Source organism: Aurantimonas sp., assembly GCF_964217435.1.
Taxonomy (GTDB): domain Bacteria; phylum Pseudomonadota; class Alphaproteobacteria; order Rhizobiales; family Rhizobiaceae; genus Aurantimonas; species Aurantimonas coralicida.
The window spans coordinates 1-55294 of record NZ_CAXPJM010000027.1 but is presented as its reverse complement, the minus strand read 5'-3'; the positions used below and the strand labels follow the sequence as shown (position 1 = coordinate 55294).

The 55294-nt window shown below is 66.6% G+C and carries 60 protein-coding genes (1 of these 60 cut by a window edge); 21 read left to right on the top strand and 39 right to left on the bottom strand.

The genetic code is table 11. From position 1 onward, the window contains the following. Positions 1-46 carry the end of a choline ABC transporter ATP-binding protein gene (gene choV / locus ACEQX1_RS11310; protein ID WP_230784639.1) on the top strand. The gene continues 1004 nt to the left of window position 1, outside the view, so the window shows 46 of its 1050 coding nt (coding positions 1005-1050); the start codon falls outside the window, past its left edge; it ends in the stop codon at positions 44-46. 60 nt (positions 47-106) lie between these two features. On the opposite strand, the gene ACEQX1_RS11305 is transcribed toward choV, so the two are convergent. From ACEQX1_RS11305 to ACEQX1_RS11280, 6 genes are all read right to left on the bottom strand, one after another. Further along, entirely contained in the window at positions 107-1087 is a 981-nt protein-coding gene (locus ACEQX1_RS11305; protein ID WP_024350378.1) for a dipeptide ABC transporter ATP-binding protein, read from the bottom strand. After that, positions 1084-2154 (bottom strand): ABC transporter ATP-binding protein, encoded by a 1071-nt coding sequence (locus ACEQX1_RS11300; RefSeq protein ID WP_370196835.1) that lies wholly within the window; start codon positions 2152-2154, stop codon positions 1084-1086. Before ACEQX1_RS11300 ends, ACEQX1_RS11305 begins: the two co-directional genes overlap by 4 nt. 5 nt (positions 2155-2159) lie before the next feature. Beyond that, positions 2160-3101, bottom strand: coding sequence for an ABC transporter permease subunit (locus tag ACEQX1_RS11295; protein WP_024350376.1), 942 nt, complete (start codon positions 3099-3101; stop codon positions 2160-2162). Positions 3102-3111: 10 nt separating this feature from the next. Further along, positions 3112-4119 carry an ABC transporter permease subunit gene (locus ACEQX1_RS11290; protein WP_009210295.1) on the bottom strand — a complete coding sequence of 336 codons (1008 nt, stop codon included), beginning with the start codon at positions 4117-4119 and terminating at the stop codon, positions 3112-3114. Between the two features lie 216 nt (positions 4120-4335). Next, positions 4336-5931, bottom strand: a complete 1596-nt coding sequence (locus ACEQX1_RS11285) for an ABC transporter substrate-binding protein (RefSeq protein ID WP_187390473.1) — start codon at positions 5929-5931, stop codon at positions 4336-4338. A gap of 97 nt (positions 5932-6028) precedes the next feature. Next, positions 6029-7192, bottom strand: coding sequence for a P-loop NTPase (locus ACEQX1_RS11280; RefSeq protein WP_370196834.1), 1164 nt, complete (start codon positions 7190-7192; stop codon positions 6029-6031). Between the two features lie 339 nt (positions 7193-7531). Between ACEQX1_RS11280 and ACEQX1_RS11275 the strand changes: the two genes are divergently transcribed. Beyond that, entirely contained in the window at positions 7532-8242 is a 711-nt protein-coding gene (locus ACEQX1_RS11275) for a HugZ family protein (RefSeq protein ID WP_370196833.1), read from the top strand. Positions 8243-8267: 25 nt separating this feature from the next. On the opposite strand, the gene ACEQX1_RS11270 is transcribed toward ACEQX1_RS11275, so the two are convergent. From ACEQX1_RS11270 to ACEQX1_RS11250, 5 genes are all read right to left on the bottom strand, one after another. Beyond that, the gene (locus ACEQX1_RS11270) at positions 8268-8513 is read right to left on the bottom strand and encodes a hypothetical protein (RefSeq protein WP_370193671.1); all 246 of its coding nucleotides are present in this window, start codon (positions 8511-8513) and stop codon (positions 8268-8270) included. A 186-nt stretch (positions 8514-8699) separates the two neighbouring features. Then, entirely contained in the window at positions 8700-8984 is a 285-nt protein-coding gene (locus tag ACEQX1_RS11265; RefSeq protein ID WP_024350371.1) for a hypothetical protein, read from the bottom strand. 110 nt (positions 8985-9094) lie between these two features. Further along, entirely contained in the window at positions 9095-9385 is a 291-nt protein-coding gene (locus tag ACEQX1_RS11260) for a hypothetical protein (protein WP_040325820.1), read from the bottom strand. A gap of 142 nt (positions 9386-9527) precedes the next feature. Continuing rightward, positions 9528-10511, bottom strand: coding sequence for a PAS domain-containing sensor histidine kinase (locus tag ACEQX1_RS11255; protein ID WP_024350369.1), 984 nt, complete (start codon positions 10509-10511; stop codon positions 9528-9530). Between the two features lie 237 nt (positions 10512-10748). Continuing rightward, positions 10749-11543 (bottom strand): response regulator, encoded by a 795-nt coding sequence (locus tag ACEQX1_RS11250; protein WP_009210301.1) that lies wholly within the window; start codon positions 11541-11543, stop codon positions 10749-10751. Between the two features lie 353 nt (positions 11544-11896). On the opposite strand from ACEQX1_RS11250, the gene ACEQX1_RS11245 reads away from it, so the two are divergent. The 7 genes from ACEQX1_RS11245 (at position 11897) to ACEQX1_RS11215 (ending at position 14866) form a co-directional block, all read left to right on the top strand. Then, positions 11897-12079, top strand: a complete 183-nt coding sequence (locus ACEQX1_RS11245) for a NepR family anti-sigma factor (RefSeq protein ID WP_155898450.1) — start codon at positions 11897-11899, stop codon at positions 12077-12079. Between the two features lie 6 nt (positions 12080-12085). Continuing rightward, positions 12086-12637 (top strand): sigma-70 family RNA polymerase sigma factor, encoded by a 552-nt coding sequence (locus ACEQX1_RS11240; RefSeq protein WP_370193670.1) that lies wholly within the window; start codon positions 12086-12088, stop codon positions 12635-12637. Between the two features lie 162 nt (positions 12638-12799). Next, positions 12800-13156 (top strand): YqjD family protein, encoded by a 357-nt coding sequence (locus tag ACEQX1_RS11235; protein WP_230784647.1) that lies wholly within the window; start codon positions 12800-12802, stop codon positions 13154-13156. A 2-nt stretch (positions 13157-13158) separates the two neighbouring features. After that, a complete protein-coding gene (locus ACEQX1_RS11230) occupies positions 13159-13608 on the top strand; it encodes a hypothetical protein (protein ID WP_370196832.1) in 450 nt (149 codons plus the stop codon). A gap of 76 nt (positions 13609-13684) precedes the next feature. Continuing rightward, entirely contained in the window at positions 13685-14131 is a 447-nt protein-coding gene (locus tag ACEQX1_RS11225) for a host attachment family protein (RefSeq protein ID WP_024350365.1), read from the top strand. Between the two features lie 56 nt (positions 14132-14187). Then, the gene (locus ACEQX1_RS11220) at positions 14188-14448 is read left to right on the top strand and encodes a hypothetical protein (RefSeq protein ID WP_370193668.1); all 261 of its coding nucleotides are present in this window, start codon (positions 14188-14190) and stop codon (positions 14446-14448) included. A 49-nt stretch (positions 14449-14497) separates the two neighbouring features. Beyond that, positions 14498-14866 (top strand): hypothetical protein, encoded by a 369-nt coding sequence (locus ACEQX1_RS11215; RefSeq protein ID WP_370193667.1) that lies wholly within the window; start codon positions 14498-14500, stop codon positions 14864-14866. Between the two features lie 81 nt (positions 14867-14947). On the opposite strand, the gene ACEQX1_RS11210 is transcribed toward ACEQX1_RS11215, so the two are convergent. Then, positions 14948-15862: a diacylglycerol kinase family protein gene (locus ACEQX1_RS11210; protein ID WP_024350362.1), complete on the bottom strand. Its 915-nt coding sequence runs from the start codon at positions 15860-15862 to the stop codon at positions 14948-14950. 203 nt (positions 15863-16065) lie between these two features. Between ACEQX1_RS11210 and ACEQX1_RS11205 the strand changes: the two genes are divergently transcribed. The 11 genes from ACEQX1_RS11205 to ACEQX1_RS11155 all read left to right on the top strand — a co-directional run bounded on the left by ACEQX1_RS11205 (position 16066) and on the right by ACEQX1_RS11155 (position 29495). Beyond that, the gene (locus ACEQX1_RS11205) at positions 16066-16230 is read left to right on the top strand and encodes a DUF1328 domain-containing protein (protein WP_024350361.1); all 165 of its coding nucleotides are present in this window, start codon (positions 16066-16068) and stop codon (positions 16228-16230) included. A 183-nt stretch (positions 16231-16413) separates the two neighbouring features. Beyond that, positions 16414-18012 (top strand): PRC-barrel domain-containing protein, encoded by a 1599-nt coding sequence (locus ACEQX1_RS11200; RefSeq protein WP_370194230.1) that lies wholly within the window; start codon positions 16414-16416, stop codon positions 18010-18012. Positions 18013-18248: 236 nt separating this feature from the next. Beyond that, entirely contained in the window at positions 18249-19592 is a 1344-nt protein-coding gene (locus ACEQX1_RS11195; protein WP_370194229.1) for an efflux RND transporter periplasmic adaptor subunit, read from the top strand. Beyond that, the gene (locus tag ACEQX1_RS11190; RefSeq protein WP_370196831.1) at positions 19592-22759 is read left to right on the top strand and encodes an efflux RND transporter permease subunit; all 3168 of its coding nucleotides are present in this window, start codon (positions 19592-19594) and stop codon (positions 22757-22759) included. The genes ACEQX1_RS11195 and ACEQX1_RS11190 overlap by 1 nt, the downstream gene beginning before the upstream one ends. 83 nt (positions 22760-22842) lie before the next feature. Then, complete coding sequence (locus tag ACEQX1_RS11185; protein WP_370194227.1) at positions 22843-24693, top strand: ABC-F family ATP-binding cassette domain-containing protein; 1851 nt, start codon at positions 22843-22845, stop codon at positions 24691-24693. A 159-nt stretch (positions 24694-24852) separates the two neighbouring features. Next, on the top strand, positions 24853-26943 hold the full coding sequence (flhA, locus tag ACEQX1_RS11180; RefSeq protein ID WP_024350356.1) for a flagellar biosynthesis protein FlhA: 2091 nt from the start codon (positions 24853-24855) through the stop codon (positions 26941-26943). After that, positions 26940-27695, top strand: a complete 756-nt coding sequence (locus tag ACEQX1_RS11175) for a flagellar biosynthetic protein FliR (RefSeq protein WP_024350355.1) — start codon at positions 26940-26942, stop codon at positions 27693-27695. The genes flhA and ACEQX1_RS11175 overlap by 4 nt, the downstream gene beginning before the upstream one ends. After that, positions 27692-28099 carry a hypothetical protein gene (locus ACEQX1_RS11170; RefSeq protein ID WP_024350354.1) on the top strand — a complete coding sequence of 136 codons (408 nt, stop codon included), beginning with the start codon at positions 27692-27694 and terminating at the stop codon, positions 28097-28099. The genes ACEQX1_RS11175 and ACEQX1_RS11170 overlap by 4 nt, the downstream gene beginning before the upstream one ends. Positions 28100-28155: 56 nt before the next feature. Then, on the top strand, positions 28156-28668 hold the full coding sequence (locus tag ACEQX1_RS11165) for a rod-binding protein (protein WP_370194226.1): 513 nt from the start codon (positions 28156-28158) through the stop codon (positions 28666-28668). Positions 28669-28680: 12 nt separating this feature from the next. Further along, a complete protein-coding gene (locus tag ACEQX1_RS11160) occupies positions 28681-29037 on the top strand; it encodes a hypothetical protein (protein WP_040325827.1) in 357 nt (118 codons plus the stop codon). 59 nt (positions 29038-29096) lie between these two features. After that, positions 29097-29495, top strand: coding sequence for a hypothetical protein (locus tag ACEQX1_RS11155; protein WP_370194225.1), 399 nt, complete (start codon positions 29097-29099; stop codon positions 29493-29495). 13 nt (positions 29496-29508) lie between these two features. On the opposite strand, the gene ACEQX1_RS11150 is transcribed toward ACEQX1_RS11155, so the two are convergent. Continuing rightward, on the bottom strand, positions 29509-29850 hold the full coding sequence (locus tag ACEQX1_RS11150; RefSeq protein ID WP_370194224.1) for a hypothetical protein: 342 nt from the start codon (positions 29848-29850) through the stop codon (positions 29509-29511). Between the two features lie 170 nt (positions 29851-30020). Between ACEQX1_RS11150 and ACEQX1_RS11145 the strand changes: the two genes are divergently transcribed. After that, positions 30021-30500, top strand: a complete 480-nt coding sequence (locus tag ACEQX1_RS11145) for a hypothetical protein (RefSeq protein WP_370194223.1) — start codon at positions 30021-30023, stop codon at positions 30498-30500. Between the two features lie 19 nt (positions 30501-30519). On the opposite strand, the gene ACEQX1_RS11140 is transcribed toward ACEQX1_RS11145, so the two are convergent. The 26 genes from ACEQX1_RS11140 to ACEQX1_RS11015 form a co-directional block, all read right to left on the bottom strand. Next, positions 30520-30831 carry a polyhydroxyalkanoic acid system family protein gene (locus ACEQX1_RS11140; RefSeq protein WP_188075584.1) on the bottom strand — a complete coding sequence of 104 codons (312 nt, stop codon included), beginning with the start codon at positions 30829-30831 and terminating at the stop codon, positions 30520-30522. 204 nt (positions 30832-31035) lie between these two features. Continuing rightward, the gene (locus ACEQX1_RS11135; protein WP_024350347.1) at positions 31036-32400 is read right to left on the bottom strand and encodes a DEAD/DEAH box helicase; all 1365 of its coding nucleotides are present in this window, start codon (positions 32398-32400) and stop codon (positions 31036-31038) included. Between the two features lie 227 nt (positions 32401-32627). After that, a complete protein-coding gene (locus tag ACEQX1_RS11130; RefSeq protein WP_370194221.1) occupies positions 32628-33809 on the bottom strand; it encodes a D-alanyl-D-alanine carboxypeptidase family protein in 1182 nt (393 codons plus the stop codon). Positions 33810-33975: 166 nt separating this feature from the next. Continuing rightward, entirely contained in the window at positions 33976-34245 is a 270-nt protein-coding gene (gene fliQ, locus ACEQX1_RS11125; protein ID WP_024350345.1) for a flagellar biosynthesis protein FliQ, read from the bottom strand. Positions 34246-34250: 5 nt separating this feature from the next. Continuing rightward, a complete protein-coding gene (gene flgD, locus ACEQX1_RS11120) occupies positions 34251-34655 on the bottom strand; it encodes a flagellar hook assembly protein FlgD (protein WP_024350344.1) in 405 nt (134 codons plus the stop codon). Then, complete coding sequence (gene flbT, locus ACEQX1_RS11115; protein WP_009210322.1) at positions 34652-35110, bottom strand: flagellar biosynthesis repressor FlbT; 459 nt, start codon at positions 35108-35110, stop codon at positions 34652-34654. Before flbT ends, flgD begins: the two co-directional genes overlap by 4 nt. 2 nt (positions 35111-35112) lie before the next feature. Beyond that, positions 35113-35460, bottom strand: a complete 348-nt coding sequence (flaF, locus tag ACEQX1_RS11110) for a flagellar biosynthesis regulator FlaF (RefSeq protein WP_009210323.1) — start codon at positions 35458-35460, stop codon at positions 35113-35115. A 146-nt stretch (positions 35461-35606) separates the two neighbouring features. Next, on the bottom strand, positions 35607-36665 hold the full coding sequence (locus tag ACEQX1_RS11105) for a flagellar hook-associated family protein (protein ID WP_370194220.1): 1059 nt from the start codon (positions 36663-36665) through the stop codon (positions 35607-35609). A gap of 11 nt (positions 36666-36676) precedes the next feature. Further along, positions 36677-38176, bottom strand: a complete 1500-nt coding sequence (flgK, locus tag ACEQX1_RS11100; protein ID WP_370194219.1) for a flagellar hook-associated protein FlgK — start codon at positions 38174-38176, stop codon at positions 36677-36679. A gap of 41 nt (positions 38177-38217) precedes the next feature. Beyond that, positions 38218-39384: a flagellar hook protein FlgE gene (locus tag ACEQX1_RS11095; protein ID WP_188075590.1), complete on the bottom strand. Its 1167-nt coding sequence runs from the start codon at positions 39382-39384 to the stop codon at positions 38218-38220. A 160-nt stretch (positions 39385-39544) separates the two neighbouring features. Beyond that, positions 39545-40216: a response regulator transcription factor gene (locus ACEQX1_RS11090; protein ID WP_009210327.1), complete on the bottom strand. Its 672-nt coding sequence runs from the start codon at positions 40214-40216 to the stop codon at positions 39545-39547. A 238-nt stretch (positions 40217-40454) separates the two neighbouring features. Next, positions 40455-41990, bottom strand: a complete 1536-nt coding sequence (locus tag ACEQX1_RS11085) for a flagellar hook-length control protein FliK (RefSeq protein WP_370196830.1) — start codon at positions 41988-41990, stop codon at positions 40455-40457. Next, positions 41987-43312 carry a hypothetical protein gene (locus ACEQX1_RS11080; protein ID WP_370194217.1) on the bottom strand — a complete coding sequence of 442 codons (1326 nt, stop codon included), beginning with the start codon at positions 43310-43312 and terminating at the stop codon, positions 41987-41989. The genes ACEQX1_RS11085 and ACEQX1_RS11080 overlap by 4 nt, the downstream gene beginning before the upstream one ends. Before the next feature lie 11 nt (positions 43313-43323). Next, a complete protein-coding gene (locus ACEQX1_RS11075; RefSeq protein WP_370194216.1) occupies positions 43324-44565 on the bottom strand; it encodes a MotB family protein in 1242 nt (413 codons plus the stop codon). Further along, positions 44562-45527 carry a hypothetical protein gene (locus ACEQX1_RS11070; RefSeq protein WP_370194215.1) on the bottom strand — a complete coding sequence of 322 codons (966 nt, stop codon included), beginning with the start codon at positions 45525-45527 and terminating at the stop codon, positions 44562-44564. Before ACEQX1_RS11070 ends, ACEQX1_RS11075 begins: the two co-directional genes overlap by 4 nt. Before the next feature lie 3 nt (positions 45528-45530). Further along, positions 45531-47222 (bottom strand): flagellar basal-body MS-ring/collar protein FliF, encoded by a 1692-nt coding sequence (gene fliF, locus ACEQX1_RS11065; RefSeq protein WP_188075595.1) that lies wholly within the window; start codon positions 47220-47222, stop codon positions 45531-45533. A 172-nt stretch (positions 47223-47394) separates the two neighbouring features. After that, positions 47395-47757, bottom strand: a complete 363-nt coding sequence (locus tag ACEQX1_RS11060) for a hypothetical protein (protein WP_370194212.1) — start codon at positions 47755-47757, stop codon at positions 47395-47397. 75 nt (positions 47758-47832) lie between these two features. After that, positions 47833-48372 carry a chemotaxis protein CheD gene (locus ACEQX1_RS11055; RefSeq protein ID WP_024350332.1) on the bottom strand — a complete coding sequence of 180 codons (540 nt, stop codon included), beginning with the start codon at positions 48370-48372 and terminating at the stop codon, positions 47833-47835. Next, positions 48372-48761, bottom strand: a complete 390-nt coding sequence (locus ACEQX1_RS11050; protein ID WP_009210333.1) for a response regulator — start codon at positions 48759-48761, stop codon at positions 48372-48374. Before ACEQX1_RS11050 ends, ACEQX1_RS11055 begins: the two co-directional genes overlap by 1 nt. A 110-nt stretch (positions 48762-48871) precedes the next feature. Further along, positions 48872-49915 (bottom strand): chemotaxis response regulator protein-glutamate methylesterase, encoded by a 1044-nt coding sequence (locus ACEQX1_RS11045; protein ID WP_370194211.1) that lies wholly within the window; start codon positions 49913-49915, stop codon positions 48872-48874. An 86-nt stretch (positions 49916-50001) separates the two neighbouring features. Further along, the gene (locus ACEQX1_RS11040; protein WP_370194209.1) at positions 50002-50847 is read right to left on the bottom strand and encodes a protein-glutamate O-methyltransferase CheR; all 846 of its coding nucleotides are present in this window, start codon (positions 50845-50847) and stop codon (positions 50002-50004) included. A gap of 185 nt (positions 50848-51032) precedes the next feature. Then, positions 51033-51527 (bottom strand): chemotaxis protein CheW, encoded by a 495-nt coding sequence (locus ACEQX1_RS11035; RefSeq protein WP_009210336.1) that lies wholly within the window; start codon positions 51525-51527, stop codon positions 51033-51035. Positions 51528-51532: 5 nt separating this feature from the next. Next, entirely contained in the window at positions 51533-53830 is a 2298-nt protein-coding gene (locus ACEQX1_RS11030) for a chemotaxis protein CheA (RefSeq protein ID WP_370196829.1), read from the bottom strand. 92 nt (positions 53831-53922) lie between these two features. Next, positions 53923-54294, bottom strand: a complete 372-nt coding sequence (locus tag ACEQX1_RS11025; RefSeq protein ID WP_009210338.1) for a response regulator — start codon at positions 54292-54294, stop codon at positions 53923-53925. Beyond that, positions 54291-54596 carry an STAS domain-containing protein gene (locus ACEQX1_RS11020; protein ID WP_024350327.1) on the bottom strand — a complete coding sequence of 102 codons (306 nt, stop codon included), beginning with the start codon at positions 54594-54596 and terminating at the stop codon, positions 54291-54293. The genes ACEQX1_RS11025 and ACEQX1_RS11020 overlap by 4 nt, the downstream gene beginning before the upstream one ends. Continuing rightward, positions 54596-55294 (bottom strand): methyl-accepting chemotaxis protein (locus ACEQX1_RS11015; RefSeq protein ID WP_370196828.1); only part of this gene is annotated, 699 nt, incomplete at its 5' end. The genes ACEQX1_RS11015 and ACEQX1_RS11020, both read right to left, overlap by 1 nt.

Below are 55294 nucleotides of genomic sequence, written 5' to 3'. Positions count from 1 at the left end.
CCCGCAGGACATCGTCGACGCGCTGGAGCGGCATCAGGCCGGCTGATCACCGGCCTGCTCAGCATCACGGAAACGGATCGGCAGGTTCCTGCCCCGCCCCGCCCGATCAGGGCGGCGGAAGCCGGCCTTCGTCGACCGCGAAACAGGCGACCTTGGTCTCGCCATGCTGGGTCAGCACCGGCAGCTCGGAGCGGCAGCGCTCGTTGGCATAGGGACAGCGCGGGTTGAACGAACAGCCCGGCGGCGGGTCGAAAGGCGACGGCAATTCGCCGGACAGGCGGATACGCTCACCGCGGTCGCTCGGCCGCGTCGCCGGCGTCGCCGACAGCAGCGCGCGCGTATAGGGGTGCAGCGGGTTGGCGTAGAGCGCGTCGACCGGCGCGATCTCGACCGGACGGCCGAGATACATGACCATCACCCGGTCGGCGACGTGCCGAACCACCGACAGATCGTGGCTGATGAAGATGTAGGTCAGGCCGAGCCGCTCCTGCAGATCGGCCAGGAGGTTCAGGATCTGCGCCTGGATCGACACGTCGAGGGCCGAGACCGGCTCGTCGAGGACGAGGATCTTCGGCTCCAGGATGATCGCCCGGGCGATCGCGATGCGCTGACGCTGGCCACCGGAGAACATGTGCGGATAGCGGGCGTAATGCTCCGGACGCAGCCCCACCTCGGCAAGGGCCGCCTCGGCCTTCCGGCGCCGCTCGGCCGACGACAAATTGGTGTTGATCTTCAGCGGCTCCTCGATGATCGTTCCGACCTTCTGGCGCGGATTGAGCGCGCCATAGGGGTTCTGGAAGACGATCTGCACGGTGGAGCGGAGCTTCTTGACGTCGCCCTTGTCCTTGCCGGACACGCGGACGCCGTCGATGTCGAGCACGCCCTCGGACGGGGTCTCGATCATCGTCAGCATGCGCGCGAGGGTGGACTTGCCGCAGCCGGATTCGCCGACGATGGCGAGGGTCTCCCCCTCCTCGACGACGAAATTGGCCTCCTTCACCGCCCGCAGGTCGAGCGGCTTCTGGAACATGCCGCGCCGGACCTCGTAGGACTGGCTGAGATCGGTCGCGGTGACGATTGCGGTCATCGTGCGTCTCCCCGCAGATCCGTTGCGATATCGGCGGGGCGGCCCGCCCCTTCCTGGAAGCCACCATCCGGGCCGAAGCCCGCCGGCACGTCGCCCGGCGCGCGCGGATCGGCGCCCAGCGGATAATGGCAGAGCGCCTCGCCCAGCACCGGCGGCTGGCGCGGCGGCACGACCGTGCGGCAGACGTCGTCGGCCTTCGGGCAGCGCGGATTGAACAGGCAGCCATCCGGCCGGTCGCCTTGCCCCGGCACCACGCCCGGAATGGTCGGCAGGCGCGTGCCCGTCGCCCGCTCGGGAATCGCCGAGAGAAGGGCCGCCGTATAGGGGTGATGCGGTTCGTCGAAGAGGGTCGCCACCGGCTGACGCTCGACCTGCTGGCCGGCATATTGCACCACCACCCGCTCGGCGGTTTCCGCGATGACGCCCATGTCATGGGTGATCAGGATCATCGCCATGCCGTGCTGCTTCTGCAGGTCGAGCAGGAGATCGAGGATCTGCGCCTGGATGGTGACGTCGAGCGCGGTGGTCGGCTCGTCGGCGATCAGCAGCTTGGGATTGCAGGCGGTGGCCATGGCGATCATCACGCGCTGACTCATGCCGCCCGACAGCTGGTGCGGGAAGGCCGTCAGCCGCCGCTCGGGTTCGGGAATGCCGACGAGCTGCAGCAGTTCGACGGCCCGCGCCTGCCGCGCCTTGCGGTCGAGATCGGTATGCGCCTTCAGCGCTTCCTTGATCTGGTAGCCGACATTGAAGCACGGATTGAGGCTGGCCACCGGCTCCTGGAAGATCATCGCGATGTCGCGGCCGATGATCTTGCGGCGCTCGCGGGCCGTCATCGCCTGCATGTCGCGCCCCTCGAAGGAGATCTCGTCGGCGGTCACGGTCGCCGACGGCGGCAGCAGGCCCATCAGGCCGAGCATGGCCACGGACTTGCCGGAACCGGACTCGCCGACGATGCCGAGCACTTCGCCGGAATCGATGACGAGGTCGATGCCATCGACCGCCTTGAATGGACCGGAGGCGGTGTCGAAGGTCACCGACAGATTTCGGATGGAAAGCAGGGGCATGGCTGTCAGCTTCGCTTCATCTTCGGGTCCAGCGCATCGCGCAGGCCGTCGCCGACGAGGTTGATCGCGAGCACCGTGATCAGGATGGCGAGGCCCGGGAAGGTCACGACCCACCAGGCGCGCAGGATGAACTCGCGTGCCTCCGCCAGCATGGTGCCCCATTCCGGCGTCGGCGGCTGCGCGCCCATGCCGAGGAAGCCCAGCGCCGCTGCGTCGAGGATGGCGTTGGAGAAGGACAAGGTCGCCTGGACGATCAGCGGTCCGAGACAATTGGGCAGGATCGTCACCAGCATCAGCCGCAGCGGTCCGGCGCCGACGACGCGGGCGGCAGTGACGTATTCGCGCTGCTTCTCGGCGAGGACCGAGGCGCGCGTCAGGCGGACGAAATGCGGCTGGAGGACGAGCGAGATGGCGATCATCGCATTGGTCAGGCCCGGCCCGAGCACCGCCACGAGAACCAGCGCCAGCAACAGCGAGGGAAAGGCGAGGATGATGTCCATCACCCGCATGATCACCGTGTCGACCCAGCCGCCGACATAGCCGGCGATCAGGCCGACGGCGATGCCGACACTCACCGCGATGACGACGACCACGACGCCGATGAACAGCGAATAGCGCGAGCCGTAGATCAGCCGCGAGAGGATATCGCGCCCGATGGCGTCGGTGCCGAGGAAATAGGCCCACTGGCCGCCCTCCTGCCAGGCCGGCGGCAGCAGCTGCGCGTTGGAGTTCGTCAGAACGGCCGAATGCGGCGCCAGCAGCGGCGCCGCCAGGGCGATGAAGACGATCGTCAGGAACACGACGAGGCCGACCACCGCGCCCTTGTTCTCGGAGAAATAGAACCAGAACTCGGCCAGCATCTGCCGGCGCACGCTCTTGGCCGGCTTGCGGTCCGGAATATCGGTGCCAACGCCTTCGGCGGCTTCCTGGGCTTCGATATGGCTCATCGCTCGCCTCCTACTTCGCCCGAACGCGGGGATTGATGACGCCGTACAGGAGATCGACGATCAGATTGACGAGCATGATCATCATGGCGATCAGCAACAGGCCGCCCTGGACGACCGGGTAGTCGCGCCGGAAGACGCTGTCGACCATCCACTTGCCGATGCCGGGCCACGAAAAGATCGTCTCGGTGAGGATCGCGCCGGCCATGAGCACGCCGACCTGCAGGCCGATGGTGGTGACGACCGGGATCAGGGCGTTGCGCAGTGCATGGACACCGACGACGCGCTTGCGGGCGAGGCCCTTGGCACGGGCGGTGCGGACATAGTCCTCGCCGAGAACCTCCAGCATGGCCGACCGGGTCTGCCGGGCGATGACCGCGAGCGGGATCGTCGCAAGGACGATCGACGGCAGGACGAGATGCGACAGCGCCGAGGTGAAGGCGCCCTTCTGACCCGACAGCAGCGAATCGATCAGCATGAAGCCGGTCTCGGCGGGGAAATAGTAGAGCAGCGAGATGCGGCCGGAGACCGGCGTCCACTGCAGGGTGCCGGAGAACAGGATGATCAGCAGCAGGCCCCACCAGAAGATCGGCATGGAATAGCCGACGAGCGCCGCGCCCATGACGCTCTGGTCGAACCAGGATCCCCGCTTCACCGCCGCGATCACGCCGGCCGGAATGCCGAGGCAGATGGCGATCACGATGGCGCAGAACGACAGTTCGAGCGTCGCCGGGAACAGCGTGAAGAACTCGCCGGCCACGCCGCGCTTGGTGACGATGGAGGTGCCGAAATCGCCCTGGAACAGGCCGAACAGATAGTCGAAATACTGGACGAAGAGCGGCCGATCGTAGCCGAGCTGCTGCATGATCGCCGCGTGGCGCTCCGGGTCCATGACCCGCTCGCCGGCCATCAGCGCCACGGGATCGCCCGGCAGAAGCCGGATGAAGGCGAAGGCGACGATCGAGACACCGATGAAGGTCGGGATCAGGACCAGTAGGCGGGAGAGAAGAAAGCGCTGCATATTGGCTTGTCGCATGTTTTGGGTGAGGCCGGTAGCGGTCTCGCGGCAGCGTCCTACACCATCGCGGCACCAAAGCGAACCCGGAAAAGGCAGGAGTTCTGCGTCTTTTCAACCGCTTAGCGTTTTGCCCCGGCATCGGCGACGGATGCCAGGCGCACAACGCAAACGGGGCGGCTCGATGCCGCCCCGTTCCATGCTCGCAATGTCGCGCCGAAGTTATTCGGCGATGTCGACGCCGTCGAAGCGGTGATAGCCGAGCGGGTCCTGGACGAAGTTCTGGACCGACTTCTGCATCGGCATGAACACCGTCGAATGGTCGATGGTCATCCAGGGCGCCTCTTCCTTGAAGACCTTCTGCGCCTGCTTGTAGAGCTCGACGCGTTCGGCCTGGTCCGAGGTTTCCTTGGCCTTGCTGACCAGCGAATCGAACTCCTCGTTGCACCACTGGGCGCGGTTGTTGCCGCCGACGGCATCGCAGCCGAGCAGCGTGTCGAGGAAGTTGTCCGGGTCGCCATTGTCACCGGTCCAGCCGAGCATCACGGCACCGTCGCGGTCCGCGGCCTTCGACTTGTCCAGATACTCGCCCCACTCGTAGGAGACGATCTCCGACGTCACGCCGACCTTCTGCAGATCGGCCTGCATCAGCTCGGCCGCGCGGCGCGCGTTGAGCATGTAGGGACGGCTCACCGGCATCGCCCAGAGCTTCATGGAGAGATCGGTGACGCCGGCCTCCTCAAGCATCTTCTTGGCGGCTTCCGGATCGTAGGTGTCGTCCTCAATGGTGTCGTCATAGGACCACATCGTCGGCGGGATCGGGTTCTTGGCGACGGTGGCGGCGCCCTGGAACACGGCGTCGACGATCGCCTGCTTGTTGACCGCCTTGTTCAGTGCCTTGCGGACCTCGACCTTGTCGAAGGGCGCCTGGGTGGTGTTGTAGGCGAGATAGGCGACGTTCAGGCCTTCCTGCTCGAGAACCGTCAGGTTCTCGTTTGCCTGCATCGACTCAACGTCGGCGGCGTTCGGATACGGCATGATGTGGCATTCGCCGGCCAGCAGCTTCTGGGCGCGGACCGAAGCGTCGGTGGTGATGGCGAAGACCAGGTCGTCGATCGGCTGCTTGCCGGCCCAGTAGTCCGGATGCGCGCCATAGCGGATCACTGCGTCAGGCTGATAGGCGACGAACTGGAACGGACCGGTGCCCAGCGGCTGCTGGTTCAGCATGGCCATGTTGCCGTCAGCTTCCAGCTTGTCGGCATATTCCTTCGACATGATCGAGGCGAAGTCCATTGCCAGATCGGCCAGGAACGGCGCTTCGGGCCGGGTCAGCGTGAACTTGACGGTCAGGTCATCGACCTTCTCGATCGACTCGATCAGGTCCGGGAAGCCCATGCCGTTGGCATATTCCCAGCTCGCGCCGGTCACATACTGGTTCCACGGATTGTCGGACTTCAGCTGACGCTCGAAGGAGTAGATCACGTCGTCGGCGTTGAGCGGCCGGGTCGGCGTGAAGAAGTCGGTGGTCTGGAACTGCGCGTCGGCGCGCAGCTTGAAGGTGTATTCCTTGCCGTCCTCGGAGACTTCCCAGGATTCGGCGAGGCCCGGCTCGATCTCGGTGGAGCCGTGCTTGAACTCGACGAGGCGGTTATAGACCGTGCGCGACGCCGCGTCGAAGGTGGTGCCGGCGGTGTAGAGCGCCGGATCGAAACCCTCGGGCGACCCTTCCGAGCAATAGACGAGCGTCTTGGCCGATGCGGCCGAGCCGAGCGCCATGGTCAACGCGGTCGCGGCCAGCAGCCGGGTTGCAAACTTCATGGATGACATCTCCCGAATAGCGATGCGGACGGAGAGTCCGCGGAGGCCGGCATCCCACAAGTTTTGCAAAAATCATGCAAGCGCAATTTTTGACCAGTTACTCAAAAACGATCTCGGGAGCCGGCGCCGCATGGGCGCCCAGTTCCAGGCGGGCCAGCGTGCGCGCGGCGATGTCCTTGTAGATGGCGGCATGCGGGCCGTCCGGATCCCCGGCGACGACCGGGTGGCCGCTGTCGGAGCTCTCGCGGATCGCCATCTCGATCGGCACCTCGCCGAGGAACGGCACGCCCAGCCGCTCGGCCTCGTCGCGGGCGCCGCCATGGCCGAAGATGTCGTAGCGGTGGCCGGTATCGGGTGCGATGAAATAGCTCATGTTCTCGACGATGCCGAGCACGGGAACATCGACCTTCTGGAACATGGCGAGCCCCTTGCGGGCGTCGATCAGGGCCAGGTCCTGCGGCGTCGAGACGATGACTGCCCCGGCCAAAGGCACGTTCTGCGCCATGGTGAGCTGGGCGTCGCCGGTGCCCGGCGGCATGTCGACGACCAGAATGTCCAGCTCGCCCCATTCCACTTCGCGCAGCATCTGGGTCAGCGCCGACATCACCATTGGCCCGCGCCAGATCATCGGCACTTCCTCGTCGACGAGGAAGCCCATGGACATCGCCTTCAGCCCGTAGGCCTCGAGCGGGATCATGGTGCGCCCACCGGAGGTGCGCGGCTTGCCTTTCAGATTGAGCAGACGCGGGATCGACGGGCCGTAGATGTCGGCGTCGAGAATGCCGACCTTCATGCCGACCGCGGCAAAGCCGAGCGCCAGGTTGACTGCGGTCGTCGACTTGCCGACGCCGCCCTTGCCCGACGCGACGGCAACGATGCGGGCAATGCCGGGAATGCCGGGCTTCTGCGACGGCTGACGCTGCGGGGCCGGCGACGAGGGCGCCTCGCCCTGCCGGATCGCCTGCCCCGGACGGGCGGACGGCGCCGTCCGCTCGGGCGTCGAGCCGGCGGGGCGTTCGGCGGTCAGCGCGACCAGTGCGCTGGTAATTCCGTCGACGCCCGCAACGGCGCTTTCGATGCTGCGGCAGAACGGCTCGAAGCGCTCCGCTTCCGTCGTGGGAACCGACAGCGAGAAGAACGCCTTGCCGTCGGCGATGAAGATGTCGGAGACCATGTCGCGCGAAACGACGTCGCCCTTGCCGTCCGGCGCGTCCATCGCTTTCAGGATGGTCAGGATGCGCGACTTCTGCGCTTCGCTCATTCTCGGCTCCTTCGGTCTGGCCGCGCCCGCCGATCCGCCGCTGCCTTGCCAGGCATTAAGCGGTCCATGCGGACGACGCCGGCGCGTTCGCCCCGGCTCGGCCCCGTGCTCGTGTGCTTGATGCTTCTGCGCTGATATCGTGCCTCGGCGGCGATATCCAACCGGGGTGCCCGGACTTAATGCAACGCCGCCCGTCCTGATGCGCATCGCCGCGCGCCGGGCTAGTCTGCCGGGATGACCGATCGCACCGCACCATCCGAGCCCCCCGCCGCCCCTGCAGAACGGGACGCCGCGCCCGCGCCGCGCGCCGGCGATTCCGCGCAATCCGTCCTGCAGCACGTGGATGATTCGGTCCGGCAGCTGGCACGTTCGCTGCTGCGCGGCGCGCGGGACGGGATGCTGGCGGTGCTGCGACCCGGGGACGGACATCCGTCCGCGAGCCTCGTTCTCGTCGCAACGGACTTCGAGGGACGCCCGCTCCTGCTCGTCTCCGCGCTGGCGCTGCATTCCGCGGCGCTCGACGCCGACCGGCGCTGCTCGCTGCTGGTGTCGCGCCCCGGCAAGGGCGATCCCCTCGCCCATCCCCGGCTCACGGTCTTCGCAACCGCCAGCGTCATTGCGGCGGAAGATCCCGAGCGGCAGGCGCTGCGGGACCGCTTCCTGGCGCGACACCCGAAGGCAGCACTCTACGCGGCCTTCGCAGATTTCCGGATGATCCGGCTGGAGCCGGAGACCGCTTCGCTCAATGGCGGCTTTGCCCGCGCCTTCGCCCTCGAACGGGCCGACCTCGTCGACCCGCCTGCGCCGGAACTTGCGGCGACGGCAATGCGCGCCCGCGACCACATGAACGACGACCACCGCGACGCCATCGACACGCTGGCCGCGTCGGCCGGGGTCCAGGGAGACGGATGGCGCATCGCGACCATGGATCGCTTCGGGTTCGAAATCATCCGCGGCGATCGCATGGCGCGGATCGAGTTCGGCTTCGATGCAGCCGCGCACGGCTATCGCGACGCGTTTGTTTCGCTCGTTCGTGGCCAAGCGGACTGAACCCGGTCGGCGCAGATCGCGAGCGTTAGAGCCTGTATCCGTCCGGGCAGGATGAACGGAACCGCAGATTGCTGTTGCCGCGCACATAGATGCACTGGCCGGCGGCATTGGCGGCCTGGCCGATGACCCGGTCGCCTGGCTCCGCGGCGACCTCCGGAAGGCGCCCGACGCGGTAGGGTGCATCCTCCGCGCCCTCCAGTCCGAACACCGCGCCGAAGACCGGCGGCAATCCCGTGCCCGAACATCCCGAGACGAGCAGCAGGCCGGCCATTGCGGCTCCGCGCGCAATGAGAGCCGGCGCGCGCCGCTTTCCCGGTGCCTGTCGGCAATCCTTCGTCATGTGAGCCAGATTCCCCTGATCCGCGAATAGCTGTCCGTGCACCCAAACGAAAAACGGCCGCCGAGCGCAAGCTCGACGACCGTCATTCTCGTCAGCGGGTCGCGAGACCCGATGAAATCAATAGCCGTCCGGGCAGCGGTAGATGTTACCGTCCGAATAGCGGCAGTAACCTTCGCGCTCCTGGGAGCGGCCAATCACGTTACCCGCGATGGCGCCACCGGCCGCGCCGATCGCGCCGCCAATCAGCGCGCCTTCGGCATTGCCGCTCACGCCCGCTCCGATCGCCGCGCCGCCGAGGCCGCCGAGCGCCGCACCGCCTGCGGTGTAGCGATCTTCGGTCGTGCAGCCTGCTGCCGCCAGGGTCAGTGCGGCGACAGCCGCGATCGAAAGCTTCTTGAACATATTTCCACCTCTCACAAACACAGTCGTCCCACCACGGAACGCTACGCTATCGTTTTGGTTCCATCACCCGTGCACGATCGTATCCCCCGGCCGATCCGGTCGAACGATCCTTAGCGCGAGGCGACCATCTGCGGCTCGGCGTCGAAGGTGATCAGCAACTGACCGTCCCGACTGACCGCCCAGTCGATGGACGCGGACTGCTCGAAGACCTCTTCGTCGACAGCCTTGCAGGCGCCGTAGACCTTGCGCTGTTCCGAACCGCTCAAGCGGATCTGCAGACCCAGATCCTGCTGGCATTCGGCAACGGTTTCGTATGCGGGGACGGGAACCGGAATTTCCTTGCAGACGGAAGCATCGCCTGAACATCCGACCAGCAGCATGAAAGCAGCAACGTGTTCCATCGAACCTCTCCTTTGGCTCTACAACGGGCCTTCGGCAGAGAGGTTCCACAGCGGTAGGTTCGGATCGCGATTTTTCCGGAACTACATGATCACGGGGCCGTGTCCCGAAGCTTACGTTACGACGGCCTTACGAAAACCGGCGTCAGGCGGAATCGCGCCGGCCGTTGGAGGTGATCTCGTATTGCGCCGCCGGGATGACCAGCGTGTAACGGATCCCGTCGGGGAGATATTCGAGCCTCGCTTCGCCGCCGACGGCGTTCGGAACGATGCGCTCGAGCGTCGAGGTACCGAAGCGCGGGTCGCGCTCCAGCCGCACCCGCGGCCCGTTGCGCTCCTGCCAGACGAAGACGATCACCTGATCGTCGCCGCGCCAGTCGAAGCTGGCACGGATCGAGACGGAGCCGCCAGGAACCGACAGCGATCCGTAGGAGGCCGCGTTCACCGCCAGTTCGTGCAGCGCCAGCCCGACATGGAGCGACGCCGTCGGCGACAGATAGACGTCGAGCGCGTCCACCGCGATCTGGTCCATTCCGTCCGGCGCATAACGCTCGACCTGCATCCGCACGAGGCTCATCAGGTCGGCGCCGCGCCAGTCGGCGTCGGTGACGATGTCCTGCGAGGAGGCCAGCGACTGGATACGGCCGCGGAAGCGGACGAGGAACTCGGGGACGGTGACGGAATGGCGCGCGGTCTGGCTCGCCAGGCTCTGGATGATGGCCAGGAGATTCTTCGACCGGTGCGACAGCTCGCGCAGCAGCGTCTTGAGCGTGTCTTCGCGGCGTTTCTGCTCGGTGATCTCCACCGAGGTGCCGATGATCCCGCAGACCTCGCCGGCTTCGTTCTCGTCGACGTCGATGCGGATGTCGAACCAGCGCACCGAGGCGCCCTTGATCGTCGACAGCTCGAACCGGGCCGGCTTGCGGGTGTCGATGACGTCCTGCTTGAGCTTTTCGGAGCGTTCGGCCGCGCCGGCCGGCAGGATGTCGCGATCGGCCATGCCTTCGACCGCCAGAGCAAGCCAGGACTCGCCGGCATTGTAGACCCACGCATAGCGCAGATCACAATCCTGGGCGAAGACGGACACCTCCGTATTCGCCAATGCCCGCAAGACCTTGTTCACCAACATCGTATGCTCAATCGACACGAATACAACGGAGCGCGTCCGCCACCATTCGGGTTGCCGCCTCGCCCTGCGAAACGACCGCCCGTCCTCGACGACGCCCTGCCCCGTCCGGACCGTGGCGACCGGCGCCCGGTGTCGGGCGATGCCACCGCGGCACCGCAAGCAAAGTGCTCCCGGCGGGTCGCGTCCGGCCCATCACGGGTCGACACGCTCCGCGCCGGGGACAACAGGCGACGTCCGTCAGGCCGCCGCCTTCTTGTCGGTCTCGAAGAACAGCGCCTGGCTGATCAGCGCCTTGACCATGTCGGGATTGAACGGCTTGGTCACCAGGAAGGTCGGCTCCGGGCGTTCACCCGTCAGCAGCCGCTCCGGGAAGGCGGTGATGAAGATCACCGGCACCGACACCTTGTTCAGGATGTCGTTGACCGCGTCGATGCCCGAGCTGCCGTCGGCAAGCTGGATGTCGGCCAGCACCATGCCGGGCCGCTGCTTGTCGAAGAGCTCGATCGCTTCCTTGTGGGTCCGGGCAATGCCCGTCACCGCATGACCGAGGCTCTCGACCATCTGCTCGATGTCCATCGCGATCAGCGGCTCGTCCTCGATGATCATGATCTCGGTCGAGACCTGGCGGCCGATATCGGTGCTGGCCTGATCGATCAGCTCGGAAAAGCGCGTCTCGTCGATGCTCAGGATCGTCGCGGCTTCCTCCGAGGTGAAGCCCTCGACGGCGACGAGCAGGAAGGCCTGCCGCGGCAGCGGCGAGATCGCCTTCAGATTATGCGACGCCTTCTCTTCCCAGGCCGAGGTCGGGGCATCCTCGCGGATGTTCACTTCGACGGACTGCCAAAGGGAGGAAAACAGCTTGTAGAGCGAAATGCGCGGCGTCTGGTCGTCCGAGAACAGGCTCGGATCGGCGATCAGCGCTTCCAGAACCGCAGCCACATAAGCGTCGCCGCTCGCCTGCGAGCCACTCAAAGCCCGGGAATAGCGCCGAAGATACGGAATATGCGGCGCTATGCGGGATGACATCGACATATAAAAACCCCTCGAGTCGATCGAGACAAACACGTTCACAATGCGCTCGGAAACGTCCTTGTCGAAATAAAGTTCCGTGACCGGGAACCGGATCCGCCTCCCAGCCCTTTCAGATGGGATGTTGAAGTCGGATGGAAACCTCGGCGCTTGGATTCCAGGGCAAAAATCGCCTTGGACTTGAGGCGCCGATGTCTGCGTCTATATTCCGACCTCGACTGGAAGCAATGCGAGCTACGAATGCACACCATGCCGAACGCCAGACACGCGAATTCGAACAGAGCGCCGCGCTCCGGGACTGCCGTAACCGTGCTTCGAGACGCGTGATGGACGACCGGAAGAGCAAGGACGAGAGCATGCAGACTTCCCACGCACAGCGATCGGAGCGCTCGTCGGACAACGGCGTCCAGTCCGCCATCGGCAAGCGTCTGAAGGCCTATTACGACGATGTCGCGAGCGAGCCGGTCCCCGACCGCTTCCTGTCGCTGCTGGATGCGCTGGATGCCGCCGAGTCGTCGTCCAAGGCGGGCAGCAAGTAGGCTCCCATGACAGAACAGACGGATTTCCGTAGCGATCTGATCGCCATCATCCCGAATCTGCGTGCATTCGCGGCCTCGCTCGCCGGGTCGTTCGACCGCGCCGACGACCTCGTGCAGGAGACCCTCGTCAAAGCGTGGGACAAGCAGCACACCTTCCAGCCCGGCACCAACCTCAAGGCCTGGCTGTTCACTATCCTGCGCAACGAGTTCTACACGCAGATGCGCAAGAAGGGCCGCGAGGTTCAGGATGTCGACGGGATCCACGCCATGCAGCTGGCGGGCCATCCCGAACAGCATGGCCATCTGGACCTGCAGGATTTCCGCAAGGCGCTCGACATGCTGCCCGACGATCAGCGCGAAGCCCTGATCCTGATCGGCGCGTCCGGCTTCTCCTATGAAGAAGCCGCCGACATCTGCAAATGCGCCGTCGGCACCATCAAGAGCCGCGTGTCGCGGGCCCGGACCCGCATCGGCGAACTTCTCGGCATCGAGGGTGACGGCGAATACGGGCCGGACTCGATCTCCTCCCAGATCATCGGCGTCGCGCCGGCCGCCTGAGGCCACGTCGGCAAACAGCGCGGCGCCGCGCTGCATCGCGAGAAAACCCTCGCCAAACCGGGAACCCCAAGCCCTCGAAACAGTTTCAGTCAGAACCGGATCGCTCACCTCCGAATGGAGGAGACAACCGGATCGTCAGTTTCATTTCGAATGAGGTTCAGCATGGTTTCCGATACCACCCCCCACAATTTCCAGTCCGGTGGCACTCCGGGGGGCGCTTCCACCGCTGAGGACAAGGCGGATTTGGAAACCCAGATCGATCATCTCCGCAAGGATCTCGCCGGCGTGACCGATGCGCTGAAGTCGCTGGCCTCCAACCAGGCCGACGATGCCCGTCGCAACGTGTTCGCCCTGCGTGACGACGTGCGCGAGCGCGGCGAGCGCTATATCCAGCAGGCTCAGGATGCAGCGTCCGACCTGGAAGAGCAGCTGAGCGAGCGCGTCCGTGCCGAGCCGATCAAGAGCGTCCTGATCGCCGCGGCCGCCGGCTATCTCTACGCGCGCATCTTCCGCCGCTGATCATGCTCTCTCAGCTAGTTACGAAGCTGATCACCGGCGAGGCGGGCGTCTTCCTCGCGCGGATGAAGCGGGTCGTCGCGCTCTATGTCGTGATGGCCGTCTTCGCCCTCGGGATGGCGATGTCGCTGCTTCTGGCGCTGTTCGTCTACCTCGCCCAGATCTTCGGCCCGCTTCCGGCCGCGCTCGGTTTCGCCGGCGTGTTCTTGGTGCTGGTGATCCTGACCTACATTGCGGTCATCATCGCCCGGCGTCCGCCGAAGAAACGGGCGGACGACCGGTTGCAGCGTGACATCGCGTCCATCGCCGGTGTCGCCGCCGTCTCCAACCTGCCGCTGATCCTCGGCACGGTGAAGCGCAAGAAGGGCCTGCTCATCCTGCCCATGGTCGCCGCCGGCGGCTGGGGCGTGTGGCGGGCGATCGCCGCCTACAAACGCGACGGCCGCTACCACTGAGACGTTCGGCGCGCCCGCGGCCCGGTCGCGCCGAGCCCCGTGCTCATCGCGGTCCCGAACGAAACGAGGTGTTCCCATGACAGCTCCGACCATCGACCACGACACATGGATTCTCGTCGCCGACGGGCAGAAGGCATTGTTCCTCTGCAACGAGGGCGACGACGAACTTCGCAACTTCGCGGTGCGCCGCGTCGAGGAACAGGACAATCCGCCGGATCGCGAGCAGGGTACCGATCGCCCCGGGCGGATGGGTGACCAGGGATCGGCGCATCGCTCGTCGGTGGCGGAGACCGACTGGCATCAGCTTGCCGAAGACCGGTTCGCCAAGGACCTCAGCGATATCCTCTATCGCATGGCTCACAAGAATCGCTTCGAGAAGCTCGTCCTCGTCGCTCCCCCGAGGGTCCTCGGCGAACTGCGCCAGGAACTGCACAAGGAAGTTCAGGACCGGATCGTCGGTGAAGTGCCCAAGACGCTGACCAATCACCCGATCGACCGGATCGAGACGCTTCTCGCCGACTGACAACAATCGACGCCACCGGCCGCCCAGACGCGGCGGGGTCGTCCGGAGGAACCCATATGTCCAATATCGATCCCAATCGCGCCCGTCAGGGCGAAAAGGGCACACCGGTGCTGATGATCCTCGTCGCCGGCCTCGCCCTGTGCGCCGTGGTCTTTGCCGGTCTCGGCATCTACGCCTGGACGATGCCCGACGAGGATGTCGCCGTCGAAGGCGAGGCTATCGAAAAGCCGGCCGAGGCGCCGACGACCGACGGCAGCGGACTTGCAACGCCGCAGGATTCCGACACGGCCGCGCCCGAAGCCGAGAGCGCCCAGTAATTTCGCATACCGGCGTCCGTCATGGACGCCCAACACAGGGAGAGGTGCCATGCCCGATCCGAACGAACATCCGCAGAGTGAAGTGATCGCGGTCGATCAGGAGCCGGGCGGCGACGCCGACCAGCCCGGCATTGCCCAGCCGATCTCGCAGGACGAGATCAGCGACCTGCTCAACAACACCCAGATGCCGATCGAGGAACGCGAAGCCCGCCTGCACGAGATCGCCCAGCGCCTCGGCACGCGCGAAAACATCGATCTCGCCGACGAGTTCGATCCGATGCGCGAGCAGGTCAACGAAGCGCTGAACATGCTGGCGAGCGGCGGCCACAGCTACGGCTCGCTCGATGCCGCAGGCTTCGATCCCGACGAGCGCTCGGATGCCCAGGCGCCGGACGATACAGGACCGTCCAAGGTCTGATACCGCGGATCGCCGCAGCCGCCGTGATACGACAGCAGATATGAGAAGGGGCGCAGCCGGGCTGCGCCCCTTCTTGCGTTGTCAGCGCAGATAGGTCGCGTCGCTCGGCGCGAGGACGTTCAACCCCTTCGGGGTCAGCGTCACGGTCATCTCCGGCTCGATATCGACCAGTTCGCCATCCCGGACCGCACGGTTGCGATGGTGGCGCCCGCGGTAGAAAATCCGGACCTCGTGCGCGGAGGTCACCTTCAGGCTCCGGTTCTGGCGCCAGGTTCCCAGCATGATGTCCACGGCGACCTTCAGGACCGAACGCAGGTCGCGGTCGATGCAGATATAGATGCCGAGCTCGCCGCCCCTCGGATCGTCGGCATAGGGAATATGGCCGTCACCGTAGAGATTGTTGGAGATGGCGATCGCCGGGCTGGCGATCCGCTGCATGACGCCGTCGATCTCCAGTTCCAGCTCGACCACCGGGAAGCGCCGCAGCGCCATGAAGACGGCGCGGGTCGTCGCCATCATCTTGCCGAGCCGCGAGGCGTAGGAGATCTTCTTGCGCATGCGCACCATGCGGGCGTGCAGGCCCACGGCATATTGGTGCACGAAGGGCGTGCCGTTGACCGAGGCGATGTCGACCGGCGTGATGACGCCCGAGGCGAGTGCGGCCACCGCCTGATCCAACGGCAGCGGAATCTGCAGCGTGCGGGCGAAGAGGTTCATCGTGCCGGCCGGCAGGATGCCGAGCGCAATGCGCCCGTTCGCCAGCGCCGTGGCCGCCGCCGAGACGGTGCCGTCGCCACCACCGACGAGGAGAACGTCGATATCCTCGCGCTCGGCCGCCTTTCCGATGGCAGCGACGATCTCGTCTCCCGAGCAGTCGTCCACGGTCAGCTCGTGGCCGTGCATCCGGAACTCGTCCTGCATCAATGTCGTGAGTTGTCCGAGATCGGTTGTCTTCAGACTGCCGCCGTCGCGGTTGAGGAGAGCGAGAATCTTCATGGGGGGTGATCCGGAACGCGTATTGCGGGAGCCTGGGCAGCGGACGACTAACTAGGCCGCCCCTGTAGCATCGCCACGTCCGCCAGACACGACCAATCGCATCCATCGATAGTTGCCGATCGGAACCACCGGGACGATGGGGCGTTCGCCCCCCATACAAACGCCAGGCGCCGGTTCCCCCGCGCCCTCACTAGGAGACTACCATGATCGAATGGATCGTCATTCTGCTCATCGTCGCCGCCGTCGCCAGCCTTCTGGGCTTTCGCGGCGTCGCCGGGGCCTCTGCCGGCATCGCGAAGATCCTGATCTTCATCGTGCTGGTGGGCCTGCTGCTCATGCTGCTGTTCGGCGTTCTGGTGTTTGCCTGAAGCAGGACACAAGCATGCATCCGGCGCAGCGCCGCTGCGCTGGATGGCAAAAAACAGGAAGAGAACCGGAACCTTACGGCCGCTCAGTTCTTCCTCTCCCAGATGCCGCGCGACACATGTTTTCCACGACACCATGCCGCGCGGCAGTCGCCTATCGGAAACAATAGACCAGGAGGTCTTATCATGATCCGCACGTTGCTTGCCACTACCGCTCTCGCATCCGTTATCGCAACGGGTGCCTATGCGCAGGACGCCGCCACGACCGCAGAGACCACGGCCCCGGCCAAGGTCGAAGCATCCGCCGATGCCAACGCGACCGCCACGGCCGCCCAGTCCGGCAATTATCTCCGCAATCTCTCCGCCGACCAGTATCTGGCGTCGGAGCTGAACGGCAAGACCATCTACGCGAGCGACGCCGAGGATGCAGAATCGATCGGTGAGATCGAGAACTTCCTGGTCGGCAGTGACGGCAAGGTCGTCGCAGCGGTCGTCGATGCGACCGTGAACGACGAATCGCGCCGTGTCGCCATTCCGTTCGACCAGATCTCCTGGTCCATGACCGATGAGGACGATGTCCGCGCCGTTCTGAGCGCCGGTGCCGATCAGCTGGCACAGGCTCCCGAGTTCACCATGCCGGACGAGCAACAGGCTGCTGCAACCGACGCCGGCATGAGCGGCGACGCCATGGGTACGGGGACTGCTTCCACGCCGCAGACCGAGACGGCCGCCGCACCGGCGGCTCCGGTCGCAGCGGATGATGCCGCCGAGACCAACACGATGGCTGCCGGTTCCGCGACCTCGGAGACGGCTTCCCAGCCGGTCGAGACCGCTGCCGCCGGTCAGGGCGAGTATCCGAGCACCGTCGGTGCCGACCAGTATCTTAGCGAGAACCTCATCGGCGCGTCGGTCTATTCCGGCCCGGGTGAGGATGCCGAAAGCCTCGGCGACATCGGTGACCTCGTCGTCTCGTCGTCCGGCCAGGTCGAAGCAGGCGTCGTGGGCGTCGGTGGCTTCCTCGGCATCGGCGAGAAGGACGTCGCCGTTCCGTTCGACCGTCTCGAGATGACCCGCGCCGACGGTGACGAGGTTCGCATCGTAGCCTCCGCTACCCGCGAGGAACTCGAGCAGGCCTCCTCCTTCGAGGACGAGCGTCCGTCCGAGATGGCGGCCGAGAACGAAGGCGAGATGACGCCGACGGCTGAAGCTCCGACCGATGAGCCGACCGAGCGCGTTGCCGATGCGGCCGAGACCACCGAGCAGCCGGCCGACAACATGGCCGCGACGGACGGTGTCGTGACGGCGACCGGTACGGCAGCCGGCACGGGCATGGCGGCGAACTCCACCGCCGAGAACGACACGACCGCTTCGGTCGGTGGTTCGTCCGAGCGTTCGCAGATGACCCCGGTCACCGACTCGGCTCAGCTGACCGCCGACAACCTGATGGGCACGACCGTCTACGGTCCCGATGACTCCACCGTTGGCGACATCGGTGACATCGCGCTCAACGCCGAAGGTTCGGTCGACGCCGTGATCGTCGATGTCGGTGGCTTCCTCGGCATTGGCGAGAAGCCGGTGGCCGTGGCCATGGACAACCTGCAGTTCATGCAGGACGCGAACGGCTCGATGTATCTCTACACGCAGTTCACCGAGGAGCAGCTCGAGAACGCGCCGGAGTACAACGCCGACACCTACGCCGACAACCGCGAGACCATGCGGATCCAGAACGGCGGCATGATGGGCAACGACGCATCGACGTCGGAGGCACCGGCCGTCGCAAACTAAGCGACATCCGACTGCACGCATCGAAGGGGCTCGCCGAAAGGCGGGCCCTTTTTCGTTGGGCGGTTCGGTGCGGGAATGGCCACCCGTGCCGAAGTGCCACGCTTGTGATCGCGTTGTTACGGCTGAATTACAGTTCGTAACAATTCCAGCCGCAAACCGCCGAAATCTCTCCTATACTGGCAGCATCGGCCAAGGCGGCCGGACCTCGCGCAATCCTTACGAGTACAAGCGATCCCATGGGTTTCCTGAAGCAGATCTTCGTCACGATCCTGGTGCTGGCCGTCGCGGGTGCGGCCTACATCAAGTTCGACCCGTCGGCGGGGCGTTCCCTGCTCGCAGCGGATCTGCCCCTGCCCGATCCGCTGCGCTCGGCCATTCTGTGGATCGCTCCGGAAGCCGGCGAACCCGCCCCGGAGATCGCCAGCGGCGAGGGTCAGCGCTCCGGCGGGCGTCGCCGCGGCGGTGGTGCGACGATGGTCGTTTCCGCCCCGGTGACGACGGGCTCCACGCGGACCCGCATGCGGTCCATCGGCACCGGCGAAGCCGCCCGTTCGGTGGTCGTCCATCCCGACAATACCGCCGGCATCATCGAGGAAGTCGTCGTCCAGTCTGCCGACATGGTGGAGGAAGGCACGGTCCTGGTCCGGCTGGAACGGGCCAGCGAGGAACTCGCGGTCGATCGCGCACGGCTCGCCCTCGAGGCCGCCGAGGACAAGGTCGCCCGCTTCGAGCGCCTGCAAAGGGCCAACACGCTCAGCGCCGTCGAGGTCACCGATGTGACCCGCGAGCGCGACAATGCCAGGCTCGACCTGCGGTCCGCCGAGATCGCGCTCGGCAAGCGCGACATCCGCGCGCCGATCTCCGGGCGGGTCGGCATCATCGCCGTCGATCGCGGCGATCTGGTCTCCACCGATACGGTGATCGCCACCGTGGACGACCGCGAGCATCTGAAGGTCATCTTCTATACGCCGGAAAGCTTCGTGCAGCAGCTGGCCATCGGCACGCCGGTCGAAGCGGTGTCCACCGCGCGGCCCGACACGGTCTATGAGGGCGAGATTACCGCCATCGACAGCCGTCTCGACGAGGCAAGCCGCACCCTGCGCACCGAGGCCCGCATCGAGAACGGCTCCGACGATCTGCGTCCGGGCATGTCGTTCAGCGTGTCGCTGTCGCTGGAAGGCGAGACCTTCCTGTCGGTCGACCCCATTTCTGTCGTCTGGGAGCGTACCGGTCCGATCGTCTGGAAGATCGTCGACGGCAAGGCACAGAAGGCATCCGTGCGGATCGTCGAGCGGACGATCGACCGTGTGCTGGTCGCCTCGGACGATCTCGCCGCCGGCGACTCCGTCGTCGTCGAAGGGCTGCAGTCGGTCCGCGAAGGCGGCGCCGTCGAAAGCATCAATCACGCCCCCGCGCCGGACGGCGCCGCGCCTGCCGCGCCGGTCCCCTCCGCCAGCACCGCGCCGAAGCCCGGCAGCGACGACCGCGCAACGGCGCAGGGCCTCGTCGGCATTGCGCAGGCCAATGCGGCCGAGCAGCCGCAGGTCGGCGGTCAGGCTTCCGCGGGAGCCGCCCGCTGATGAGCACGCCGGCCAAGCCCGACGGCATCACTGCCTTCACCAGCCTGTTCATCCGCCGGCCGGTGCTGACCATCGTGGTCAACCTGCTGATCGTGGTGGCGGGCCTCGCCGCCTTCGGCGCCATCGAAGTGCGCGAACTGCCGAATGTCGACCGCCCGGTCATCAGTGTGTCCATCGACTTTCCCGGGGCGTCTCCCGAAACCGTCGACCGGCAGATCACCAGCGAGATCGAAAGCGCCGTGGCGCGCGTTTCGGGCATCGCCTCGGTGTCGTCGAAGTCGGAATTCGGCGACAGCCGGGTGACGATCGAATTCACCGACACTACCGATCTCAACGTCGCCGCCAGCGACGTGCGCAACGCCGTCAGCCGCATCGCCAACAGCCTGCCGGAAGGCGCGGAGGAGCCGCGCATCGTCAAGGCCGACGCCGACGCCTCGGCGATCATGCGCCTGGCGGTCACCGCCCCCGGCCTGTCGATCGAGGACCTGACGACGCTGGTCGAGGACCGGATCGCCGATCAGCTCGCCGCCGTCGAGGGCGTTGCCGACCTGCAGATCTACGGCGAGCGCGAGAAGGTCATCTATGTCGACGTCGACCCGGACAAGCTGGCGACGCGCGGCCTGACCCTCGGCACCGTCTCGACGGCGCTGCAGAACGCCGCGCTCGACGTACCGGCCGGCTCGCTCGGATCGCCCTCGCAGGACCTGATCGTGCGGGCCGACGCCAACGTGACCTCGCCGGAAGAGTTCGAGACCATCTTCCTCGACGACCGCACCCGGCTCGGCGATGTCGCCAGCGTGCGCTTCGGCCCCGATGATGCCGCGTCCCAGCTGCGCCGCAACGGCGAGACCGGCGTCGGCATGGGCGTCGTGCGCCAGGCCGGGTCGAGTACGCTCGACATTTCCGACGGCATCCGCGCAGAGGTCGCCAATCTCAACGAGACCCTGCCCGACGGCGTCACCGTGCGCGTGACCAGCGACGACGCCACCTTCATCAACGGCGCCATCCACGAGGTCGAGATCGCCCTCGGCATCTCGGTCGCCGTGGTGATCTTCGTGATCTTCCTGTTCCTGCTGAATGTCCGCGCGACGATCATTCCGGCGGTCACGATGCCGATCGCGCTGATCGGCGTCGTCGCCTTCATCTATCTCGTCGGCTTCTCGATCAACATCCTGACGCTCCTGGCGCTGGTTCTGGCCACCGGCATGGTCGTCGACGACGCGATCATCGTTCTGGAAAACATCGTGCGCCAGCGCGACATGGGCGCGCGTCCGCAGGCGGCTGCCGTCCTGGGCACGCGCGAAGTGTTCTTCGCGGTCATCTCCACCACTGCGACGCTGGCGGCCGTCTTCGTGCCGATCTCCTTCCTGCCGGGCCAGGCCGGCGGCCTGTTCCGCGAATTCGGCTTCGTTCTGGCGATGGCGGTGGTGATCTCCTCCTTCATCGCCCTCACCCTCTGCCCGATGCTGGCGGCGTATTTCCTCAAGGCGCGGGAAGCCGAGCGTCAGCCCGGCCCGTTCCAGCGATCGGTGCGCTGGTTCGGAGCGCGCCTCGCGGGCATGTACGCCGTCTCGCTGCGCTTCAGCCTCGCCTTCCCGCTGCTGATCGTCGTCGGCGCCGGCATCTTTTCCTTCGCGGCCTATCTCACCTTCCTGCAGATGCCGCAGGAGCTGACGCCGACCGAAGATCGCGGCGTCGTCCTGATGAGCATCAGCGCCCCGCAGGGCGCCAGCCTCGAATACACCAACGCCCAGCTTCGCCGGGTCGAGGACGTGGTCATTCCCTATGTGGAGAACGGCGAGGCCGACAACGTCTTCGCGATCTCCGGCCGCGGCTCGGCCAATTCGGCCTTCCTCGTTGTGTCGCTGAAGGACTGGGCGGTGCGGGCACGCAGCCAGCAGGAGATCGTCGCCGAGATCAACGGCAAGCTGCGCCGCATCACCGGCGTGCGGGCTTTTGCCATCCAGCCCAACTCGCTCGGCATTCGCGGCGGTGGCCGCGGCCTGCAGTTCGCCATCGCCGGCCAGAATTTCGAAGAGCTCGCCGAGAGCGCTGACGAACTGCTGGCGGCGATGCAGGCGGACGGCCGCTGGGGCGACGTGCGACTGTCCGAGGATGCCACCCAGCCGCAGCTTTCGGTGGTGATCGACCGCGCCCGGGCCTCCGACCTTGGCATCGACATCGACGGGCTGGCGACCGCCATGCAGGCGCTGCTCGACGGCCGCGAGATCGGCCAGACCTATGTCGAGGACAAGCAGATCCCGATCAGGCTGATCGCCAGCTCCGATCCGGTCAACGACCCCGACGACATGCGCAACATCTTCCTGAAGGCGAGCGACGGGCGGATCGTGCCCATGTCGACGGTGGCAAGCGTCGAGGAAAAGCCGATTGCCCCGGCGCTGACCCGTGAGAACCGCTCGCGGGCCGTCTCGCTGTCGGCGCAGATTCCCGACAGCTACTCGATCCAGGAAGGCTGGACGGATCTGCAGGTCTTCGCCGAGGAGATCCTGCCGGCCGACCAGCGCCTTGTGCCGCTGGCCGAGGCCGCAACGCTGAACGAGACCAATAGCGGCCTTGCCCTCGTCTTCGGCTTCGCCATCGTCATCATCATCCTGGTGCTGGCGGCACAGTTCGAGAGCTTCGTCTCGGCCTTCATCATCATCGCGACGGTGCCGCTGGGCATCGCCTGCGCGATCTTCGCGCTCGACTTCTTCGGCACGAGCCTCAATCTCTACAGCCAGATCGGCCTCGTGCTGCTGGTCGGGATCATGGCCAAGAACGGTATCCTGATCGTCGAGTTCGCCAATCAGCTGCGCGAGGAAGGCCTATCGGTCCGCGAGGCCGTGGAGCAGGCAGCGCTGATCCGGCTGCGGCCGGTGATGATGACCATGATCGCCACCGTCGTCGGCGGCGTGCCGCTGGTGCTGGCCTCGGGCGCCGGCGCCGAAGCGCGCGTGGCGCTCGGCTATGTCATCGTCGGCGGGCTCGGCCTTGCCACCTTCTCGACGCTCTATGTCACGCCGGTCGCCTATCTCATTCTCGGCCGGTTCTCGACGCCGAACGCCGAGAAGTCGGCCCGGCTGCAGCGCGACATCGCCGAGGCGGAAGCGGCGCAACGCGAGCGGGGCAGAGACCGGGATGCGGGAACGGTGGCGCCGGCCGAATAGGCCGGCGGATGCCGCGCACAGGCAGACGCCGAACAGGCGAAAGGCCACTTCCCCCACTCGCCCATCCCCGCTAGAACGCGGCCATGGCACCCCCTCCCCTATTGCGCCTTGATGGCGTCCGCCTCACCTTCGGCGGCACGCCGCTCCTGACCGGCGTCGAGCTGAACGTCCTGCCCGGCGAGCGCATCGCGCTGGTCGGTCGCAACGGCTCGGGCAAGTCGACCCTGATGAAGATCGCCGCCGGACAGGTCGAGCCCGACGGCGGCGAAGTCTTCCTGAAGCCCGGCACCACCCTGCGCTACCTGCCGCAGGAGCCGGATTTCGGCGACTTCAAGACGGTCGGCGCCTATGTCGCCTCGGGCCTCGGGCCCGCCGACGATCCCTACCGGGTCACCATGTGCCTCGACGCGCTGGGCCTGACCGAGGACATGGAGCCGCATCACCTGTCGGGCGGCGAGGCTCGCCGCGCCGCTCTGGCGCGCACGCTGGCGCCCGAGCCGGACATCGTGCTGCTCGACGAGCCGACCAACCATCTCGACCTGCCGACCATCGAATGGCTGGAAGACGAGGTGCGCCAGATGAAGAGCGCCGTCGTCGTGATCAGCCATGACCGCCGCTTCCTGGAACGCGTCACCCGCTCCACGGTCTGGATCGACCGCGGCGCGGCCAAGCGCCTCGACCAGGGTTTCGGTTCCTTCGAGGCTTGGCGCGACAAGGTGCTGGAAGAAGAAGAGCGCGACCTGCAGAAGCTCGACCGCAAGATCGTGCGCGAGGAGCACTGGCTGCGCTATGGCGTGAGCGCGCGGCGCACCCGCAACATGCGCCGGCTCGGCGCCCTCCACGATCTGCGCCAGCAGCGCCGCGACACCCGCCGCGCCATCGGCCAGGTGTCGATGGAGGCCAGCGCCACGCGCGAGAGCGGCAAGCTGGTCATCGAGGCCTTTAACGTGTCGAAGGCCTATGACGGCCGCACGCTGGTCGACGATTTCTCCACCCGCATCGCCCGGGGCGACCGCGTCGGCTTCGTCGGCCCGAACGGCGTCGGCAAGACGACGCTCCTGAAGATGCTGATCGGCGAGCTGAAGCCGGATTCCGGCCGTGTGAAGCTCGGCACCAATCTCGACCTCGCCTTCCTCGACCAGAAGCGCGCGGCCTTGGCCGACGATCTGTCGGTGCAGGACGCGATCACCGACGGCCGTGGCGACCAGGTGATGGTCAATGGCGAGCCGCGCCATGTGGTCGGCTATCTGCGCGACTTCCTGTTCACGCCCGAGCAGATCCGTACTCCGGCCGGCAAGCTGTCGGGCGGCGAGCGGGCGCGCCTGCTCTTGGCCAAGACGCTGGCGACGCCGGCGAACTTCCTCGTCCTCGACGAGCCGACCAACGACCTCGACATGGAGACGCTGGATCTGCTCGAGGAGCTGATCGCCAATTATCCCGGCACCGTGCTTCTCGTCAGCCACGACCGCGACTTCCTCGACCGCACCGTGACCAGCGTCATCTCGCCCGACGGCAACGGCCACTGGCTGGAATATGCCGGCGGCTACAGCGACATGGTCGCCCAGCGCCGGGACGCCGCCAAGGCCGCGGCCTCCGCCGGCAAGCCGTCCGACAAGGGCGGCGCGAAGAACGGTGCCGGCAAGAGCGGCGGCGGCACGCCGGGCGCCTCCGGGGGCGGCGCCGGCAAGGGCGGATCGTCCAAGCTGTCCTTCAAGCAGAAATTCGCGCTCGAGAACCTGCCCAAGGAGATCGCCAAGCTGGAAGCGGCGATCGCCAAGGCCGAAGCCGAGATCGCCGATCCCGCCCTGTTCACCAAGAACCCGGACCGCTTCGCCAAGCTGGCCGCCGGGATCGACAGGGACCGTGCGGCCCTCGCCAAGGCCGAGGACGACTGGCTGGAGCTGGAAATGGTCCGCGCCGAAGCGGAAGACTAGGTTGGTGGCGCCTGCGGGCGCGCCTTCCGACCCGAAGGGGTCAGCCCGGTGCAACCTTCGTCTGCGACGAACAAGCGCCGGATGATATGGCGCAATGGGCAATGAAGCCCGTCTGAGCTTTGGGGTCTGGCGGAACGCAATGCCGCAGAAGGGCCCCCTATGGCCGTCGACACGCTGAATCCCATCGCCTCCGTCGAATCCAAGGGTGGGCGCGACATCGGCTTTGCCGTTGCCGTGGTCTTCGTCCTCACCGTCCTGTTCGTTCCGATCCCGGCCTTTCTCATCGACATGGGGCTGGCGCTGTCCATCGCCCTGTCGGTGCTGATCCTCATGGTCTCCCTGTGGATCCAGAAGCCGCTGGATTTCTCCGCCTTCCCGACCGTTCTCCTGCTCGCGACCATGCTGCGGCTGTCGCTGAACATCGCCACGACGCGCGTGATCCTGTCCGAGGGCCACCAGGGCGTGAACGCCGCCGGTCACGTCATCGGCGGCTTCTCGCAATTCGTCATGAGCGGCGACTTCTTCATCGGCATCGTGGTCTTCGTGATCCTGATCGTCGTGAACTTCATGGTCATCACCAAGGGCGCCACGCGTATCGCGGAAGTCGGCGCCCGCTTCACCCTCGACGCCATCCCCGGCAAGCAGATGGCCATCGACGCCGACATGTCGTCGGGCCTGATCGACGAGAAGCAGGCCCAGGCCCGCCGCAAGGAGCTGGAAGAGGAAAGCGCCTTCTTCGGCTCGATGGACGGTGCCTCGAAATTCGTGCGCGGCGACGCCATCGCCGGCCTGATCATCACCGCCGTCAACGTCTTCGGCGGCATCATTATCGGCATCACCCGCCACGACATGGATGCCGCCGGCGCCGCCGAGGTGTTCACCAAGCTGTCGGTCGGCGACGGCCTCGTCTCGCAGATCCCGGCGCTGATCGTCTCGCTGGCCGCCGGCCTTCTGGTGTCGAAGGGCGGCACCCGCGGCGCGGCCCAGACCGCCGTTCTCGGCCAGCTCGGCTTCTACCCGCGCGCCCTCGCCGTCGCCGCCGGCCTGATGGCGCTGCTGGCGCTGCTGCCGGGCCTGCCCTTCATTCCCTTCATGCTGCTGGCCGGGATCATGGCGTCGATCGCCTATCTCGTTCCCAAGCGCCGCAACGAGGAACTGCGCCAGGCTGCGGCGACCGTCGCCGAGGAAAAGCAGGTCGCCCAGAACGCCGAGCGCAACTCGGTCAAGGAATCGCTGAAGATCGTCGAGATCGAGCTGGTCTTCGGCAAGCAGACCTCGGCGCATCTCCTCCTGCAGCGCGACGAGATGGCCCACCGCGTCCAGAAGATGCGCCGCCGCTTCGCCGCTCGCTACGGCTTCGTGGTGCCCGAGATCAAGCTGTCCGACGATCTGGCGCTCGATCCGAAATCCTACGCCATCAAGATCCATGGCACGACCATCGCCACCCAGCCGCTGCGGCTCGGCGAGTCGATGATCGTCCTGGGCGACGCCGGCGCGCCCGACGTGCCGCATGACCTGACCAAGGAGCCGGCCTTCGGCATGCGCGCCGCCTGGGTGTCGGAGACCTTCGCCACGGAAGTGCGCCGCCAGGGCTTCGAGCCGATCGACACGCTGTCGATCGTCCTCACCCATCTGTCGGAGACGATCCGCAACAATCTGGCGCAGCTCCTGTCCTACAAGGACATGCGCACCCTGCTCGATCGCCTGGAGCCGGAATACAAGCGTCTGATCGACGAGATCATCCCGGCCAACATGTCCTATTCGGGCCTGCAGGCGGTGCTCAAGCTGCTGCTCGCCGAGCGCGTCTCGGTCCGCAACCTGAACCTCATCCTGGAGGCCATCGCCGAGATCGCGCCGCATGTGCGCCGGTCCGAGCAGATCGTCGAGCATGTGCGCATGCGCATGGCCCAGCAGATCTGCGGCGATCTCCTGCACAACGGCCAGCTCGGCGTCCTGCGCCTCGGCAACCAGTGGGACCTCGCCTTCCACCAGGCGCTGAAGCGCGACGCCAAGGGCGAGGTCGTCGAGTTCGACATCGACCCGCGCCTCGTCGAGCAGTTCGCCACCGAAGCCACCAAGGTCATCCGCGAGAAGATGGACCAGGGCGAGATGTTCGTGCTGGTCGCGGCGCCCGACGCCCGCCCGTATGTGCGCATGATGATCGAGCGCATCTTCGTCACCCTGCCGGTGCTCTCGCATCTCGAGATCGCACGCGGCGTCGATATCCGGGCGCTCGGTTCGATCTCATGAGCGTGGAACTGTCGGAACTCGTCTTTTCGCTGTTCCTGATCTTCTGCCGCTTCGGCTCCTGCCTCCTGTTGATGCCGGGCTTCTCGTCGTCGCGCGTGCCGCTGCAGGTGCGCCTGTTCCTGTCCCTCGCCGTCTCGGTGGCCCTGTCGCCGGCCCTCCTGCCGACATTGCAGCCGCTGGTCGCGGCGGCCGACGACAACGGCAAGGTGGCACTGATGATCTCCGAGATCCTCAACGGGCTGTTCATCGGCCTGCTCGGCCGCAGCTTCATGATCGCCCTGCAGTTCGCCGGCCACGTCATCGCCAACTCGATCGGCATGGGCATGCAGATGGGCGTGCCGATCGACGAGAGCGATCCGATGCCGGCCGTCGCCTCGCTGATCACGCTGACCGCGACGACGCTGATCTTCGTGCTCAACCTGCATGCCGAGATCGCCCGGGCGCTGGTCGCGTCCTACTCAGCCATGCCGGCCGCCGCCGGCTTCTCGATCCGCGGCAGCCTCGTCAACATCACCGACAATCTCGACGAGGCCTTCCTGCTCTGCCTGCGCATTTCCAGCCCGTTCGTGCTCTACGGCGTCGTCGTCAATTTCGCGATCGGCCTCGCCAACAAGCTGACGCCGACCATCCCGATCTACTTCATCTCGCTACCCTTCGTTCTCGCCGGCGGCCTCGTGCTGCTCGGCTACACGATCAGCGATTTCCTCATCCTGTTCATGCAGGATTTCGAACGCTGGGTGCTGGTGGGATGAGCGACGACAGATCGCGTGTGCGCCGGCTCGACCGCATCCTCAAGGTCCAGGGCCAGAAGCGGCTCCTGGAGGAATGGCGCCTGTCGAACCTGCGCCAGGAGCGCGAGACCATCGACAAGGACGACGTCGCCCTGCTCGACAGTCTCGGTACCGAGTCGCAGCTGCACGGCCTGTTCATCGAGGCCAAGGTCCGCAATCTGCGCCGCAACGAGGTGAAGCGCAGCGCCAATCTGGCCGACCAGAGCGCCACCGAACAGCGCATCACAACGACGCGCCGCGCCGAAAAGGGCGTCGAGAAGGTGCGCGACGACGCCCGGCGCAACCGCGATGCCGACGAGGAAACGCGCAGCCTCGAAAGCAGCGTCGAGGGGCATCTGGCCCGCCGTCACCCCAGCTTCGAATAAGCCTGCGCCGGTAGAAGCGGTTCGAACCTTCCCGTGTTTGAACCGCGAACCCGCCGATGACCAGCACCGCCAGCCTCCATGCCCTCCTGCCCGCCGCCCAGATGGCGAGCGCCAGGACAGCACCTGCCCGCAAGAGCCCCGATGGCGGCAGCGAGACCTTCGTGGCGGCCCTCGACGCGGTCAAGACCAACAAGCCCGATGGTGGCAGCGCCCCCGCCGCCCCCATCGTTCCGCTCGTCAAGCACCGCTCCCGGGAGATCTCGCCGCTCGAACAGTTCGAGGGCTTCGTCCTGCGCAACTTCGTCGAATCCATGCTGCCGACCGAAGCCTCGAACTATTTCGGCGAAGGCACGGCCGGTGAAGTCTGGCGCTCGATGATGGCCGAGGAAATCGGCAACGAGCTGGCCAAGAACGGCGGCATCGGCATCGCCGATTCGATCCGCAGCCGCGAAACCACCAGCCTCGCCTCGGACAACGGCGCCGTGTCGGCGACCAGCGGCCTCGAGCGCATGCTGCGCCAGGCGGATCTCGCCCGCGCCGGCGCCATGCGCGACAACATCGCAGAATAGGAGTTGCACATCGTGGACCTCGCCCTCAGCAAAGCCGTCGACCGCCTCGAAGCGGTCCTCACCGCCGAAACCGGCGCCCTGGCCAGCGGCACGCCGATCGATCTCGGCGAGATCGCGGCCCGCAAGAACCAGAGCCTTCTGGAGTTCAGCCGCCTCAGCCGCCGCATGCCGGCACGCGACGATGTCGAGCCGGAATTCGGCGACCGCCTGAAGCGTCTGGCCGGACTTCTCGAGCAGAACCGCCGGACGCTGGAGTTGCACGTCACGGCCAGCCACGAAGTCTCGGAGATGATTTCGCGCTCCATGACCGAAGCAGAATCCGACGGCACCTATAGCGCCCAGATGGGCCGCCGGGCAGCCGCACGGTGATCAAGCTCCTCGCGGTCGGTCTATGGGTTTGTGCCGTGACGCTCGGATCGAGCTACGTCATGGCGTCGATCAACTCCGCCCCGAGCGAGGTGGCGGAGCCGGACTATTTCGAAGGGCTCGACTACCGCAAGACCGAGAACATCACGATCCCGATGATCAAGGATTCAGCGATCCGGGGCTATATCCTGGCGCGCTTCGTCTACACGATCGACGGCAAGACGGTGGCCCAGCTCAAGGTGCCGCCGGACCCGTTCATCCTCGACGAGGCCTTCCGCCGGCTCTACACGACCGACGGTTTCGACTTCGACGAGCCGACGCGGTTCGACCTGAGTTCGCTGACCGACGGGATTCGCGACGCCGTGAATGCCCGCTACAGCGAGGAACTCGTCAAGGAGATCCTGGTCGACCAGTTCGACTACATCGCCAAGGACGACATCCGCAACGGACGGCCGGGGTAAGCACCCCGCGCCGTCATCCGGTGACGGCGTAGAAGCGTCCGGTGAGGCGGTGGACGTCGGCCCGCGTGCCGGCGCGCGGCGTGCCGACGAAGCGCACGCCGATCTCCGGTCCCCGCGACCAGATCACCAGCGCCAGGCGGAAGCTGTTGTCCGCCTCGTCATAGACCGCCAGCCGCGCGGGAACCCGGCCGGTGCCGAACCGCCGGATGCGGCAGCCAGTCTCCGACACGTCGATGGCCGTTCCGTCCTCGATGAAACGCCCGGCAACCGTGACGAGCTTGACCGGGCGCAGGCGCGTGCGGCGGCGCGACGCCATCCGGCTTTCGTGACTGTCGGGATTCGGGGTTCCGGCCATGCCCGATGATAACCCGCACAAGCCGAACAAATCCTGAAGGCACTGTCTGAGCCCGCCGCACCGGCGGCGCAGAAAGCATTAACCGTTCGATGCGATGTTGGATGGGCAATCCAGCTCCGGACCAGTTCCGGCGGCTGGCTCCCCGAAATCCAGCCTTCGTCGAGGTCGCCTTGTCCGCGTCAGCTTCCCCATCTTCCGACGCCGGTCGCAGGAAAGCTGCAGACGAATCCAGTTCCGACCGGATCGGGTTCCTCGGCGGCACGCTCTTTGCGCTGTCCATCCTCTTCTTCGGTGGCGTCAACGCCATCTCGTCGTTGGACCCGGGCTATTTCGACCGGCTGCTCTTGTCGGCGATGCGCGACGACGCGATCGACCCGATCGAGACCGGATCGACCGACAAGGGTGATGCACCCGGCGTCGATGCCATGCCGGTGTCGACCGTGGTGCGGGCGGTGCCGCTGAAGCCCGAGGATTTCCAGATCATCATGGTCTTCCAGGCCGAGGCACATCTGGCCTCGCCGGGCGAACTCTGGCGCGTACGCGTCGGCTCGCAGGTGCCCGGTCTCGGCCGCATCCTCGCCATCGAATCGGGCCGCAACGGCGGCACGGTGAAGACCGAGAAGGCGACCCTGACGGGCGTCCTGAAATAGGCTTCGGAAGAACCGGCCCCTACTTCTTTTCGAGCAGGACCTGGCCTTCCTTGCGCAGGCGGCCCTTCAGCTTCTCGGCGATGGCGGCGAGGAAGCTCGGCAGGTCGATCTCCAGATGCACCGACTCGTCGAGCACATCGAGGCGGCCGGTGACGCGCTGGCCCATGACCCGCGCGGTGAAATCCAGATGGTCGCCCGTCCAGGTGTCCTCGAACTTGACCATGCCCCCCAGCATGTCCTGACGTACGCGGTCGAACCCGTCGTCGATGCGCTGGCGCGCGGTCTCGCGGGTCAGCTTGTGCGGGATGTCCACCTTGATGGTCTCGGCCATGAATAGCTCCTCGTCTCGTTGCGCCTCATATGGCCACACCGCCCTCGCCAGACAACGGTCACGCCCGTCACTGGCTCCGGCGCCGTTCACGGGGAACCCGTGGCGGGATGCCTAGAAACGCAAAAGGGGCGGCCCGTAAGGCCACCCCCCTGTCGATGTCGTCTGCTGTGTCGGCCCGCTCTTTCGAGCGGGCAGCGGGCCGTGTCAGGCGTAGGTCGCCGAACGGTTCGAGGTACCGCTGCGCCGCGGACGGCTGCTGCGACCACCGGGCTTGCCGCCCTCGGTGCGCTGGCCACGGCCCTCGCCCGAACGCTGGCCTCCTGCACCCTGGCCACCGCCACCACGGCGACCGGCGCCCTGGGGCTTGTTGCCGAAGCGCTTCGGCGCGCCGCGCGGCGGACGCTTCTCTTCCGGCGCGTTCAGGTCGACATGCGCCGAATAATCGGTCTGCTGCAGGTCGAAGTTCAGGCCGGTCAGACGCTCGATCTGGCGCAGCTTGGAGCGCTCCGACGGATCGACCAGCGCGACCGCGATACCGGACTTGCCGGCGCGGGCCGTGCGGCCGATGCGGTGCACGTAGCTTTCCGGCTCTTCCGGCAGGTCGAAGTTCACGACATGGGAGATGTCGTCGACATGGATGCCGCGGGCCACGATGTCGGTGGCGACGAGGACGCTGACCGTGCCGGTCTGGAACTCGCCCAGCGCCTTCTGACGGGCGCCCTGGCTCTTGTTGCCGTGGATCGCGCGGGCGTCGATGCCGGCCTTCTCCAGATCGGCGGCGAGCTTGTTGGCGCCGTGCTTGGTGCGGGTGAAGATCACCGTCTTCTCGAAGTCGGGCTTGGCCAGATGCTCGATGAGCCAGAGCTTCTTGGCCTTCTGGGGGACCAGATAGACGCTCTGGTTGATCTTCTCGACGGTGACGACTTCCGGCGTCACTTCGACCCGGACCGGATTGGTCAGGATCTTGGCGGCCAGCTCTTCCATCGCACGCGGCATGGTGGCCGAGAACAGCAGCGACTGGCGGTCGGCCGGAAGCTGCGCGACGATGCGCATGACGTCCTTGACGAAGCCCATGTCGAGCATCCGGTCGGCCTCGTCGAGAACGACGTGGTGGACTTCGGACAGCGTCAGGGCACGCTGGTTCAACAGGTCGAGCAGACGGCCCGGCGTCGCGATGACGATGTCGACGCCGCGGCGCATCGCCTCGATCTGCGGACGGATCGAGACACCGCCGAAGATCACGTGATGGGTCAGCTTGGTGCCGGCGGTGTAGGACTTGACGTTGCCGGCGATCTGCGAGGCGAGCTCGCGGGTCGGGGTCAGGACGAGGACCTTCGGCGTCTTCGGAGCCGGGCGACCGCCCTTGGCGATCAGCGCGTCGATGACGGGCAGCGAGAAGGCCGCGGTCTTGCCGGTGCCGGTCTGGGCGATACCCAGAACGTCGCGGCCCTTCATGACCGCCGGAATCGCCTGGGCCTGGATCGGCGTCGGCTGGGTGATGTCGAGACGCGCAAGCGCGGAAAGAAGCGTGTCGGCGAGGCCGAACGCCTTGAAATCGGTATGGGTCAAGATATGCCTTGCGGAAGGCGGACACTGTCGGTCCGCTTGAGATGCCGATCGTCTTCGCGCTGGCGGACGGTTCGGCGGGCCGTGTCGGAACGCGGGACCCCGCAAGCTTCAGAAGCTGCGGGCCGGTCCGATGGCGCTGGCTAAGAATTCCGTCAGGTGTCGGGAAACAAGCAGGCGCTGCGCGATCACGGCGTGCAGGCTCCATATCGGCGTTTAGGTGCGCCGCGTCAAGGCGTTTGTGCGCCGCCCCATGTCAGGTGCCTGGCCAAGGTGTCGGCGATCCGCTGAAACAGCCCCGCCTCCTCGACCGCCGTTTCGGCCACGAGCGGCACCTGCCGCAGGCTCTCGTCGCCCCGGCCGAACCGCACCCATCCGAGCCGCTGGCCCTTGGCGACGGGCGCCACGAAGGGGCCATTCTCCACCACCTCGCGCTCGACGTCGGCCAAGCTACCGCGCGGCACCAGCATCCGCAGGTCCTCGGCCGCGGCCATGCCGACGGTCTCGGCGACGCCGCCCCGCACCTGCACGTTGCCGAGGGTTTCGCCCGCGGTCACCAGCACCACTTCCTCGAAATCCTGCAAGCCGAAATTCATCAGCCGGCGGGCTTCGCTTGCCCGCTCGGCAGTGGAGCTCATGCCGCTCATGGCGAGGACGATGCGCCGGCCGTCGCGTTCGGCCGAGGCGACCAGACCGTAGCCCGCAGCCGACGTATGGCCGGTCTTCAGGCCGTCGGCGCCCAGATCCAGGAGCGGATTGCGGTTCTGCTGCTTGATGCCGTTATAGGTGAAGCTCTCCTCGGCGAAGATCGGGTAATCCTCGGGAAATTCGCGGATGAGATAAGTGGCGAGGCGGGCGAGATCGCGCACGCTGACATGCTGCTCGGGGTCCGGCAGGCCATGCGGATTGGTGAAGTGGGAATGGGTCAGGCCGATCTTCTCGGCCTCGGCGTTCATGCGCGCTGCAAAGGCTTCGACCGAGCCGGACAGGCCTTCGGCGACGACGATCGTCGCGTCGTTGCCCGACTGCACGATGATGCCGCGGATCAGATCCTCGACGGCGACCTCGGAATTCAGCGGCAGGAACATGGTCGAGCCGCCGGAGGATGCGCCGCCGGTGCGCCAGGCATGTTCGGAGACGACAAAGCGGTCGTCGCGCTGCACTCTGCCCTGTTTCAGATCGTCGAACAGGACCGCGATGGTCATCAGCTTGGCGAGACTGGCGGGGGGAATCTCGGTATCGGCGTCCTTTTCGTAGAGGACGCGGCCGGTGCCATAATCCACCAGGATGGCGGTCGGTGCGGTGGTTTCGAAGGCGGCGGCGGGCAGAGCGAACAGCGCGGCGAGCATTGCCAGCACGGCAAAGCCGCGACGCAGGCCGGCGCGAAGGGCGCAGCCAAGACGGCGCGGCATTTTATACGATGTCTGGTTTCGACTGGTCCTGAACGCCACCTGCCTGCCCTCTTTCCGTCCGCGACGCGGCCTACCGGCCGAGCATCGCTCCTGTCACGCTGGGTCAACCTACAGGGTTTGACCGGTCTGCGTGAACAGGAAACGGTGAGTTGCGGCGCCAGTGCGCTCAGCGGAAGCCGTTCTCGATGCGCGAGTAGGATTCCTGGGTGAAGGCGTAGACCTGCGCACCGGTGAAGGATGCGGTCAGCGCGATCACCACGAAGATCGCCAGGATCTTCGGCACGAAGGTCAGCGTGACCTCCTGGATCTGGGTGAGTGCCTGAAACAGTGCGATCAGGACACCCACGAACATGGCGGCGCCGACGGCCGGCCCGCAGGCGGCGACGATGGTCCAGACCGCGGACTGGACGATATCGAGTGCGTCGGCTTCGTTCATGTCTTCTACCCCACGGTGGTGCCGGAGATCAGCGGCAGGCTGTCGCCGCTCTCCAGGATGGCCTCGACGACACCATTGACCGCGCGTACCGCAGCAACCTTGCCGGACAGCGAGCCGTCCGCCGAGGTCGCCGTCTGACCGATCAGCGAGTTCGCCTGGGTCAGCGCGGAGACCGTCATCATGGAGTCCAGCTTCTTATTGGTCTGGATGGCTTGCTCGACGCTGGAGAAGGACGCGAACTGGGCGACATATTCGGTGGAATCCGTCGGGTTGAGCGGATCCTGGTTGGACATCTCGGCGACCAGCAGCTTCAGGAAGGCGTCGTAATCCATCCCGGTCTGCTGGGTCGCGGCGCTGATGCCGTTCTGGGCCGCGGTGGCGCTGGTAGCGCCGACACCGGTCACGTTCATCGCATTCCTCCGGCGGCAAGCCGCAGTTCGGGTGTATGGGGGACGACCGGCGCGCGCGCCTCGCCCTGCCCCTGGATGACGCCGTCCTCGATCGGGATCAGCGTCCGCAGTCCCTTCAGCGCCTCGAAATTGCGCTCGCGACCAACCAGTTCCTTGATCTCGAGGAGGCCCTCGATGATGTCGCGATTGCGGTAGGTGCCGATCATCGCCGCGTGGGTGGTGCCGAAGAGCTCGCGTGCGGCCTCGGCACTGCCCGGCTCGATCAGCATCATCTGCACGATGAAGTAGAGCTGGCGCAGCGGGGTCGTGGCATCCTCGGCCTGCATCACATGGCTTTCGAGGAGGAAGGTCACGTCGTTGAGGAATTCCAGCGTGGTCTTGCGGTCGACCTTCAGGACGGCCCCGTTGACGAAGATCCGTTCGCCTGCCCGCAGGGTGATGCGCAAACTTGCCATGGTTATTTCAAGCCTTCGCGGATGAGGGTCGTGATCTCGATGATGCCCTTGAAGTTCTCGGACTTGCCGAGACGGATGGCTTCGGCCTCGCGCATGATCCACAGGCCGATGGAGATCAGCTCGGCGCGCAGCGCCTCCGGCAGGCCGTTGTCGGCGCTGGCCAGGTCTTCGATCACCAGCGCCCAGAGGCTGCGGGTGGTGTAGATCGCTTCGATCGCCGCACGCGAACGTGGCCCCTCGGCATCGGCTTTCTTCAGCTGCTCGATCGAATGATCGAGCGCCTGCCGCTCGCGCTCACGGGCATCGACTTCGATGTCCTGCGCCACTTCCGCGTATGAGAACTGATACATTCCATCCCCTTGTGATCGTCAGATCGGTTTGGCAGCGCCCCGGACCGACCCTTGCGACCTGTCGTTTTCATGTGCCCGGCCGACAGTCCCCGACGCCGGCCGATCGCTCGGTTGCCGGAGGATTTCGGGTCCGGCGCCCGCTGAAACTACAGGTAGTTCATGATGCTGAGCCGCGAGATGCGGGCGGTCAGCGCGTAGGAAGCCTCAAGCAGATTGGTCAGTGTGGTCACCCGCGTGGATGCCTCGTAGGCGTCGACATCCTCGAAGGAGGAGATCGACATGGTCAGGACGTTCTTGCGGGTTCCCAGCGTCTCGTTGGTGATCTCCAGCCGGCTCTGCTTGCCGCCGATCTCCGCCCGGATTTCGGTCAGCTGCGACAGGCCCAGGCTCAGAGTTTCCACTGCCCGGCTTGTGAGAAGCTGACGTTGCTCCTCGTCCATGGTCTTCGCGCCAAGATCGCTGATCATGACGTAGGCCTTGACGATGTTGCGGAACGCTTCGTCGCTGGCCGGATAGGACACATCGAGGGTTTCGCTATCGCTGATCCGGTTGACCACCGGCGAAGGATCCGCCTTCGACCACATGTCCCAGCCGGTGCCGTCGCTGGGCTGCGGGACCTTGAAGAGGTCGTTGAACGCGCCGTCGAGGAAGGCTTCCAGATCCGCCGCGCTCGCCGGAGCCGCCGCGGTCAACGCGTCGTTCACGGCCTTCTTGGCGGTCGAATTGTCCTCGTAGCTGGAAGCGACACCGCCGCCGACCTTGGTGAAGGCGAGCGCCGGCTGGTCGGTCGCGGCACCCGAGAACAGGAAGCGCGAGCCAGAGGCGGCGTTGATCGCGCCCATGAACTGCTGCAACCCGGCCTTGGCCTGCTGCACGCTGGCCGAGATGCCGGCATCGGCAGGGCCGTTCGAGATCAGCGACGCCAGAAGGTTCTCGCCGGTCTTGGCGATCGATTCCAGTGCCGTCTGCATGGTGTCGAAGCGCTGCCCGATGAGGGTGTTGGCTTCCTGGATCCGGATGGCGCTCTCGCGTTCGACGCGCAGCGACACGGTCTGGTTGGTGCGCGATCCGAGGGTGAGGCCGACATCGGCGAAGCGGCCGGTCGTGACCTCCTTCTGCGCGTTGCGCAGCTCATCCTGGATGCGGAAGACGGCGGAGCGCGGCGCCGACGAGAGCGAGAAGCTGGAGACGAGGAAGTTGCTCATCGATGGTCCGTTCAGGCGATCGCAAGGAGGGAGTCGATCATCTGACCGACCGTGGAAATCAGCTTGCTGGACGCCTGGTAGGAGCGCTCCAGGTCGAGCAGGCGCGTCATCTCGTCGTCGATGTTGATGCCGGTCGCGTCGGAGAGCGTCTCCTGGGTCCGCGACAGCAGCACCGTCTGGTAGGACGAGGCGTCGTTCGCCGTGGCGCGGCGGCCCTCGAACCAGCCGATCGACGAGGCGGTGTATTCGGTCAGCGTCGCCGAACTGCCGGCGCCGAAGGCCGCATCGAAGCTGCGCGGCGTGGAGAAGCCGGCGATCAGGTCGTTCAGGCGGCCGGTGAAGCCGCTCGAGCCGTTGGCGTTGTAGCTGAAATACTGCTCGTTCGCGGTACCGGCGAAGGCGATGCCGCCATCGCGCAGACGGGCCGGTTCGCCGCCGGGCTTGGTCGGATCGACCCCGGCCGCGATCTGGATGGTGCCGGCAAGCCCCTTGGCGCCGGCCATGCTGGCCGGGATGGCATTGCTGCCGCCATCGGTGAACAGGCCGGCATAGCTGCCGGGCAGGTAGCCGGGATCGCCGGCGGCCCGCTGATCGGTCTCGGCGAAGGCCTGGACCAGCGCATAGGCGATGCCGTCGAGCTGGCCCTGGAAGGTCGCGGCGGTCTCGTCGCGCAGGGTGATCAGGCCGTAGACGCTGCCACCCTTGATCGGCATGGGCGAAGAGGCGCCGGCGACGACCACGCCGTCGATCTTGAAGCTGTTGCCCGCCACGGTGGCGTCGTAGGCCGGCTGCGGCGTGAACTCGACCGACCGCGCGGTCTTGTCGAACATCGTGATGCCGGAGTCGGTGTAGAGGGCCATGTCGTTGCCGGCCCGCACCTGCACGTTCAGGCCGACATAGCCCGACAGGGTGCGCACGATCTGGTCGCGCCGGTCGACGGCGTCGGTGACGTCCGAGCCGCTCGCGCTGCCGGCCATGATCTTGGCGTTCAGGGTACCGAACTCGCCGAGCAGGCGGTTCATGTCCTTGGCGGCGAGATCGAGCTGGTCGTCCGCATCCTTGCGGGCGGACTGCACCGCGCGGGTGGCGCTGTTGAGGCTGAGGGCCATGTCACGGGCCGCGTTCACCGCCGCCTCGGCGGTCTGGCCGTTCTCCGGGGAGACCGCGAACTGCGACAGGGCCGCCTTCAGGGACGACAGGGTCGCCGCCGGCGAGGTCGGGGAGTCGACGTCGCCGATGACTTCGCGGATGCGGTTCAGCGACTCGGCGCTGACGCTGGCCGAGCCGAGCGCGGAGTTGGTCGTGATCAGCGAGCGGAACAGCGCCTGGTCGCCCGACTGGGCGATCGACATGATCCGCACGCCGCCGGTCTGGCCGACGGTGAGGCCGGCATATTTCCGGGTCGCGTAGGGACTGTCCGCATTCGCGATGTTGCGCGACACGAGCGCCGACTGGCTGGCGACGCTCGAAAGCGACGCCGTTGCGTTGGAGAAGGCTGACAGAAGTGACATGATGAGGGCTTATCCGGTGCGCAGCAAAGAGCGGCTCGCGCCTATCGCTTCAGGTTCACGAGGACGTCGAGGATCTCGGCGCCGGTCTGGAAGACTTTCGAGTTCGCGCTGTAGCTGCGCTGGGACTCGATCATGCTGGTCAGTTCCGAGGCGAGGTCGACATTCGACTGCTCCAGACCGCTGGAGACCAGCGAGCCGTAGCCGTTGGTGCCCGGTCCGCCGAGGGCGGCGACGCCCGAAGAGGCGGTGGCGCTGTAGACATTGCCGGCGGAGGCCTGGAGCTGGTCCGGGCTGGCGAAGCGCGCGAGGCTCATCTCGTAGAGCGGGATCAACTGGCCGGTGTTCATCACGCCGCTCAGCGTGCCGTCGTCGGCAAAGGCAAAGCCCGTGAAGCTGCCGGGAGGGTTGCCGTTGGTGACGAGCTTGGCCGAAAAGTCGGTGGCATACTCGGTCAACGAACCGAACTCGATATTGGCGGTGTCGCCGTTGACATGGGTGTAGACCATGTCGGCCGGAGCGGCCGTCGGCCGGCCGGTATTGGGATCGAAGACGATGGTCGTGGTCTGCGGCCCGACGGAATCCGTGTAGCTGACCGTCCAGGTGTTGGCGGCGGTCTTCTCCATGTCGACCGGCACTTCGATCGCCTTGCCGATGCTGTCATAGACGACCATGGACGACTTCTTGGTGTCGCCAACCGCGGCCGATTCCGGGAACTGGATGGTGAAGGCGCCTGCGTCGGTGGCCTGCGGGGCGACGATCGCGCCGACGGGCAGCTCGATGGGCGCGGCCGCGCCGCCGCCGACGGGCGAGCCGGTCAGGCGGTAGCCGGCGGTATTGACCAGGAAGGTGGTCTCCTTGCCGCCGATCGTCTCGGTGCGCTGCACGAAGGAACCGGCGCGGGTATAGAATTCGCGGCCGGCCGTATCCTGCACGACGAAGAACCCGTCGCCCTGAATGGCGAGGTCCGAACCCGACGAAGTGGCGGCGATGCTGCCCTGCTGGCTGATCGACTGGCGAACCTGGGTCTTCACCGACCCCGGATTGTACTCGCCGCCGCCTTGGGCGAGGACGAGGGAGGCGAATTCGGTGGAATTGCGCTTGTAGCCGTTCGTGCTGGAGTTCGCGATGTTCTCCGACACGGTAGACAGCCGGTTGGCCTGTGCATTCATGCCGGACACGCTGGTCCTGAAGACACCGTTGATGCTCATTGCCTGGTACTCCGTGGCGTAGATCTCTCTTCCGCAATACGGAGTGAAGCTTGCGCCGAACTGTCAGGAACCAGCTTTCGCAGTATACCGGCGAAATAAAAAGACCCCGCCGAACTAACGGCGAGGCCTCTATTCTTAAGAACTTGTTAACCAGTTTGTGTCAGTCGACGCCGATGCCGTAGCCGAGATAGCGCTTCGAGGACACCGGATCGTAGCCGAGGCGCATCTTCAGCTTCTTGCGCAGCTTCGAGATGTGGCTCTCGATGACGTTCTCCTCGACGTTCTCGTCGAAGATGCCGTAGATCGCGCTGAACAGCTGCTGCTTGGAGACGCGGCGGCCGCGGTTGGCAACCAGATATTCCAGGATACGGCGCTCGCGGCGCGGCAGGGCCATCGGCTTGCCGGCGACTTCGGCGTCGCGGCCGTCCTGATAGACGGAGATCTCGCCGACGACGGTGCGGGCGTCCTCGGTCTCGTTGCGGCGGCGGATGGCGCCGACCCGGGCGAGGATTTCCTTGACGTGGACCGGCTTGGCGACGACGTCATCGACGCCGGCGGCGAACAGGTCGAGCGTGCCATCCAGGTTGCGGCCTTCCGACAGCGCGATCATCGGCGCCTTGGAACGGGCCCGGATCAGTCGCGGGCAGATCGTGCGGTCATCGAAATCACCGAGCAGGAAAGCCTCGACGGCCGAGAGATCGGACTCCGGTGCGGTCTCGACCCAGTCGCGGAATTCGTCGGCCTTGAAGCCTGCTGCCGACACGCCTTCACGACCGAACATGGACTCGTAGCCGTCCGTCACGAGTTCCCGGTTGTCCACTACAACGATCATTTCCGTCACCCTCGGTCCGCCGTTTGTCTGTGAACAGAGAGTTAAACTGACCCCGAACTTGCGCCTATCCTGAAATTTAGTGATCCGTTAACCATGCCGTTCATTTTCGGACTAAGTCACGAATCCGACTCACGAATTTTTTTCGTTAACGAAGTCTTAACGGCCCGATCGCCGCCATGAATGCGCCATGGTCGGTCCATCGCGTCGCCGCGATCGCGTCCTGTCGGACTGTGATGTCTCAGAGATAGACGGAGGGATCGAGTTCGCGGCGGCGTGCGCCGGTCTCTTCGGCGGGCGATGCCGCCATCGGCTGCTCCGGTCGCCCACTCCCCTGGCGCGCGGAACCCTCGCCGCCGAAGCTTGCGGCGCCGTCACGGGCCGCGCCGTTCTGCGACTGGCCCGTCGACGCCTGGCCATCGGCCTGGCCCTGCGCATTGGCGATGCCGCCGCGTGGCGCGCCGGCGTCACGGACACCGATGCTGATCGCCGCTTCGTCGACCGAGAAGCCGGCCTTGGTCAGGAGCTTGTTCAGGCCCTCGGCATCGTCCTTGATGCGCAGCGCCGTATCGGCCTCGCTGGCCACGATGTGGATCGCGAGCTTGCCGTCGATCAGACGCATGGTGACGTCGAGCTTACCGAGCTGCTCGGGCTGAAGCTGGATCTGGATGGTCTTGAGCGCTGCGCCGCCGGCGCGCATCTGCACCCGGGCGGCTTCGGCGGTGTCGCCCGTCGGCAGCGGTGCCCCGGTCAGCGAGGTGGTCACGGCATCGGCGACCTGCCGGCCAATGGTCGGCGTCGCGCCCGCAGCGGCCATGCCGGTCGCCGCGGTCTCGGCCACCTTCGGGCTCACGCCGGCCGCGGCGTTCCTGTTGCCGTCATTGTCGACCCGCGGGTTGCGGTCGAAGGCGGCGCGCTCGCCCCGCGGCTCGCTGCGGCCGCGACGTGTCTCGTTGCCCTCGCCGGCCGCGAAGACGTCGCCGGTCTCGCCGTCGACCGCCGGTCCGCCCTCGGCATCCGGCGTCGCGCCGTTGCCGGCGCGCATGTCGACGGATGCCAGCAACTGGCGGATGTTCGTGGTGGCGGCGCCGCCCGGCTTGCCTGCGGCAACGGCGGATGCGCCGGCGGCGGTGGTCGCCGGTTCGAAATCGGTGCGCTGCGAAACCAGATCGACCCGCGCACGCGCCTGTTCACCGGCCGTTTGCGCCGGGGCGGCATTCGCCGTCTTGTTGGCGCCGAGCGCCTCGCCCGCTGCCGCGGCGATCCGCGACACGGTCTCGTCAGCATCGTTTGCGGCAAACCGCGCGAGCGGATTGGCGACCTTCTCGTCCTTGCCCATGGCCGTCCTGGCCAGAGCCGCATCGGCGGCCGCCCCCGCCTTGCCATCGGTGGTGGTCCCCGCCTCACCATCAGCCGCGTTGGCCAAGGTCGCGGCGGTCGCAGTTCCCGAGCGCAGCAGCCGGTCCATGTCGGCAAGGATTGCGGCGAGGCCATTGTCGCGCGGCCGCCCGGCCGGTGCGGCGTCGGCATCGCGGCCGCTGGCCTGCGTCGTCTCGGCGGCGTCCTCGGAGCCCGCGGCCTTCGTCTCGTCGGTCTCGGTTTCGCGGGTGTCCCGGCTCTCGCTGTCGGAACGCGTCGCCTTCGGAGCCTGCTCGGCGTCCTTGACGAAGCTGTCGAAGGCATCCCGCGCCTCGGTGGCGCTTTCCGCGCCACGACCGGCCGGCGAGCGGGTTGCCGGAGCGCGCATTTCGACGGAGGTGCTGACGGATGCGGTCACGGCATGGCTCTCTTCAGGTCGCCGCGAACGGCGTCGAGGAGCGCGGCTCCCCTGGTCAGGACGGCGGATTGCTCGACTGGCGGCTGCGGACCGTAGCGCTCGGCGGGGTCGATATTGGCGGCCATCAGCGGCTTGCGCATCTCGCTGAGCACCTCGTAGGCGGCCTCGTGCAGCTTGCGATCGGCGGGATGGAGCGTCGCGACGTCGATCGCTTCCAGGGCGACACGCGCCTCGACGGGATCGCCCGTCGTCAGCGTGGCGGCGGTCTTGTAGAGCAGCGCGCGCTGGCTGTCGGCGGGAGCGGCATTGCCGCTTTCCAGCGCTTCGGTCGCCATTGCGGCCGCGAGCGGCAGATTGCCGCCGACGAGCGCCCGGCGTGACACGGCGAGGAAGATCGCCAGCCGCTGGTCGTCCGGGATGCGGGCAGTCGCATTGTCGATCGTGGCGACCGTCTCGTCCTTGGTCTCCGGCGGCCGTGCCGCGTAGACCGCCGAGAAGCGGGCCCGGAAATTGCCGGCATAGGCGGAATCGGCGAAGCGGTCGAAATATTGCCGCGCATAGCGATCAGCGGCCTTGTGGGAGCCGATGCCCTCGGCGAGCAGCACGCCCATTCGCAGCGCCGCCTCTTCCAGAAGCGTGCCGGGCGCCGCCAGCATCACCTGCTCCAGCCGATGCAGCGCATCGGCCGGGGCGTCCTTCTGCTGGAGCTGCGCGACCGCCAGGTTCAGCTGGGCCGCAAGGGCGGTGTCCATTTCCGACACATCGATCGGCACCAGGGCCGCGCGGGCGTCCCGCGCACGGTTTTCGACATAGGCCAGGGCGCCGTCGAGCAGGGCCCGCTCGTCGCCATCGATGGTGGCGGTCGACAGGATGCCGCGCAGGACCGCGGGCGGCCCTCCGCTCAGGACGAACAGGGCGGCGGCGCGCAGATTGCGCGGGTCGGTCCACACTTCGGGCGGCTGTTCGAGGAAGGTCGGGCCGTAGCGGCGTAGAAGCTGCGCCTGCACGCGGATCGCCGCGCCGTTGCCGCGGGCCACCTGGTCCTGCAGGAACTGCACCGAGCGCACGATCTCGTAGGGCATCGGGGCCCGTTCGCGCGGCCAGGGCCCGGTGCCGTCGCCGTTCTCGTCCTCATGCGCGTCGGGTTCGCCCGCAGGACCGCCTTCGGAGCGGATCGCATCCTCGCCGGCCCGGCGCACCCGCTCGGCGACACTGGCCGGCTCCGACGCGCTCTCTCCGGCCGCCCATGCCACCGGCATGGCGGTCGTCAGCATCAGGGCGCAGGCGATCACGCCCAGCCCCAGCCGGCGTTCGGTGGACAAGCAACCCATTCTCATTGCGCCGGCTCGGTCAGCAGGATCTCGATCCGGCGGTTCGCCGCCGCTTCCGGATCATCGGCAATCTTCGGCGCGCGGTCGGCGACACCCTCGATCGCCTTGACGCGGTCCTCTTCCAGGCCGCCGCGGGCCAGCATGTAATAGGCCATGTGGGCGCGGGCGGTGGACAGGCGCCAGTTGTCGTACTGGGCGCTGCGGAACGGCCGGGAGTCGGTATGGCCGCGGATGGAGACGTTGCCGGGCTGCTTCGACAGGACGGAGGCAATGCGCTCCATCATGGCGACGACCTGCGGCGTCGGCCGGGCCGATCCGACCTCGAACATGCCCGACATCATGTCGTCGGCGATCGAGATGGTCACGCCGCCTTCGCCTGGCGCGACCTCGAAATTGGTCGGCAGGGGCTCGCCCTGACGGGCAAATTCGGCGGCGATCTCGGCCTTGAGCTCGTCCGCCCGGTCGGCCTGCGCAACGGCTTCGCCATCCGCCGGCTCGGCGTCCGCATCGGCCTCGGCCAGCTCGGCCTCTCCGGCATCGTCGGTCTCGGCTTCGGCCTCAGCCTTGGCTTCGGCGACCGCCTCGGCCTGCGTCTCCGCATCCACCGGCACCGGCTCGTCCGACATGTCGTTCGGCAGCACCGCGGTCTTGAACTCGCTCGGCGGCGCCTCGTCGATGACGGCTGCGCTTTCGGTGGCGTTCGGGGCGAGCTGCCAGGAGGCGGGATCGAACGGATCGCGATAGGCGTCGCCGCCATTCAGGCCCGGCAGGCCCGTGCCATCCGGCTTGCCCTGTAATTCGCCCGTGGTCTCGGACGCCCCCTCGGCGGCGATCTCGGCGAGCACCGCATAGGGATCGCGGAACAGCGCCTCTTCCTCGCCGCCTTCCTGGTCGCCGGCCAGCGGCTTGCCGTGGGGATCGCCGTTGGTGTCGGCCTTGCTGATGCCGTTCTCGTTCTCGTCGCGCGAGGCGCCGTCGTCGGACTGCTCGACGCCGCGCGTCGCGGGCGACGCGTCGTTGAGACGGATCGGATTGAAATACTGGGCGACCTGCTTGCGCGTCGCCATGTCGGAGGCCTGGGTCAGCCACATCACCAGGAAGAAGGCCATCATTGCCGTCATGAAGTCGGCGAAGGCGATCTTCCAGACGCCGCCGTGATGGGCTTCCTCGCCGTTGCCGCCGCGGCGGCGCACGATAATGATTTCCTGACGGTCCAGATGCCCCGCCCCGGACTGATCGGTCACGCGAGCGCCTCTTCCAATGCCGTGCGCCAACCCATCAGTCTCGTCTCGACGACGGTCTGGTCGCATTCAATTTTCACCTCGACCATGTCCGGGTCGGGTTCACAAACGATGAAGGCCTTGCGCTTGCCGAGCGCCTGTTCCAGCGCTTCGAGCAGATCGGCCGGGCCGGTGACGCGAATATTCAGGGCCTTGCCGTCGCCGATCAGCATGTGGACCGCGTCGGCCAGCTCCAGAACGGTCTGGCGCCGGCGCGCATCGAGCGCGATCGGCTTCAGGACACTCGACAGCGAGGCCCGCACGATGGTCTCGATCCGGTCGAGCCGATCGGTCAGGAGCGCGCCCATCTGCTCGCCCTCCTCGCCGGCCCATTCGCCGCGTGCCGCCTCGACGGCTGCTGCCTTCGCCGCTTCCGCCGTTTCGCGCGCCTCGTTCAGCGCCGCCGCGGCCTCGGCCTCGGCTTCCGCCCTGCCCTGCTGGATGCCGGCCTCACGGGCGGCTTCCAGCGGATCGAGTTCGCCCAAAGGCGCCGCGGCGAGGTCCGGCAGACCGGCCTCCGGCTCGTCGCCGAAGCCATTCATCGCCGCATCGGGATCGAAGTCCGGTGCATCGAAGCCGCCAAGATCCGGCAAACCGCCGGCGGCGCCATCGGCATCGTCGTCATCGAGGTCGAGCGCCGAGAAATCCGGCAGCATGCCGGCCGGTGCCGGGGTCTCGCCATCGTCCTCGCCGGCGAACTGCGCGGCAAAGTCGATATCGGCTGCGCCGGTCTCGGCCTCGTCCTCTTCCTCGATCTCCATCTCGGGGATCGGCGACGATTTGGTCTGGGCCGCGGGGCGCGCCTGGTTGGCGGCCACGAGCGCCAGCGGTTCGAAGACTGTCGCCTCGCGGGCCGACGCCCCGGGGCGCTCCGGCATGTCGGTATCGGCGTCCAGCTCGGGCAGGTACTGAGCGAGAGAGATCATGGCTTAGGCCGCCTCTTTCTGGTTGAGCCACTGCTTCATGACGGTGGCGGCATGCTCTTCGTTGTGGTCCAGGAGCCGCTCGAGGCGGGCCCTCGGCGAATTGCCCACATTGAAGTTGAGGTCGTCGAGGAAGCCGATCTCGTTGCCCGAGCCGCCGGCCGGATCGGAATCGTAGTTCAGGTTCTCCAGGAGGCTTTCCGACAGGGCGCGGGCATCGTCGTCCAGCTCCGGCATCTCGTCGTCGTCCAACGCGGCCAGGGTGGTCCCTTCGGCGGCCGGCATGGCGGCGATGGCGCGGACGGCCGGCTTGAGGCCGAACCAGATCAGCATGATCGCCACGGCAAGGATGGTGATGGCGTTGATGAGCGTGCCGGACTGGCGCATGAACATCTCGCCGAGGCTCGGGGCCGGGATCGGCTCGAGGGCGTCGTCGGAGGCGATGAAGTCGACGGCGGTCACCTCGATCTGGTCGCCGCGATCGGCCGAGAAGCCAGACGCCGAGGCGACCAGAGCCTTGATCTCGCCGATCCGCGCGTCGATCTGGGCGTCGGTCGGATTCTCGCCGATGGCTTCGAGCACGCGCTTGCGGTCGACGACCACGGCCACCGACAGGCGCTCGACCTGGTAGCCGTCGCTGGTCGTGGAGATCGTCTTCTCGTTGATCTCGTAGTTGGTGAGTTCCTCGCGACGCTCGGTCTCTTCCGACGACTGCTCGCCGCCACCGCCGCCCGCCGGGGGCGCATCGATTTCGCGGACATCCTGCTCGACGCCCACCGGGGTCTCGCTGGCGCGGTTGGCCGACTGGTTGTTCTCGCGGATGGTGCGGGTCGAGCGCTCGACCCGGCTCTCGGGATCGAAGATGCGCTCGCTGATCTGCTTGCGGTCGGTGTCGAGCCGGGCAACGACGCTGGTCTGGAAGTTGCCGATCCCGAGATAGGGCGCGAGGGTGCGGCGGATCGACTGCTCGATATCCTTGGAGACGACGCTTTCGATGCCGAAGAGCTTGGTGGGCGCGGCCGAAACACCTTCGTCGCCGGACGCCAGCAGCGTGCCGTCGGCATTGAGGATGGTCACCTCTTCCGGCGTCATGGACGGGATCGCCGAGGCGACCAGCGAGCGGATCGCCTGGGCCGAACCGAAATCATTGCCGTTCTCGGTACGCACGACGACGCTGGCCGAGGGCTTCTGCTGTTCGCGGCGGAATGAGCCCTTGTCGGGCAGGACGATGTGGACGCGGGCGGCGCGCACGTTGCGCAGGGTCTGGATGGTGCGGGCGATTTCGCCTTCCAGGGCGCGAACCCGGGTGATCTCCTGCATGAAGGAGGTCAGGCCGATCGAGCCGAGATTGTCGAAGAGTTCGTAGCCGGCGTTCTCGGAACGCGGCAGGCCCTTTTCGGCGAGCAGCATGCGCGCCGGGGCGGTCTGCGAGAAGGGCGTCAGGATCGCGTCGCCCTTGGAATCGACGTCGAAGGGGATGCCCGCTTCGGTCAGGGCCGCGCCGATGCGCGTCACGTCGGTGCGGTCGAGCCCCGAATAGAGCGTCTCCATGTCGGGACGCGACAGGTAGTAGCTGCCGAGTCCGACCAGGGCGACGACGAGCAGTCCGACCAGGCCCAGTGCTCCGAGCCTGCGTGGACCGAGCGCGGTCAGATTCGTCAAAAGCTGCTGAGCTTTTCCGCCAACGGCAAGCGCCATGGATCTCTCTACCCTGCCTTAACTGTAACTGCGAAGTACGAGCGGACCATGCCGGTCGAAGCTTGCGCGAGACCACGGTTAATGAAGGGTTAACGCGAGAAACCTGTCAGGGAATGCAATCTGGGCGAGTGTCCGGCGCCGTGGAACGGAACGCCGGAGATGTCCGGGCCGGTCAGGACGCCTGGGAGAACAGTTCCATTTCGCCGTCGGAATCGTCCGACATTGCCGCGGCCATGCTGTGCGCGGAGGGGACGAGACGCAGCTTGAGATCGTTCAGGCGGACGGTCTCAAGCGCCGATTTCAGCGCGACTTCGTAGCTCTCCGGCAGTTCGTCCCGGGCCGCTTCGAGAAAGGTGGAGAGATTGCAGAGCGTCTGCTGGGTGCGGTCGATGCGCTGCACGGCGCGCACATAGGCGGCGTCCTGCTTGGCATGGTCCGGGCAGACGAGATCATGCATCGCCTCGGCATCCTTGGCGAGTTCCCGCAGCTCGAGGGAGAGGGTCCTGAAAAGGTCGGACAGGGAACTCATCGACATGGCGCTTCGCTTCGATCGCTAGAATTGAACGAGACAGTGGTTCGAGACGGCTCGCCAGAGTACGTCGCGATCCTTTCAGAAAAGTTCCACGTCGCCGATGGCATCGGGCTTGCGGACGGGACGGGCCACCGGAATCTGCGGCATCGCCGTCGGCGCGAACAGGATTTGCCGGGCTCGGCCGGAATGCGGCCAGTACTCGATGCGGCGTCCCGATTCCCCGCCCAGGCTGCCGCCCAGATAGGTGATCTTCTCCGTGCGCAGAAAGCGCTCGGCGAAAACGGCATTCTTGGAGCCGACATTCGACAGGCGATCGACGGTCTGGGCGCCGCCGAACAGCTTCGCCTCAAGATTCTCGCGGCGCGCGCCCTGCTGCAGCAGCCCGTTGATCAGCAGTTCCATCAGATAGAGGCCGAAGCTCTCCGTCCGGCCGCTTTCCGAATCGCCGGCGCCCGGCAACAGGAAGTGGTTCATGCCGCCGACCCCCGCCACCCGATCGTGGATGCAGGCCGCAACGCAGGAACCCAGCAGGGTCGTCAGGACCGTATCCGGTCCCGTCGCCACCCGGGCTTCACCTTGCATGACATGGATGCGCTGCATTCCCGACCGGTTCAGCATCACTGAAGACGACCGACCACCGCTTCCATGGTCTTCTTGAGGACGGGGACCGTGATCGGCTTGGCGAGGAAGTTGTTGACGCCGAACTGGGCGGCGCGCTGCACCAGCTCGCGGTCGCCCTGCCCCGTCAGGATGATGAAGGGCGTCTTCTTCGTCGGCGCATAGGAGCGTACGGCCTTCAGAAGCTGGATGCCGTCCAACTTGGGCATGTTGAAATCCGAGATGATGATGTGGCACGGCGCCGTCATCATCGTCTGCAGCGCCTCTTCACCATCGACGGCAAAGATGATCTGCTTTATTCCAAGTTGTTCCAACGCATCTCGTATCAGCATCCGGCTGGTACGATGATCGTCGACGATGAGAACTCTGATCCGGTCTGCGATGCTCATGGGGTCTATCCTTGTCGGATCCCTATTAAAGGGGAATTTTATGAAGAGATTCTCTCATCCGGATCGAATTTTGCGCTGACTTGAAACAATGTCGGATGAACATCAGTCAGTCAGGCAAATATTTGCCGTGTCACTCTGGCAAGAGGGACTCTCTTCTCCGCGGCGCCGATCTCGTAGGCCACGCGCGGCATGCCGTAGACGAGCGAACTCGCCTCATCCTGCGCCAGGGTGCGCGAGCCACCCTTGCGCATCTCCAGGAGCCCCTGCGCACCGTCGCGGCCCATGCCGGTCAGGATCACGCCGCTGGAGCGGCCCTTGAAGTTCTTGGCGATGGACGCGAACAGGACGTCCACCGAAGGTCGGTGCCCGGAAACCGGATCGTCGGCGACCAGCGAGATGTAGGGCTGCATCGACTTGCGCAGGACCATGTGCCGGCCGCCACCCGGGGCGAGATAAACATGGCCGGGCCGCAGGACGTCGCCATCCTTGGCTTCGCTCACATGGGCCGGGCACAGGCGATCGAGCCGGGCGGCGAAGGAACCGGTGAAGGCGGCGGGCAGATGCTGCACGATCAGCGTCGGCGGACAGTCGGCCGGGAACTCGGCCAGGACCTGGGTCAGCGCCTCGACGCCGCCGGTCGACGACCCGATGCCGATCAGCTCGGGCCCGGTCGGCGAGCAGGTGATCTCGTGCGGCGCACGCGCCGACGGTGCGGTGCGGGTCGCCGGCGCCGCCACCCTGCCCCGACGCTTGACCAGACGGCCCTTGGCCTGCGCGGCTTCCTTGATCAGGCCCGGCAGGGTCTCGAAGGTGTTGGCGCCGGCGCCGGGCTTGGCGATGCAGTCGAAGGCGCCGATCTCCAGCGCTTCGAGGGTCGCCGACGCGCCGGGCGCGGTGAGGTTCGACACCATGATCACCGGGGTCGGTCGCAGCTGCATGATCTTCTGCAGGAAATCGATGCCGTTCATGTTGGGCATCTCGACGTCGAGCGTGACGACGTCGGGATCGAGCGCCTTCATCTTCTCGCGCGCCTCGAAGGGATTGGCGGCCTCGCCGACCACCTCGATGCCCGGATCGTTGCGCAGCACGTTGCGGATCAGCGCCCGCATGGTCATCGAATCGTCGACGATGAGAACGGTTGCGGGTGCCGTCATCGGTGCTCTGCTCCGTCCGGAATCACGCGGGTCGGATCCAGTGGACGAATCCGCAATCTGGTTCGGGTCGATGCGGTCCATCACGATCAGCCACCAGCCTTGCGATAGGAGGTGTTGGATTCGTAGCTAAGCGTATTGGATGCCGGTCCGGTGACCCGCTCGGAATGGCCGACATAGAGAAAGCCGTCCGGCAGGATGCGCTCGGCGAAGCGGTTCCATACCTTTTCGCGCGTCGTCTGGTCGAAATAGATGGTCACGTTCCTGCAGAAGATCGCGTCGAACATGCCCTTCATCGGCCACTGGCCGATCAGGTTCAGTTCGCGGAAGGCGACGAGATCGCGCATCGTGTCGGCGACCTCGAAGGCCATCTCGTCGGTCGCGCCGCGCTTGCCGCCGGAGGCCCCGTGCACCGGCCGGAACCACCGCCGGCGCAGATCGGCCGGCACGTTCTGCAGGTCGCTCGACAGATAGATACCGGCCCGGCCCGTCGCGACGACGTTCGGGTCGATGTCGGAGGCCAGGATGCGCACGTCGTGATCGGCCGCATCCGGCATCATCGACAGCACGGTCATGGCGATCGAATAGGGTTCATGGCCGTTGGAGCAGCCTGCCGACCAGATACGCACCCGCCCGCCCCGCTTGGCGCTCGCCAGGAGCGGTGGCAGCAAGTTGTTGCGCAGATGGTCGAAGTGATGCTGCTCGCGGAAGAAATGCGTGACGTTGGTGGTCAGCGAGGCGAGCATCTTCATCCGCTCGTCGGCGCCACCCGCACCGGCGACATGCTCGCAATAGTCGCGGAAGCTTTCCATGCCGAGGCTGCGCAGCCGCTTGGACAGCCGCGAATAGACCAGTGTCGCCTTGGACGGCGACAGATGGATGCCCGCGTCATCGTAGAGGATGCGCGCGATATTGGTGAAATCCGCCTCGGTCATCGGGAACTCGCCCGCCCCGATCGACGCGGAATCGGCCCGCCGCCTGCCTACCGGCTTTTCCTGCTGATGTCCGGCCGCCAAACGCCCCACTCCACTTCGGGCACGGGAACCGGGCATCCCATGCCCGGCTCCATCGCACCATTTCTGTCATCTTGTCTGCTGTTGCGTACCGTGCTGCGCCCGGCTCAGGCCGCGTCGCGCAGCTGCGGCAGCACGTTGTCGGTGGCGATCAGGGAGACCATGCGGCCTTCCAGTGCCATGACGCCGCGCACGAACTGCTTGGCGAATTCCGTCGCCATGTCCGGCGGCGGCTGCAGGGCGTCGTCGGTCACCGTCAGTATATCGGAGACCGCGTCCACCAGCAGGCCGAAGAGCTGCTGCTGCGAACGGGCCACGATGATGACGCTGCGCGCCGTCGGCTGCGTCTTCGGGAAGCCGAGACGGGCCGCCAGGTCGACGATCGGAAGAACCGCGCCGCGCAGGTTGATGACGCCGTTGACGTAGGACGGAGCGTGCGGGATCGGGGTCGCCGGGGTCCAGCCACGGATTTCGCGCACCGACATGATGTCGACGCAGAATTCCTGCTCGCCGATGCGGAAGGCGACGAGCTCGCGGCCATTGCCTTCACCGCGATTGTCGTTCTGGGCGGGCTTGCCGATCTGATTGTGAGAAGTCGTCATCTATCCTACTCCGCGGCCTGTTGCATGGCGTTGCTGGCGAAGGCGATATCGCCCCGCGATGTCGCGACGACGGTATCGACGTCGAGAATGAGGGCGACACGACCGTCGCCGAGAATGGTGGCCGCGGCGATGCCGGGCACGTTGCCGTAATTGGTCTCGAGGCTCTTGATCACGACCTGGCGCTGCCCCTGGATGGCATCGACGAGGAGCGCCGAACGCAGGCCCTTCTCCGCCTCGACCAGGATCGCGACGCCGCCGGTGGCGTCCGTCGGCTGATCGGTGAAGCCAAGCTCCCGCCCGACATCGACCAGCGGCAGGAAGCTGTCGCGCACCTTCACCAGCCGCGCGTCGCCGCCGAAGCTCTTCACCTCTTCGGGCTTGGGCTGCAGCGTCTCGATGATCGCGGTCAGCGGCACGACGACGGTCTGGTCGCCGACCGAGACGATCATGCCGTCCAGGACGGCCAGCGTCAGCGGCAAGCTCATCGTGAAGATCGAGCCCTTGCCGGGTTCGGAGGTGATCGACACGCGGCCGCCGAGGGCCTGGATCGAACGCTTGACGACATCCATGCCGACGCCGCGGCCCGAAAGCTCGGACACCGAGGAAGCGGTCGAGAAGCCTGGCGCGAAGATCAGGTTGTCGATCTCCTCGTTGGTCAGGTTCGCATCGGCCGGGACGAGGCCCTTGCTGACGGCGATCTCCTGGACCTTCGGACGGTTGATGCCGGCGCCGTCATCGGTGATCTCGATGACAATGCGGCCCGAGCGGTGCATCGCCGCCACCTTCACCACGCCTTCGGCGGGCTTGCCGGCCGCCAGTCGTACGTCGGGCTTCTCCAGCCCGTGGTCGATGGCGTTGCGCAGCATGTGGGTCAGCGGATCGGCGAGGCGCTCGATGACCGTCTTGTCGACTTCGGTCCACTCGCCTTCCGTGACGAGGCGCACGGTCTTGCCGGAGATCTCGGCGACTTCGCGGGCCAGCCGCGGCAGCCGCTGGAAGACCGACTTCACCGGCTGGGCGCGGATCGCCATGACGCTGTCCTGGATGCCGCGGGTGAGCTGCTCCAGCTCGTCGAGACCGACTGCCAGCTCCGAGGTGCGGGCAAGGCCCGCCTGATAGGCGCGCTGGGACAGCATGACCTGATGGATGACCAGCTCGCCGACGAGGTCGATCAGCCGGTCGACGCGCTCCAGATCGACACGGATGGTCTGGGCGGCCGCGGTGGTCGCCGTGGCCGGCTTGCTGTCGGATTCGGGAGCCGCCTTGGCCTCGGAGGGCATCGCCTTCGGCACGGCGTTGGCAGTCGGAGCCGGTGCTGCGGCCGGAACGCTCGCCGGCTCGGGCGCGGCGGCCGCTGCCGGAGCGGCGGGCGTCTCGTCCTCGGCGACGGGTTCGACGTCGGGCGCGGCTGCTTCCGGCGCGTCGGCGATCTCCTCAGGAGCCTCCGCCGGCACATCCCCGCGGATGCGGGCGAGGATCTCGGCCAGATCGGAATCGAAGCCGCCGGCGTCGCCTTCCGGCTTGTCGGCCTCGATCGTCAGGTCGCAATCCCACTCGACGAATTCGAAGATCTCGCGCACGGCCTCTTCGGTCGCGGAGGTGCGCAGCTCGATGTTCCAGGTGAGATAGGCGCTCTCGGGATCGAGATCCTGAAGCTGCGGCAGCTCGCTGGTGTCGCAGGTTACCTCGGCCTCGCCGAGCTTGCAGAGATCGCGCAGGACGACCGCCGCCTCGTTGGCCTTGGAATAGAGGCCCTCATGCGGCTTGAAGGAGATCTGGAAAACCGTCTCGCCGTCATCGTCCGCATCGTCGCCGCCGCCGAGAAGATCGTCGAGATCCACGGCGATCGGGACGAAGTCGAGATCGCCCATGCCCTGGTTGTCGTCCTCGCCGGCCGAATCCTCGGTCTCGACCGCGCCGCCCCCGACCAGTGCCTTGAGTTCGGCGGCCAGGCCGTCGTTGCGGGCCGCGTCGGCCACGCCGCCGTCGCGGGCGACGGTGACGAGGTCGGCTAGGGCGTCGCCGGAACGCAGCATCACCTTGATGACCGTGTCCGTCGCTTCCAGCCGGTTGGAGCGCAGCTCGTCGAGCGTCGTCTCGAAGATGTGGGCGAAGCGCACCAGATCGTCGAGGCTGAAGGCGCCGGCGCCGCCCTTGATCGAATGGACAGCCCGGAAGACGGCGTTGACCGTATCGGAATCGGCCTCGCCATTCTCGATCGCCAGCAGCCCGGCTTCCAGCTCTGCAAGCTGCTCGGCACATTCCTCGAAGAATGTCTGCCGGATTTCGGCCATCGCGTCCATGTCGCTACCTTCTTGTTCCTGCTCGGACTGCTGTCTGCGTCGCGGTCACCCCGGCCTGCTCGGGCCGCGCGACCGCCGACAGGGCGCTCTGCCTAGGCGGCGACGCGGTTGATCGCGTCGACCAGCTTGACCGGGTCGAACGGCTTGACGATCCAGCCGGTCGCGCCCGCGGTGCGGGCCCGCTGCTTCTTCTCGGCGTCGCTCTCGGTGGTCAGCACCAGGATCGGGATGGCGCGACGCCGGGGATCGACCCGCACTTCCTCGATGAACTGGAAGCCGTCCTTGCGGGGCATGTTGATGTCCGTGATGATGACATCCGGCTCGACTTCCATGCCTTCCAGGACCTCGATCCCGTGGGCGCCGTCTTCGGCCTGCACCACGATGAAGCCCTGCGACGACAGCGTCGCCCGCAGCATCTCGCGCATGGTGCGCGAGTCGTCGATCGTCAGAACTGTCCTGCTCATGCGAGGCTTCCCTTGTCGCTGATGTGCTCGGGCGACAGCCCGAGAAGTTCGAGGCCGCTCAAAAAGGCGTCCGAAGGTGTATCGAGGTCGAACGGCGTGTCATCGACCTTCCAGGTCGCGGCTGCCGAGAGCAGGACCTGAACGCACTGGCCGCCGAGCCGGGTGACCTTGGAGGCGTCGACCTTGACCGGTCCGCCACGCAGGGCCAGGAGCTGTTCCGCCAGTGGCGCGGCTGCCTTGATGTCGAGAACTTCCGGCAGGCCGACGGATGTCGCCTTGCGGGTTGCGGGCTTCCGGGCCATCAGAACTCCTCCCAGCTATCTTCTTGAATCTGCGTGGCGCGGGCGGCGCCGCCCGAACCGGTGGTGCGCATCTGCGTCACGCCGCGGGACGGGGCATGGCGCTGCGGCTGCGCGCGGCCTTCGCTGCGCCGGGCACCGGCATTGCCGGCACTGGTGCTGAACTTCGCCATGGCATGGGCCAGTTCGTCGGTCTCGTTGGCCAGCGTCTGGCTGGCTGCGGTGGCTTCCTCGACCATGGCGGCGTTCTGCTGGGTGACCTTGTCCATCTGGTCGGCCGCACCCGAGACTTCCCGCAGGCTCGTCGCCTGTTCACGGGCGCTCGAAGCAATGGTCGAGATGACCTCCGCCATGGCGCTGACTTCGGTGACGATCTCTTCCAGCGACTTGCCGGAGGCGGTGACCAGCTCGACGCCGGTGCCGACCTGCTCGCGGGACGTGGCGATCAGGGTCTTGATCTCCTTGGCCGCTTCCGCCGAGCGCTGGGCGAGCCCGCGCACTTCCTGGGCGACGACAGCAAAGCCCTTGCCTGCCTCGCCGGCCCGTGCTGCCTCGACGCCGGCATTCAGCGCCAGGAGGTTGGTCTGGAAGGCGATCTCGTCGATGACCGAGATGATCGAGTTGATCTTCTCGGAGGACTGCTCGATCTGGCCCATGGCCGCGACCGCCTTGCCGACGACCTCGCCGCCCTTCTGGGCCTT

Bases quoted from the DNA above. Each gene is read 5' to 3' on its own strand.
- ACEQX1_RS11195 (WP_370194229.1), top strand. From the start codon at position 18,249: ATGGGTTTCCTGAAGCAGATCTTCGTCACGATCCTGGTGCTGGCCGTC.
- fliQ (WP_024350345.1), bottom strand. From the start codon at position 34,245: ATGAACGAAGCCGACGCACTCGATATCGTCCAGTCCGCGGTCTGGACC.
- ACEQX1_RS11035 (WP_009210336.1), bottom strand. From the start codon at position 51,527: ATGACGACTTCTCACAATCAGATCGGCAAGCCCGCCCAGAACGACAAT.
- ACEQX1_RS11245 (WP_155898450.1), top strand. From the start codon at position 11,897: ATGCAGACTTCCCACGCACAGCGATCGGAGCGCTCGTCGGACAACGGC.
- ACEQX1_RS11030 (WP_370196829.1), bottom strand. From the start codon at position 53,830: ATGGACGCGATGGCCGAAATCCGGCAGACATTCTTCGAGGAATGTGCC.
- ACEQX1_RS11270 (WP_370193671.1), bottom strand. From the start codon at position 8,513: ATGGCCGGCCTGCTGCTCGTCTCGGGATGTTCGGGCACGGGATTGCCG.
- ACEQX1_RS11020 (WP_024350327.1), bottom strand. From the start codon at position 54,596: ATGGCCCGGAAGCCCGCAACCCGCAAGGCGACATCCGTCGGCCTGCCG.
- ACEQX1_RS11155 (WP_370194225.1), top strand. From the start codon at position 29,097: ATGGCGTCGATCAACTCCGCCCCGAGCGAGGTGGCGGAGCCGGACTAT.
- ACEQX1_RS11210 (WP_024350362.1), bottom strand. From the start codon at position 15,862: ATGAAGATTCTCGCTCTCCTCAACCGCGACGGCGGCAGTCTGAAGACA.
- ACEQX1_RS11280 (WP_370196834.1), bottom strand. From the start codon at position 7,192: ATGAGCGAAGCGCAGAAGTCGCGCATCCTGACCATCCTGAAAGCGATG.
- ACEQX1_RS11225 (WP_024350365.1), top strand. From the start codon at position 13,685: ATGACAGCTCCGACCATCGACCACGACACATGGATTCTCGTCGCCGAC.
- ACEQX1_RS11175 (WP_024350355.1), top strand. From the start codon at position 26,940: ATGAGCGTGGAACTGTCGGAACTCGTCTTTTCGCTGTTCCTGATCTTC.
- ACEQX1_RS11260 (WP_040325820.1), bottom strand. From the start codon at position 9,385: ATGGAACACGTTGCTGCTTTCATGCTGCTGGTCGGATGTTCAGGCGAT.
- ACEQX1_RS11265 (WP_024350371.1), bottom strand. From the start codon at position 8,984: ATGTTCAAGAAGCTTTCGATCGCGGCTGTCGCCGCACTGACCCTGGCG.
- ACEQX1_RS11295 (WP_024350376.1), bottom strand. From the start codon at position 3,101: ATGAGCCATATCGAAGCCCAGGAAGCCGCCGAAGGCGTTGGCACCGAT.
- flaF (WP_009210323.1), bottom strand. From the start codon at position 35,460: ATGTATCAGTTCTCATACGCGGAAGTGGCGCAGGACATCGAAGTCGAT.
- ACEQX1_RS11215 (WP_370193667.1), top strand. From the start codon at position 14,498: ATGCCCGATCCGAACGAACATCCGCAGAGTGAAGTGATCGCGGTCGAT.
- ACEQX1_RS11055 (WP_024350332.1), bottom strand. From the start codon at position 48,372: ATGCTGAACCGGTCGGGAATGCAGCGCATCCATGTCATGCAAGGTGAA.
- ACEQX1_RS11305 (WP_024350378.1), bottom strand. From the start codon at position 1,087: ATGACCGCAATCGTCACCGCGACCGATCTCAGCCAGTCCTACGAGGTC.
- ACEQX1_RS11230 (WP_370196832.1), top strand. From the start codon at position 13,159: ATGCTCTCTCAGCTAGTTACGAAGCTGATCACCGGCGAGGCGGGCGTC.
- ACEQX1_RS11070 (WP_370194215.1), bottom strand. From the start codon at position 45,527: ATGATCTCTCTCGCTCAGTACCTGCCCGAGCTGGACGCCGATACCGAC.
- ACEQX1_RS11060 (WP_370194212.1), bottom strand. From the start codon at position 47,757: ATGTCGATGAGTTCCCTGTCCGACCTTTTCAGGACCCTCTCCCTCGAG.
- ACEQX1_RS11200 (WP_370194230.1), top strand. From the start codon at position 16,414: ATGATCCGCACGTTGCTTGCCACTACCGCTCTCGCATCCGTTATCGCA.
- flhA (WP_024350356.1), top strand. From the start codon at position 24,853: ATGGCCGTCGACACGCTGAATCCCATCGCCTCCGTCGAATCCAAGGGT.
- ACEQX1_RS11220 (WP_370193668.1), top strand. From the start codon at position 14,188: ATGTCCAATATCGATCCCAATCGCGCCCGTCAGGGCGAAAAGGGCACA.
- ACEQX1_RS11190 (WP_370196831.1), top strand. From the start codon at position 19,592: ATGAGCACGCCGGCCAAGCCCGACGGCATCACTGCCTTCACCAGCCTG.
- flbT (WP_009210322.1), bottom strand. From the start codon at position 35,110: ATGGCAAGTTTGCGCATCACCCTGCGGGCAGGCGAACGGATCTTCGTC.
- ACEQX1_RS11050 (WP_009210333.1), bottom strand. From the start codon at position 48,761: ATGAGCATCGCAGACCGGATCAGAGTTCTCATCGTCGACGATCATCGT.
- flgD (WP_024350344.1), bottom strand. From the start codon at position 34,655: ATGAACGTGACCGGTGTCGGCGCTACCAGCGCCACCGCGGCCCAGAAC.
- ACEQX1_RS11025 (WP_009210338.1), bottom strand. From the start codon at position 54,294: ATGAGCAGGACAGTTCTGACGATCGACGACTCGCGCACCATGCGCGAG.
- ACEQX1_RS11240 (WP_370193670.1), top strand. From the start codon at position 12,086: ATGACAGAACAGACGGATTTCCGTAGCGATCTGATCGCCATCATCCCG.
- ACEQX1_RS11285 (WP_187390473.1), bottom strand. From the start codon at position 5,931: ATGAAGTTTGCAACCCGGCTGCTGGCCGCGACCGCGTTGACCATGGCG.
- ACEQX1_RS11165 (WP_370194226.1), top strand. From the start codon at position 28,156: ATGACCAGCACCGCCAGCCTCCATGCCCTCCTGCCCGCCGCCCAGATG.
- ACEQX1_RS11150 (WP_370194224.1), bottom strand. From the start codon at position 29,850: ATGGCCGGAACCCCGAATCCCGACAGTCACGAAAGCCGGATGGCGTCG.
- ACEQX1_RS11250 (WP_009210301.1), bottom strand. From the start codon at position 11,543: ATGTCGATGTCATCCCGCATAGCGCCGCATATTCCGTATCTTCGGCGC.
- ACEQX1_RS11170 (WP_024350354.1), top strand. From the start codon at position 27,692: ATGAGCGACGACAGATCGCGTGTGCGCCGGCTCGACCGCATCCTCAAG.
- ACEQX1_RS11095 (WP_188075590.1), bottom strand. From the start codon at position 39,384: ATGAGCATCAACGGTGTCTTCAGGACCAGCGTGTCCGGCATGAATGCA.
- ACEQX1_RS11040 (WP_370194209.1), bottom strand. From the start codon at position 50,847: ATGACCGAGGCGGATTTCACCAATATCGCGCGCATCCTCTACGATGAC.
- flgK (WP_370194219.1), bottom strand. From the start codon at position 38,176: ATGTCACTTCTGTCAGCCTTCTCCAACGCAACGGCGTCGCTTTCGAGC.
- ACEQX1_RS11205 (WP_024350361.1), top strand. From the start codon at position 16,066: ATGATCGAATGGATCGTCATTCTGCTCATCGTCGCCGCCGTCGCCAGC.
- ACEQX1_RS11185 (WP_370194227.1), top strand. From the start codon at position 22,843: ATGGCACCCCCTCCCCTATTGCGCCTTGATGGCGTCCGCCTCACCTTC.
- ACEQX1_RS11140 (WP_188075584.1), bottom strand. From the start codon at position 30,831: ATGGCCGAGACCATCAAGGTGGACATCCCGCACAAGCTGACCCGCGAG.
- fliF (WP_188075595.1), bottom strand. From the start codon at position 47,222: ATGGCGCTTGCCGTTGGCGGAAAAGCTCAGCAGCTTTTGACGAATCTG.
- ACEQX1_RS11235 (WP_230784647.1), top strand. From the start codon at position 12,800: ATGGTTTCCGATACCACCCCCCACAATTTCCAGTCCGGTGGCACTCCG.
- ACEQX1_RS11290 (WP_009210295.1), bottom strand. From the start codon at position 4,119: ATGCAGCGCTTTCTTCTCTCCCGCCTACTGGTCCTGATCCCGACCTTC.
- ACEQX1_RS11090 (WP_009210327.1), bottom strand. From the start codon at position 40,216: ATGATCGTTGTAGTGGACAACCGGGAACTCGTGACGGACGGCTACGAG.
- ACEQX1_RS11255 (WP_024350369.1), bottom strand. From the start codon at position 10,511: ATGTTGGTGAACAAGGTCTTGCGGGCATTGGCGAATACGGAGGTGTCC.
- ACEQX1_RS11130 (WP_370194221.1), bottom strand. From the start codon at position 33,809: ATGCCGCGCCGTCTTGGCTGCGCCCTTCGCGCCGGCCTGCGTCGCGGC.
- ACEQX1_RS11300 (WP_370196835.1), bottom strand. From the start codon at position 2,154: ATGCCCCTGCTTTCCATCCGAAATCTGTCGGTGACCTTCGACACCGCC.
- ACEQX1_RS11105 (WP_370194220.1), bottom strand. From the start codon at position 36,665: ATGAGCAACTTCCTCGTCTCCAGCTTCTCGCTCTCGTCGGCGCCGCGC.
- ACEQX1_RS11045 (WP_370194211.1), bottom strand. From the start codon at position 49,915: ATGACGGCACCCGCAACCGTTCTCATCGTCGACGATTCGATGACCATG.